The 56,257-nt window shown below is 53.8% G+C and carries 63 protein-coding genes and 1 tRNA gene (2 of these 64 cut by a window edge); 45 read left to right on the top strand and 19 right to left on the bottom strand.

Features of this window, described 5'->3' with window-relative positions; genetic code table 11:
• The 7 genes from BM485_03400 to BM485_03430 form a co-directional block, all read left to right on the top strand.
• Positions 1 to 128 carry the final stretch of a molecular chaperone DnaJ gene (locus tag BM485_03400; protein OKY76306.1) on the top strand. The gene continues 985 nt to the left of window position 1, outside the view, so the window shows 128 of its 1,113 coding nt (coding positions 986–1,113); its start codon lies off the left edge, out of view; the stop codon is at positions 126 to 128.
• Between the two features lie 27 nt (positions 129 to 155).
• Positions 156 to 644 (top strand): molybdenum cofactor biosynthesis protein C, encoded by a 489-nt coding sequence (locus tag BM485_03405; protein ID OKY76604.1) that lies wholly within the window; start codon positions 156 to 158, stop codon positions 642 to 644.
• Positions 645 to 715: 71 nt separating this feature from the next.
• Positions 716 to 1,078 (top strand): RNA polymerase-binding protein DksA, encoded by a 363-nt coding sequence (locus BM485_03410; GenBank protein ID OKY76605.1) that lies wholly within the window; start codon positions 716 to 718, stop codon positions 1,076 to 1,078.
• A gap of 40 nt (positions 1,079 to 1,118) precedes the next feature.
• Complete coding sequence (locus BM485_03415; protein OKY76307.1) at positions 1,119 to 2,117, top strand: galactose-1-phosphate uridylyltransferase; 999 nt, start codon at positions 1,119 to 1,121, stop codon at positions 2,115 to 2,117.
• A 24-nt stretch (positions 2,118 to 2,141) separates the two neighbouring features.
• Positions 2,142 to 2,492, top strand: a complete 351-nt coding sequence (locus BM485_03420; protein ID OKY76308.1) for a two-component system response regulator — start codon at positions 2,142 to 2,144, stop codon at positions 2,490 to 2,492.
• 19 nt (positions 2,493 to 2,511) lie between these two features.
• Positions 2,512 to 3,285 carry a hypothetical protein gene (locus BM485_03425; protein OKY76606.1) on the top strand — a complete coding sequence of 258 codons (774 nt, stop codon included), beginning with the start codon at positions 2,512 to 2,514 and terminating at the stop codon, positions 3,283 to 3,285.
• A gap of 3 nt (positions 3,286 to 3,288) precedes the next feature.
• Entirely contained in the window at positions 3,289 to 5,370 is a 2,082-nt protein-coding gene (locus BM485_03430) for a glycine--tRNA ligase subunit beta (protein ID OKY76309.1), read from the top strand.
• Positions 5,371 to 5,401: 31 nt separating this feature from the next.
• Here the strand turns inward: BM485_03430 and BM485_03435 are convergent, their stop codons facing one another.
• A complete protein-coding gene (locus BM485_03435; protein ID OKY76607.1) occupies positions 5,402 to 6,655 on the bottom strand; it encodes a hypothetical protein in 1,254 nt (417 codons plus the stop codon).
• Between the two features lie 215 nt (positions 6,656 to 6,870).
• On the opposite strand from BM485_03435, the gene BM485_03440 reads away from it, so the two are divergent.
• Entirely contained in the window at positions 6,871 to 7,974 is a 1,104-nt protein-coding gene (locus BM485_03440) for an alanine dehydrogenase (protein ID OKY76608.1), read from the top strand.
• Positions 7,956 to 8,951 carry a hypothetical protein gene (locus BM485_03445; GenBank protein ID OKY76310.1) on the top strand — a complete coding sequence of 332 codons (996 nt, stop codon included), beginning with the start codon at positions 7,956 to 7,958 and terminating at the stop codon, positions 8,949 to 8,951. Before BM485_03440 ends, BM485_03445 begins: the two co-directional genes overlap by 19 nt.
• A 1-nt stretch (position 8,952) precedes the next feature.
• Here the strand turns inward: BM485_03445 and BM485_03450 are convergent, their stop codons facing one another.
• From BM485_03450 to BM485_03465, 4 genes are all read right to left on the bottom strand, one after another.
• On the bottom strand, positions 8,953 to 10,224 hold the full coding sequence (locus BM485_03450) for a C4-dicarboxylate ABC transporter (GenBank protein OKY76311.1): 1,272 nt from the start codon (positions 10,222 to 10,224) through the stop codon (positions 8,953 to 8,955).
• The gene (locus BM485_03455) at positions 10,221 to 10,748 is read right to left on the bottom strand and encodes a hypothetical protein (protein OKY76312.1); all 528 of its coding nucleotides are present in this window, start codon (positions 10,746 to 10,748) and stop codon (positions 10,221 to 10,223) included. The genes BM485_03450 and BM485_03455 overlap by 4 nt, the downstream gene beginning before the upstream one ends.
• Before the next feature lie 140 nt (positions 10,749 to 10,888).
• Positions 10,889 to 11,914 (bottom strand): TRAP dicarboxylate transporter subunit DctP, encoded by a 1,026-nt coding sequence (locus BM485_03460; GenBank protein ID OKY76313.1) that lies wholly within the window; start codon positions 11,912 to 11,914, stop codon positions 10,889 to 10,891.
• Positions 11,915 to 12,131: 217 nt separating this feature from the next.
• Positions 12,132 to 12,986, bottom strand: a complete 855-nt coding sequence (locus tag BM485_03465) for a hypothetical protein (protein OKY76314.1) — start codon at positions 12,984 to 12,986, stop codon at positions 12,132 to 12,134.
• 1 nt (position 12,987) lies between these two features.
• Here BM485_03465 and BM485_03470 point away from each other — a divergent pair, with 1 nt between their 5' ends.
• From BM485_03470 to BM485_03505, 8 genes are all read left to right on the top strand, one after another.
• Complete coding sequence (locus BM485_03470) at positions 12,988 to 13,185, top strand: hypothetical protein (protein ID OKY76315.1); 198 nt, start codon at positions 12,988 to 12,990, stop codon at positions 13,183 to 13,185.
• A gap of 56 nt (positions 13,186 to 13,241) precedes the next feature.
• Complete coding sequence (locus BM485_03475) at positions 13,242 to 14,531, top strand: glutamate-1-semialdehyde-2,1-aminomutase (protein OKY76316.1); 1,290 nt, start codon at positions 13,242 to 13,244, stop codon at positions 14,529 to 14,531.
• 59 nt (positions 14,532 to 14,590) lie between these two features.
• Positions 14,591 to 14,812, top strand: a complete 222-nt coding sequence (locus BM485_03480; GenBank protein ID OKY76317.1) for a F0F1-ATPase subunit — start codon at positions 14,591 to 14,593, stop codon at positions 14,810 to 14,812.
• On the top strand, positions 14,812 to 15,237 hold the full coding sequence (locus BM485_03485) for a hypothetical protein (protein OKY76318.1): 426 nt from the start codon (positions 14,812 to 14,814) through the stop codon (positions 15,235 to 15,237). Before BM485_03480 ends, BM485_03485 begins: the two co-directional genes overlap by 1 nt.
• A 9-nt stretch (positions 15,238 to 15,246) precedes the next feature.
• Positions 15,247 to 15,972, top strand: coding sequence for an ATP synthase F0 subunit A (locus BM485_03490; protein ID OKY76319.1), 726 nt, complete (start codon positions 15,247 to 15,249; stop codon positions 15,970 to 15,972).
• A 73-nt stretch (positions 15,973 to 16,045) separates the two neighbouring features.
• Positions 16,046 to 16,399, top strand: a complete 354-nt coding sequence (locus tag BM485_03495) for an ATP synthase F0 subunit C (GenBank protein OKY76320.1) — start codon at positions 16,046 to 16,048, stop codon at positions 16,397 to 16,399.
• 68 nt (positions 16,400 to 16,467) lie between these two features.
• A complete protein-coding gene (locus BM485_03500) occupies positions 16,468 to 17,199 on the top strand; it encodes a hypothetical protein (GenBank protein ID OKY76321.1) in 732 nt (243 codons plus the stop codon).
• A gap of 22 nt (positions 17,200 to 17,221) precedes the next feature.
• Complete coding sequence (locus tag BM485_03505) at positions 17,222 to 18,556, top strand: ribosomal protein S12 methylthiotransferase RimO (protein OKY76322.1); 1,335 nt, start codon at positions 17,222 to 17,224, stop codon at positions 18,554 to 18,556.
• A gap of 63 nt (positions 18,557 to 18,619) precedes the next feature.
• On the opposite strand, the gene BM485_03510 is transcribed toward BM485_03505, so the two are convergent.
• The 5 genes from BM485_03510 to BM485_03530 form a co-directional block, all read right to left on the bottom strand.
• Complete coding sequence (locus tag BM485_03510; protein ID OKY76323.1) at positions 18,620 to 18,901, bottom strand: integration host factor subunit beta; 282 nt, start codon at positions 18,899 to 18,901, stop codon at positions 18,620 to 18,622.
• Between the two features lie 213 nt (positions 18,902 to 19,114).
• The gene (locus tag BM485_03515; GenBank protein ID OKY76324.1) at positions 19,115 to 19,828 is read right to left on the bottom strand and encodes a pseudouridine synthase; all 714 of its coding nucleotides are present in this window, start codon (positions 19,826 to 19,828) and stop codon (positions 19,115 to 19,117) included.
• A gap of 30 nt (positions 19,829 to 19,858) precedes the next feature.
• Positions 19,859 to 20,293 carry a hypothetical protein gene (locus tag BM485_03520; protein ID OKY76609.1) on the bottom strand — a complete coding sequence of 145 codons (435 nt, stop codon included), beginning with the start codon at positions 20,291 to 20,293 and terminating at the stop codon, positions 19,859 to 19,861.
• A gap of 111 nt (positions 20,294 to 20,404) precedes the next feature.
• The gene (locus BM485_03525; protein ID OKY76325.1) at positions 20,405 to 22,183 is read right to left on the bottom strand and encodes a 4-hydroxybenzoate decarboxylase; all 1,779 of its coding nucleotides are present in this window, start codon (positions 22,181 to 22,183) and stop codon (positions 20,405 to 20,407) included.
• The gene (locus BM485_03530; protein ID OKY76610.1) at positions 22,180 to 22,404 is read right to left on the bottom strand and encodes a hypothetical protein; all 225 of its coding nucleotides are present in this window, start codon (positions 22,402 to 22,404) and stop codon (positions 22,180 to 22,182) included. The genes BM485_03525 and BM485_03530 overlap by 4 nt, the downstream gene beginning before the upstream one ends.
• A gap of 128 nt (positions 22,405 to 22,532) precedes the next feature.
• Here BM485_03530 and BM485_03535 point away from each other — a divergent pair, with 128 nt between their 5' ends.
• Positions 22,533 to 23,279, top strand: coding sequence for a hypothetical protein (locus BM485_03535; protein ID OKY76326.1), 747 nt, complete (start codon positions 22,533 to 22,535; stop codon positions 23,277 to 23,279).
• Between the two features lie 17 nt (positions 23,280 to 23,296).
• Here BM485_03535 and BM485_03540 read toward each other — a convergent pair whose 3' ends face one another.
• Complete coding sequence (locus BM485_03540) at positions 23,297 to 23,692, bottom strand: hypothetical protein (protein ID OKY76327.1); 396 nt, start codon at positions 23,690 to 23,692, stop codon at positions 23,297 to 23,299.
• Between the two features lie 193 nt (positions 23,693 to 23,885).
• Between BM485_03540 and BM485_03545 the strand changes: the two genes are divergently transcribed.
• The 11 genes from BM485_03545 to BM485_03595 all read left to right on the top strand — a co-directional run bounded on the left by BM485_03545 (position 23,886) and on the right by BM485_03595 (position 34,188).
• Positions 23,886 to 24,518, top strand: a complete 633-nt coding sequence (locus BM485_03545; GenBank protein ID OKY76611.1) for a Zn-dependent hydrolase — start codon at positions 23,886 to 23,888, stop codon at positions 24,516 to 24,518.
• Positions 24,519 to 24,523: 5 nt separating this feature from the next.
• Positions 24,524 to 25,189 (top strand): siroheme synthase, encoded by a 666-nt coding sequence (locus tag BM485_03550; protein ID OKY76328.1) that lies wholly within the window; start codon positions 24,524 to 24,526, stop codon positions 25,187 to 25,189.
• Between the two features lie 189 nt (positions 25,190 to 25,378).
• Positions 25,379 to 26,188 (top strand): c-type cytochrome biogenesis protein CcsB, encoded by an 810-nt coding sequence (locus BM485_03555; GenBank protein OKY76329.1) that lies wholly within the window; start codon positions 25,379 to 25,381, stop codon positions 26,186 to 26,188.
• Positions 26,178 to 27,458, top strand: a complete 1,281-nt coding sequence (locus BM485_03560) for a glutamyl-tRNA reductase (GenBank protein ID OKY76330.1) — start codon at positions 26,178 to 26,180, stop codon at positions 27,456 to 27,458. The genes BM485_03555 and BM485_03560 overlap by 11 nt, the downstream gene beginning before the upstream one ends.
• Before the next feature lie 187 nt (positions 27,459 to 27,645).
• Positions 27,646 to 27,783, top strand: a complete 138-nt coding sequence (locus BM485_03565) for a 50S ribosomal protein L34 (GenBank protein OKY76331.1) — start codon at positions 27,646 to 27,648, stop codon at positions 27,781 to 27,783.
• Positions 27,784 to 27,828: 45 nt separating this feature from the next.
• Positions 27,829 to 28,158, top strand: coding sequence for a ribonuclease P protein component (locus tag BM485_03570; protein ID OKY76612.1), 330 nt, complete (start codon positions 27,829 to 27,831; stop codon positions 28,156 to 28,158).
• A 78-nt stretch (positions 28,159 to 28,236) separates the two neighbouring features.
• A complete protein-coding gene (locus tag BM485_03575; protein OKY76332.1) occupies positions 28,237 to 28,449 on the top strand; it encodes a membrane protein insertion efficiency factor YidD in 213 nt (70 codons plus the stop codon).
• A gap of 10 nt (positions 28,450 to 28,459) precedes the next feature.
• Positions 28,460 to 30,121 carry a hypothetical protein gene (locus BM485_03580; GenBank protein ID OKY76333.1) on the top strand — a complete coding sequence of 554 codons (1,662 nt, stop codon included), beginning with the start codon at positions 28,460 to 28,462 and terminating at the stop codon, positions 30,119 to 30,121.
• Between the two features lie 68 nt (positions 30,122 to 30,189).
• Positions 30,190 to 31,059 (top strand): hypothetical protein, encoded by an 870-nt coding sequence (locus BM485_03585; protein ID OKY76334.1) that lies wholly within the window; start codon positions 30,190 to 30,192, stop codon positions 31,057 to 31,059.
• A 171-nt stretch (positions 31,060 to 31,230) separates the two neighbouring features.
• Positions 31,231 to 32,643: a tRNA uridine-5-carboxymethylaminomethyl(34) synthesis GTPase MnmE gene (locus tag BM485_03590; GenBank protein OKY76335.1), complete on the top strand. Its 1,413-nt coding sequence runs from the start codon at positions 31,231 to 31,233 to the stop codon at positions 32,641 to 32,643.
• 3 nt (positions 32,644 to 32,646) lie between these two features.
• Positions 32,647 to 34,188, top strand: coding sequence for a hypothetical protein (locus BM485_03595; GenBank protein ID OKY76336.1), 1,542 nt, complete (start codon positions 32,647 to 32,649; stop codon positions 34,186 to 34,188).
• Between the two features lie 105 nt (positions 34,189 to 34,293).
• Here the strand turns inward: BM485_03595 and BM485_03600 are convergent, their stop codons facing one another.
• Entirely contained in the window at positions 34,294 to 34,455 is a 162-nt protein-coding gene (locus BM485_03600; GenBank protein ID OKY76613.1) for a rubredoxin, read from the bottom strand.
• Positions 34,456 to 34,676: 221 nt separating this feature from the next.
• Between BM485_03600 and BM485_03605 the strand changes: the two genes are divergently transcribed.
• The 4 genes from BM485_03605 (at position 34,677) to BM485_03620 (ending at position 38,529) form a co-directional block, all read left to right on the top strand.
• Positions 34,677 to 36,359: a hypothetical protein gene (locus BM485_03605; protein OKY76337.1), complete on the top strand. Its 1,683-nt coding sequence runs from the start codon at positions 34,677 to 34,679 to the stop codon at positions 36,357 to 36,359.
• 138 nt (positions 36,360 to 36,497) lie between these two features.
• Complete coding sequence (locus BM485_03610; GenBank protein OKY76338.1) at positions 36,498 to 37,019, top strand: hypoxanthine phosphoribosyltransferase; 522 nt, start codon at positions 36,498 to 36,500, stop codon at positions 37,017 to 37,019.
• A 2-nt stretch (positions 37,020 to 37,021) separates the two neighbouring features.
• A complete protein-coding gene (locus BM485_03615; GenBank protein OKY76339.1) occupies positions 37,022 to 38,386 on the top strand; it encodes an adenosylmethionine--8-amino-7-oxononanoate transaminase in 1,365 nt (454 codons plus the stop codon).
• Positions 38,387 to 38,452: 66 nt separating this feature from the next.
• A tRNA-Arg gene (locus BM485_03620) sits at positions 38,453 to 38,529 on the top strand.
• 86 nt (positions 38,530 to 38,615) lie between these two features.
• Here BM485_03620 and BM485_03625 read toward each other — a convergent pair.
• From BM485_03625 to BM485_03635, 3 genes are all read right to left on the bottom strand, one after another.
• Entirely contained in the window at positions 38,616 to 38,846 is a 231-nt protein-coding gene (locus BM485_03625; GenBank protein OKY76340.1) for a hypothetical protein, read from the bottom strand.
• 225 nt (positions 38,847 to 39,071) lie between these two features.
• A complete protein-coding gene (locus tag BM485_03630; protein ID OKY76341.1) occupies positions 39,072 to 39,428 on the bottom strand; it encodes a hypothetical protein in 357 nt (118 codons plus the stop codon).
• Entirely contained in the window at positions 39,421 to 39,741 is a 321-nt protein-coding gene (locus BM485_03635) for a hypothetical protein (GenBank protein ID OKY76342.1), read from the bottom strand. The genes BM485_03630 and BM485_03635 overlap by 8 nt, the downstream gene beginning before the upstream one ends.
• A gap of 939 nt (positions 39,742 to 40,680) precedes the next feature.
• Between BM485_03635 and BM485_03640 the strand changes: the two genes are divergently transcribed.
• From BM485_03640 to BM485_03650, 3 genes are read left to right on the top strand one after another with little or no spacing between them, the layout of a single operon-like run.
• Entirely contained in the window at positions 40,681 to 41,310 is a 630-nt protein-coding gene (locus tag BM485_03640; GenBank protein OKY76343.1) for a hypothetical protein, read from the top strand.
• Positions 41,311 to 41,370: 60 nt separating this feature from the next.
• Positions 41,371 to 42,558, top strand: a complete 1,188-nt coding sequence (locus BM485_03645) for a hypothetical protein (GenBank protein ID OKY76344.1) — start codon at positions 41,371 to 41,373, stop codon at positions 42,556 to 42,558.
• 51 nt (positions 42,559 to 42,609) lie between these two features.
• Positions 42,610 to 42,972, top strand: coding sequence for a hypothetical protein (locus BM485_03650; GenBank protein ID OKY76345.1), 363 nt, complete (start codon positions 42,610 to 42,612; stop codon positions 42,970 to 42,972).
• An 89-nt stretch (positions 42,973 to 43,061) separates the two neighbouring features.
• Here the strand turns inward: BM485_03650 and BM485_03655 are convergent, their stop codons facing one another.
• The 3 genes from BM485_03655 to BM485_03665 are packed head-to-tail and all read right to left on the bottom strand — an operon-like array spanning position 43,062 to position 45,743.
• The gene (locus tag BM485_03655) at positions 43,062 to 43,280 is read right to left on the bottom strand and encodes a hypothetical protein (protein OKY76346.1); all 219 of its coding nucleotides are present in this window, start codon (positions 43,278 to 43,280) and stop codon (positions 43,062 to 43,064) included.
• 22 nt (positions 43,281 to 43,302) lie between these two features.
• Positions 43,303 to 44,256, bottom strand: coding sequence for a restriction endonuclease (locus tag BM485_03660; protein OKY76347.1), 954 nt, complete (start codon positions 44,254 to 44,256; stop codon positions 43,303 to 43,305).
• Positions 44,253 to 45,743 carry an SAM-dependent methyltransferase gene (locus BM485_03665; protein ID OKY76348.1) on the bottom strand — a complete coding sequence of 497 codons (1,491 nt, stop codon included), beginning with the start codon at positions 45,741 to 45,743 and terminating at the stop codon, positions 44,253 to 44,255. Before BM485_03665 ends, BM485_03660 begins: the two co-directional genes overlap by 4 nt.
• 444 nt (positions 45,744 to 46,187) lie before the next feature.
• Between BM485_03665 and BM485_03670 the strand changes: the two genes are divergently transcribed.
• Complete coding sequence (locus tag BM485_03670; GenBank protein OKY76614.1) at positions 46,188 to 47,045, top strand: preprotein translocase subunit Tim44; 858 nt, start codon at positions 46,188 to 46,190, stop codon at positions 47,043 to 47,045.
• A gap of 68 nt (positions 47,046 to 47,113) precedes the next feature.
• Here the strand turns inward: BM485_03670 and BM485_03675 are convergent, their stop codons facing one another.
• Positions 47,114 to 47,527, bottom strand: coding sequence for a mechanosensitive ion channel protein MscL (locus BM485_03675; GenBank protein OKY76615.1), 414 nt, complete (start codon positions 47,525 to 47,527; stop codon positions 47,114 to 47,116).
• Positions 47,528 to 47,821: 294 nt separating this feature from the next.
• On the opposite strand from BM485_03675, the gene BM485_03680 reads away from it, so the two are divergent.
• The 8 genes from BM485_03680 to BM485_03715 form a co-directional block, all read left to right on the top strand.
• Positions 47,822 to 48,379 (top strand): hypothetical protein, encoded by a 558-nt coding sequence (locus BM485_03680; protein OKY76349.1) that lies wholly within the window; start codon positions 47,822 to 47,824, stop codon positions 48,377 to 48,379.
• A 375-nt stretch (positions 48,380 to 48,754) separates the two neighbouring features.
• Positions 48,755 to 50,074, top strand: coding sequence for a transposase (locus BM485_03685; protein ID OKY76350.1), 1,320 nt, complete (start codon positions 48,755 to 48,757; stop codon positions 50,072 to 50,074).
• Between the two features lie 294 nt (positions 50,075 to 50,368).
• Positions 50,369 to 50,746 carry a hypothetical protein gene (locus tag BM485_03690; GenBank protein OKY76351.1) on the top strand — a complete coding sequence of 126 codons (378 nt, stop codon included), beginning with the start codon at positions 50,369 to 50,371 and terminating at the stop codon, positions 50,744 to 50,746.
• Positions 50,747 to 50,765: 19 nt separating this feature from the next.
• Positions 50,766 to 51,368, top strand: coding sequence for a hypothetical protein (locus BM485_03695; GenBank protein ID OKY76352.1), 603 nt, complete (start codon positions 50,766 to 50,768; stop codon positions 51,366 to 51,368).
• Between the two features lie 404 nt (positions 51,369 to 51,772).
• A complete protein-coding gene (locus tag BM485_03700) occupies positions 51,773 to 53,074 on the top strand; it encodes a hypothetical protein (protein OKY76353.1) in 1,302 nt (433 codons plus the stop codon).
• A complete protein-coding gene (locus tag BM485_03705; GenBank protein ID OKY76354.1) occupies positions 53,067 to 54,425 on the top strand; it encodes a hypothetical protein in 1,359 nt (452 codons plus the stop codon). Before BM485_03700 ends, BM485_03705 begins: the two co-directional genes overlap by 8 nt.
• A 40-nt stretch (positions 54,426 to 54,465) precedes the next feature.
• Positions 54,466 to 54,918 (top strand): hypothetical protein, encoded by a 453-nt coding sequence (locus BM485_03710; GenBank protein OKY76355.1) that lies wholly within the window; start codon positions 54,466 to 54,468, stop codon positions 54,916 to 54,918.
• Positions 54,915 to 56,257, top strand: the 5' portion of a protein-coding gene (locus BM485_03715; GenBank protein ID OKY76356.1) for a type VI secretion system-associated protein. It continues 46 nt past the right edge of the window; the window shows 1,343 of its 1,389 coding nt (coding positions 1–1,343); its start codon is at positions 54,915 to 54,917; its stop codon lies beyond the right edge, outside the window. The genes BM485_03710 and BM485_03715 overlap by 4 nt, the downstream gene beginning before the upstream one ends.

The raw sequence follows: 56,257 nt of genomic DNA on the forward strand, positions 1-56,257 counted from the left end.
TCATTATCCCCACCAAGTTGAGCAAACGTCAGGAAGAGTTGCTCAAGGAGTTTGCCGAACTTGAATCCGGCGAAGAGGAAAACCACAGCGAGGGCTTTTTCAAAAAACTCTTCTCCGGCAACCTGTAAACAATGAACGCATCCGTTGCGGAATTGATGAACGAAAAAAAACAATTCAGCCATTTCGACCAAACCGGAAATGCTCGCATGGTTGATGTCAGCCACAAAACGGACACGATTCGCCAGGCAACCGCCGAGGGAAAGGTCCGTATGTCGCCCGAGTGCTTTCAGCTTCTCCGCAGCGCGTCCATTGCCAAGGGAGATGTTCTCGGGGTGGCGAGGCTGGCGGGCATCATGGCCGCCAAAAAAGTCGACGACCTCATTCCGCTGACCCATCCGCTGCCGATTACCAAGGCTGATATTGATTTCAGCCTGGATGAAGAAAAAAGCACGATACGCATCACTGCCACTGTCGGCATAACCGGCAAAACAGGAGTCGAGATGGAAGCCCTGACCGCGGTTTCGATCGCCGCCTTGACCATTTACGACATGTGCAAGGCAGTGGACAAAGGGATGGTAATCGACGATATCAGACTGTTGTCAAAATCGGGTGGAAAAAGCGGGCTTTACGAGCGAAAGGAATAGTCCGCACGCAGCTCTTTTTTTCATCAGCACCATAGCTACCAAAGCAGCACCATTGATTGGAGATCAAAGCCATGACAGACGAACAACTGGCCTATTTCAAAAAGAAATTGCAGGAGATGAGCGAAGAGCTCTTGTCCGAAGCCAATAAGACTATTACGGAAATGACCGACAGCGGGGGAAATTTCCCCGATCCCACCGATCGTGCCACCGCCGAATCCGACCGGAATTTTGAGCTTCGCATCCGTGACCGCGAAAGGAAACTGCTGGCCAAGGTCAAAGAGGCAATGGAAAGGATCGAAAACAACGATTACGGCGTCTGCGAAGAATGCGGCGATGATATCGGGGTTGCCCGGCTTGAAGCCCGGCCGGTCACCACTCTCTGCATCCACTGCAAAACCAAACAGGAAGATTACGAAAAGGCAAAAGCCAGTTGATTGCCGCTTCCCGTCCAGTTTTCTAACTACGACTTGAGCCATGCCAGAACTACGAAAAGACCCTGTCCTTGGAAGGTGGATCATCATTGCCAAGGAAAGAGGCAAGAGGCCGACGGATTTTATCGTTGAACACAGTTTGACCAAGGGCGGTTTTTGCCCACTGTGCCCCGGCAACGAAAAAACAACCCCTCCCGAGGTTCTCAGCTACGGGGACAACAACCATCAGCCGAACACCCCGGGCTGGTCGCTGCGGGTCGTGCCGAACAAATATCCGGCCCTTATCATCGAAGGTCAGTTGGACAAGGAAGGCGAAGGGCTTTATGATAAAATGAACGGCATCGGCGCCCATGAGGTTATCATCGAGTCGCCGAATCATGATGAACCCTTTGCCGATCTGGGCCACAACCGCATGCTCGATGTTTTTCTGGCATTTCGCGACCGCATCATCGACCTCGGTCGTGATCCGCGCTTCAAGTACGTCATGGTCTTCAAGAATTACGGCAAGGCAGCGGGCGCCTCGCTGGAGCATTCCCATTCCCAGCTGGTCGCTCTGCCCATTGTGCCCCGCACAATTGAGTCCGAGCTGTCCGGCAGCCTTTCCTATTACCGCTACAAGGAACGCTGCGTTTTCTGCGACATCATCCGTCAGGAAATCAAAACCGAAGAACGGGTGGTGTGCCGGAACGACCATTTTCTCGCCATAACGCCCTATGCGCCCCGTTCTCCCTTTGAAATGTGGATCCTGCCGCGAAAACACGCCTCATCCTATATTGCCCAGGACCACGACTCCTTCCAGGCATTGGCGGCAATTTTCTCGGAAAGCATGAAACGGCTTAATGCCTGTATTCCCAATGTTCCGTATAATTTTGTCCTCCACTCATCCCCTTTACGCTCGGAGCCTCTGGACCATTATCACTGGCATTTTGAAATCATGCCCAAATTGACCCAGATGGCCGGTTTCGAATGGGGCTCAGGTTTTTACATCAACCCGACCCCTCCGGAGGACGCCGCCCGCTTCCTCAAGGAAGTAAAGGTGTAATGGAATTTTTACCATAGGTGGCCCATGAAAAAGATATTACTTGTCGACGATGAAGAAAGCATCCACCTTCTTTACCGGGAGGAACTGGAGGAAGAGGGATATGAGGTGCATTCAGCCCTGTCCGGTGAAGACGCCCTGGAAAAACTGCATATCATCACCCCGGATCTCGTCATTCTTGACATCAACATGCCCGGCATGAACGGCATTGACGTGCTGCGCAGAATGAAGGAAATAGACCAGAACCTGCCGGTCATCCTCAGTTCCGCCTACCAGGAGTTCAAGCAGGATCTGGCTTCCTGGGCCTCGGACGACTACATCGTCAAATCATCCAACCTGGATGAACTGAAGAATGCCGTGCGCAAGCATCTGTCCTGATCCGCCCATAGCCCAGCACATGAAGGATATCCAGAGCCTGCGGGATGATCGCCGGATCAACATTAAAAAGGTCGGGGTCAAGGATATTTCATATCCGATTACCGTCCTCGACCGGGCCAACAAGGTGCAGAAAACGGTAGCCAGGGTCAACATGTACGTCAACCTGCCGCATCAGTTCAAGGGCACGCACATGAGCCGTTTCATCGAAATTCTCAACCATTTTCACGGGGACATCAACTTGCGCGGTTTCCAGCTCATCCTTCAGGAAACAAAGGATAAGCTGCAGGCGGAAGCCGCGCACATGGAAATCGAATTCCCCTATTTTTTCAAAAAGAAATCGCCGGCCACGGGAAAAATGGAGCTGTCTGAGTATCTTTGCAAAATGCATGGCTCCCTTGAGGAAGATGACGATCTTTCCCTGGAAATCGCCGTGCCCATTGCGCCGCCGTTACCGGTGCAGACCGGTTCCGGTCTTCCCGAATCCCTCGGCCACTGGGGAACGGCAAATATATGTCTTCGTTTCAGGCATTTCATCTGGATGGAGGAATTGATTGAACTGGCGGAGGGAGTAACATCCCACGACCTGCAATGGTCGGCCTCCTCCCCCAAACCTCCTGATTATCCCCTTTCGGTTGAAAAAATAGCCAAGAATCTGGGAGAAAAACTGGCAAGCCATCCCTCTATCCGCTGGTTTTCCGTTACCGTTGAAAATCTTTCTCAAGGATTCAGCACATTTGCCACCATCGAGTGGCCAGACAACGACAATCCCTCTCCAACTTACTGCGTACATTAATCCATGAATCAACAATTTTTACTCGAAATCGGCACGGAAGAAATACCGGCAGGCTACATTAAACCGGCACTGAGTTTCATGAAAGAGACCATGGCGAAAAAACTCGCCGAATTCTCGCTTCCATTCGACGCCATCAAAACCGCGGCCACCCCGCGCCGTCTGACTCTTTGCGTCACCGGACTCAGCGACCGCCAGCCTGACCGGAGGGAAGAGGTGCTTGGCCCCCCCAAAAAAGCGGCCTTTGACGCCGACAACCAGCCCACCAAGGCGGCCATCGGCTTTGCCGCATCAAGGGGCGCCTCCATCGCGGATATCACGATCGTTGCCACCCCGAAAGGGGAATACCTGATGCTGGCCCAGGAACACAAAGGAGAGGAAACGGAGATTATCCTGTCCCGTTTCCTGCCCGACTTCATTCTCTCCATCCCCTTTCCCAAGTCCATGCGATGGGGGGCTTTCCGGGCAAGCTTCGCCCGCCCGGTCCAATGGCTTCTTGCCCTTTTCGGGGGCAAGGTGGTGAATTTCGCCATAAACGACCTCACTGCCGGCAATACCACGCGCGGCCACCGCTTTATGTCCTCGGGGCAGGTGGAAATTAAGGATTTTTCCCATTATCTTGAAACGCTGCGCAGCCTGCACGTCATAGCCGACCTTGACGAACGTCGGGAACTGATCAGGCAGGAGGCCGCCAGGGCGGCAGCCGCGGCAGGAGGCGAGATAATCGCCGATGAGGAACTGCTGGACACCATCACCAACCTGGTGGAATTCCCCATCGGTATCACCGGAAGCTTTGACGAAAAATTTCTGGAGCTCCCCCCCGAGGTGCTGATCACCTCCATGCGGGTCCACCAGAAATACTTCACCGTATCAGGTCCGGACGGCAAGCTGATGGCCAATTTCGTCGCCATCAACAACACCAGGATAGCCGACACTGATGCGGCGGCGGCAGGCCATCAAAGAGTGCTGCGCGCCCGTCTCGAGGACGCCCTCTTTTTTTATCGGGAAGACCGGCAGCGCAAACTCGAAGACCGTCTCACCGATCTGGCAGGGGTTGTCTTTCAGGCCCAGCTCGGTTCCATGTTGGAAAAGGTGGAAAGGCTCCAGTCCCTCAGCCTTTTCCTGTGCGACAGGATCGCGCCGGAGAAAAAAACAGCCGTGGCCCGCGCCGCCCGCCTTGCCAAGGCCGATCTCGTTACCGGCATGGTGGGAGAATTCCCCACCCTGCAGGGTGTGATGGGAAAATACTACGCCCAGCTTGAAGGCGAAGCAGAGGATGTGGCCGTCGCCATTGAGGAGCACTATCTGCCGGTGCGGGCGGACAGCGCCCTTCCCCGCACCATTGCCGGCTCCATTGTCTCCATGGCCGACAGACTCGATACCATTGCCGGTTGTTTCGGTATCGGCAAGACGCCCACCGGCACCACCGATCCTTATGGTTTGCGCCGTCATGCCCTGGCACTTCTTCATACAATCAACTCCCATGGATTTTCCCTGTCGCTCGCCGACTGCATTGACAAGGCGCTGGAACTTTACGGGGCCAAACTGACCGAAGACAAGGGACAGGCAGCCGGTGCGATAAACGACTTTATCCGGGGCCGCTACATGAATGACCTGATCGGCAGAGGAGTTGCCCAGGAAGCCGTTGACGCAGTGCTTTCCACCTCTTTTGACGATATCGTTGATTGCCGCAGACGCATCGATGCCCTGCTGGCCGTCAGTTCCCGGGAAACATTTACCCTGCTGGCCGGCGCCTTCAAGCGCGTCATCAACATTATCAAAGGACATGAAAACACAACAGTGCTTGGAGATCTGCTCCAGGAAGAACAGGAACAAAAACTCTACCAGGTCTTCCTGACGGTGGAGAGCCGGGTCAAACCATTACTGGCGGAGCGCCGCTATGAAGAGGCCCTGGACAAAATCCTTGAAATGAAAGAACCGGTTGATGCCTTTTTCGACAAGGTAATGGTTATGAGCGAGGATGAAAATCTGAAAAACAACCGACTGTCTCTGCTGGCCGCCATTGCCCGCCTCTTTCTGCAGGTCGGCGATTTTTCCAAAATGTATACCTTAACCGGCCGGGATTAGAAACTTTACCGGCCGCCATTGCCGTTGCGGTTCAGACGGCGGCGGAAAAGGCCCGCACCTCATTTAAGGCGAACTCATAAATGGAGGGCAACATATCAAATAAGTGTCCTTCAACCGCGGCAATCCTGCCGACCTCGTGCCAGTCGCCTCTCTCATAGGCCTTGGCAAGATTCAGAATGACCGTGTAGGACGTTTTTTTGCCGCCGATCAGCGTCTCGACGATGACCGGCGCCAGATTCAGCTCCTGCAGAACAAGCCCCATCGGCTGGTCAAGCAGAACGTCCAGCAGGGAAAACATGCCCACCGTATAACAGGCGAGACTGAAATCACGACCCTTTTTCAATCTCTCCCCCACCTGCTCGCAAAAACTGGCCCGCAGCAGCGCAAGCCGCAGCAGCTCCAGCGGTTTATCATCCGCCATATAGGACAGCATCATCAGGCTGAGCCATTTCCGCAGTTTCAGTTCCCCGACCAGCGCCACCGCGCTTTGCATGGATGTCACCTCGACCCGTCTTCGCATGGCCGCGGAATTGACATAACGGAGCAGCTTATAGGACAGGGAAACGTCGTGGGCGATAAACCCGGTGATCTTGGCGAAACTGTAATTCTCATTCTGGATGGCGCGGATAATTTTCAGATATTGCAGTTTGGACCCGGGAATGTCGCGCCCCTGGACAATTTTCGGCTTGCTGAAGAAATAGCCCTGAAAAAAAGTGAAATTGAGCTTCTGCAATTGCTCGAATTCTTCGATGGTTTCCACTTTTTCCGCCAGCAATTTGACATTGAACGGCGCTACTTTGTCAATATTACGGCACAGCACATCATAGGTCATGGAGCGGACATCGAACTTGATGATGTGGGCCATTTCAATGAGGGGGAGGAACTCCTCGTGAAAAAGAAAATCATCAAGGGCCAGGATATACCCGCGCTGCACAAGATTTCTGCAGGCCTGAACCACTTCCGGAGTTGCCTTGACCGTTTCCAGCACCTCGACCACGGTAATGCCGCTGGGGAAAAGGCCCGGATATTCTTTCACCAGCATATCGTCGGTAAAATTGATAAAGGCCTTTTTCCCTTCGGTTATTTTAGTGATGCCGATGAGTGAAAAGGTATTGGTGATAACCTTTGAGGTCGCGGTGTCGCCGTCTTGGGTTTCATCAAAAAAATTATCAAGCCCGGAGCGGAAGAGCAACTCATAACCGTACACCTTGCCGTTCTGACGAAAAATCGGCTGCCGGGCGACAAAAATCCTGCTCCCGCCGTCCGGCTGTTCATTTTCATTCATTTTCCCCATTCGCTCCCGACCTTTTCTCGTTTTCCTGATTATATGCTGTGACATGGCGGGCGTCAACAGTTGTTCAGCCGAACCGACACCTCCCTCTTTTTTCCGCCCCGACAACCGCGAAACGTCTTTCATTTCTTCCCGCTTGATCTTTACCGTTGATTTCAGTCATACTTATTGAAAGGCGAAACAAAACCCTCAACAAAAAGGTCATGACGATGATTGTTGGCGTGCCGAAAGAGATCAAGGACAAGGAGTTCCGGGTGGGCATCGTGCCGGCCGGGGTCAAGAGCCTGACCGCAGCCGGACATCGGGTTTTCATTGAAAAGGGGGCGGGAACCGGCAGCGACATCACCGATGACGACTATGAAAAGGCCGGGGCCGTGCTGCTTGATACCGCCGGAGAGATTTACCGCAAATCCGAACTCATCATCAAGGTCAAGGAACCACTGCCCGCGGAGTATGAATTTCTGCGGGAGAAAATGATTCTCTACACCTATCTTCATCTGGCACCACTGCCGGAATTGACCGATGTGCTGCTCGAAAAACGGGTAACCGCCATCGGCTATGAAACCGTCCGGCTTGACAACGGATGCCTGCCGCTGCTTGCGCCGATGAGTGAAGTTGCCGGCCGCATGGCAATCCAGGTGGGAGCGCATTTTCTGGAAAAGGAAGAAGGCGGCCGCGGCATCCTGCTGGGCGGCGTGCCGGGCGTTGAACATGGCCATGTCACCATCATCGGCGGCGGCACGGTGGGCAGCTATGCCGCCCGGGTGGCCACGGCCTTGGGCGCCACCGTCACCGTGCTTGATACCGACCTGCACCGTCTCGCCTACCTCGACGACATCTTCAGCGGTCGGATCAACACCCTGATGTCCAATATCCACAACCTGGAAGAAGAGTTGCGGATATGCGACCTGCTGGTTGGGGCGGTACTGATTCCGGGGGGCAGCGCGCCGAAGCTGGTCAGCCGGGAAATGCTTTCCCTGATGAACCCTGGTGCGGTCATCGTCGATGTGGCCATCGACCAGGGCGGCTGCGTGGCGACCTCCCGGCCCACCACCCATTCCGCGCCGATTTTCAAAGTGGACAATATCATCCATTACTGCGTTGCCAACATGCCGGGGGCAGTCCCCCGCACCTCGACCTTTGCCCTGACCAATGCAACCCTGCCCTTTGCCCTGGAAATTGCCGACAAGGGCCTTGCCGCGGCAGCGGCCGACAGTCCCGCCCTGCGGCGCGGCATCAACACCCATGACGGATGCATTTGCAACAAGGAAGTAGCCGAATCCCAAAGGCGGGAATGGAGGCCTTTCCCATGAATTCCATGTCACCCCTTTTTGCAGACTATCTGCCGGTCAGCAAACATTGCCTGCTGAAACTGCAGGGAGAGATAACCTTTGATCTCTATACCATTCCGCCCGGGGAAAAAAACATCAAGGAACCGGTGTTGCTCATGGGCAGGAACTCCATGCTCTCCAGGATTCAGGACACTATTGCCGACCGGGGCTTTGAGATCTTTTTCATCCGAAAAGAGGACCAGAAAAATTTTCATCATCTCATCGAAAACTTCATCGCCATGATGATTGAGGACCAAAACATCCCGCTTGAGCAGAAATCACAAATCATCTATCAATGTGCGGCAAATGTCCTCAAGGATATCTTCACCGATCCCAGAAGCGGCGACAATTTACGACGAGTCGAGGATATAACCAGCAATATCATACAGTTCACCCTGCACGACGACGCATCCGTCGCCTCCTTGCTGCAGCTCAGCTCCCACGACTATTACACCTTCACCCACTGTCTGCACGTAGCAGTTTTCAGTATCGGCTTATTGAAACAGATTTACCCCGGCATGCAAAACGGCCTGCGGGAATTTGCCCTGGGCTGCATGCTCCACGACATCGGCAAGAGCAAGATTGATGAAGCAATTCTCAACAAACCGGGGAAGTTGACCCCTGAAGAATTCACCGTTATCCGGAAACACCCAGAGTACGGCTGTGAACTGATGGGGGATAAAGTGTCGCCGACGACCCTTGATGTCATCCTTCATCACCATGAAAAACATTCCGGCACCGGCTATCCTGAAGGGCTGAAGGGGGATCAGATATCGGACCTGGCCAAGGTTGCCGCCATTGCCGACGTTTATGACGCGCTCACCACCAGAAGAGCCTATGCCGATGCCCGCGACCCTTTCAAGGCCATGCTGACCATGAAGGAGGAGATGGTCGGCCACTTTGAACAGGAAAAATTCATTTCGTTCATCCATCTGCTCAGCGGCGGTAAGAAAAAATGACTCATCCCCACAGCCGGACAAAATACAGGCTGAAAAAAGGAAAATAGGTGATAAGGCCCAGGGTTATCATCAGCAGGCCGAGAAAAGGCAGGGTGGCGACATAGAGCTCGGTCACCGGCTTTTCAAAACGATAACTGGCGAGAAAAAGATTGAGCCCCACCGGCGGGGTGCAGTAACCGATCTGCAGATTGGTCAGAAAAATAATGCCGAGATGAACAAGATCAACGCCGTATCCCTGGGCGATGGGGACAATAAGGGGCACCACCAGCACCAGGGCGGAAAAGATATCGAGCATGGCGCCGACAAGCAGCAGGAAGATGTTGAGCAACAGCAGAAAGGTGTATTTACTGGTGATGTACTGCTGAATGATTTCAAAAAGCCGCACCGGCACTTCCCGGTCGACCAGAAAATTGGTGGAGGCCATGGAGGCGGCAAGAATGACCAGAATGCCGCCGAACAGCATCATGCTCCGCACCATGATGGCCGGCAGCCGGGACAGGGGAATATCCCGATAAACAAAGAGTTCGACCACCACCACGTACAGGGCGGTCACCGCGGCCGCCTCGCCCGCCACAAAAAAACCTCCGTAAATACCGCCGAGCACCAGAAACGGCAGCGGCACTTCCCAGGCCGCAGCCCGCAGGCCGTCGTAGATATCTCTTCCTGTAGCCCCACGACTCTTTTCACGTGATTTGGGGCTTTTCTTCATGCTGTATGCCGCCAGCAGCAGCAGCATGACAAGCCCGGGAAGAATCCCGGCCAGAAAAAGCTGATCAACCCGGGTCTCGGCAATGACGCCATAGAGAATCAGCGGCAGGCTGGGCGGAAAGAGCAGCCCCAGGCTGCCGGAAGAGGTGATGAGTCCCAGTGAAAATTTCTCGTCGTAACGATCCGTGATCAGCGCGGGATAGAGCAGCCCGCCGAGGGCGAAAATCGTCACCCCTGATGCCCCGGTAAAGGCGGTGAAAGCAGCGCAAACCAGAAGCGACACCACCGCCAGGCCGCCCGGCATCCAGCCGAGCAGCAGCCGGGAAAGATGCAGCAGCCGTTGCGGGGCGCCGCTTTCGGAAAGCAGGGTGCCGGCAAAGATAAAGAGCGGCAGGGAAAGCAAAAGCGGCGTATCCGCCAGACGCGACATCTCGATCACCACCACGGAAATATCGATGCCCGCTCCGTAAAAGGAAAAAAGGGCCAGGGCGGAAATAACGATAAAAAGCGGCGCGCCCATCAGGGCAAGCAACAGGCTGAAATATCTTCCCAGGGCAAAAATCATCGCGTTCTGCTCTGCCTGCCGGGTATCTTGCCGCAAAGGGCCATGACATCCGTGGCGGCCTCAACAAGAAATCGCAGGCCGATCAAAGCAAAAGCCAGGGGAAAGACGAGGTTCCAGCACCAGGAAGGAATAGAAAGCAAGGAGGTGCCGCCGAAGTCCATCTCATTGTTGACAAAGATGACGGCAGCCCAGGTCAGGACAACGGCAACAACGGCGGAAAAAAGATGAATCAGGAGCCGCAGCCACGGGGTCAGTGGCGCCGGGATCAGATACGAAGCCACGTCCAGGGCAATGTGCTTCCCTTTGCCGGTTGCCGCGGCGGCGCCGAACAGGCCGCTCCACAGCACCATGTGGCGGAGCAGCGGGTCAATCCACAGCAGGCCGCCGGAAAAAACCCCGCGCAGGACGATCTGCAGACAGGCCAGGACAATCATGAGGGTCAGCAGCAGACAGAGAAAACCTTCTTCCAGTCGCTGAAAACCGGTTTGGAGCCTTGCGGCAAAGCCGCTAAGCATCTTCATCATCGGTTATCTCATCTCTTTTTTCTGTAATTCCAGCTTTTTGTTCTCATGCAGACGGACGTTTTGCCCCATCATTTTTTTTTGCAAACCCGCCACATCTCAAAATTCAGCACAACAGTCCTTGAACCGGCAACCGGCAACTTTCAATGCTGTTCCCTGCCTCGAAACTGCTCAAGCAAGTCCATGGTCTCATCATAAATTTTCGCGGAAAAGGCGGAGCCCTTGACCCGGACAACCGTCCTGTCCCGTATGTCCTGCAGTCGGGCCAGGGAATCGGGCGCGGCCGTGACCATGGTGACGCCGTTTTCGGCAAGAACCCCCCTGGCCTCCTCGTTGCTTTTCCTCGTTTCTTCCAGCAGAACGCCGAAATATTTATCCGCCGTTGTCTTGACTAAGTTCCCATACTCGGGCGGCAAACGGGAAAAGGCCTTGCGGTCAAGGAGAAAAACGCCGTAGGCATAGCCGAAGGGCATGTCGGTGATATACCTTGCCTTGGTGAACCACTGCAGGACAATGGAGCCGTAGAGTGAATTAAAAACGGTGGAAACCAGCCCGGTCTGCAGGGAGGTCAACACATCGGGAATGGAAAGCGGCGTCGGTGAAAGGCCCGCTGTTTCCAGAAAGGATGAACTCAAGGGATCATTATCCGGGGTCCAGCATTTGCTTTTCCGTAAATCGTCGACAGTCGCGATGGGCGCGGTGGACATGGTGTAGATAAAACCGACCTCGGTCATGGCAATAAATTCCATGCCGTTTTCGGCAAAGGAGGCGGCAAAAGATTCGCTCAACCCATTTTTGACATGATCCACCTCTTCGTAGGAACGAAAAAGAAAGGGAATCCCCATGACCCGGAAATCCGGGACAATGGCGCCGATGCCGGTCATGGTGAAGCCGCCGCCATGCAGCTGGCCCACCCGCATTTTGCGGTACATGGCCAGGTCATCGCCCATGACTCCGCCGGCATAGACCTTGAACCCGACTTGCCCGTTGCTCTTCTCCTCGACTTCCCCGGCAAATTCCCGGAAACGCTGGGTCCAGACGCTCCCTTCAGGAGCAAGGGAGCCGATTTTGAAGAGATATTTCGGCGCGGCGGTAACGGACGGCACGGAAAAAAGCAACGTCACGACAAGACAAAAAAGAAAACGCAGCACCTGGGCTGAAGGGGGCATAAAATCTCCTGATTAAAAATTCATACAACCAATCATTGATGAACTCGCAAAAAGTCTTTCTTCACCACAGAGCGCACAGAGAGCACAGAGAAAATATTTTAAATTACAAGCAGTTATCGCTGTGTGCTCCGCAGCCTCTGTGTTTGTTTTTTAGTTTTTACGGAACCATCAATCATTCTGAATCCTGACTTCTGGCTCCCAGCTTCCCAATCAGTCGCTAGAAATACAAATCCGCTTCCGCCAGCAGCTCGGAAGCCCTTTTTTTGGCGATGACATTGGCCAGGGCAAGATCGGGTCTGCTCTCCAGCGGAAAATCGAGCACCTCCCGCAGCAGCCGTTCATAAAGATCCCGGTCGAACATTGTCCTGGCATAGGTTTCGGCATAGGCCACCTGCACCGCCAGCAAGCTTCGTGCGCTGAGCGCCAGCGCCCTTTCAAAATGACGGAGACTGGCCTCGGGATCGCCGCCCAGCATCTTCGGCCGGGACCCGTAATACGCGGCAAGGAAAAGATGCGGGCCGCCGTGATAATATCCTTCATCAAGCGCCACCACCCGGAGCATGATCTGCTCCAGTTTCACCATGGCGGCGAGCGACGCCGGGTCGCCCTCCTGACGCTGCAGCCAGGTCGCCCAGCCGAAGCCCCCCCAGAACAGCGCAGGCACCTGCCCCTTGCGGCATGATGCCAGAGCCGTCTGCAAATCTCCCGGCGAACCGCTGTCAAGGGAGCCGCCGATACCGCACTCGTTTAAAAGAGACAATCCGTACTCTTTTGCCCGGCGGCTGACGGTCCGCGCCCTCTCCTTTCTGCCGCAGGCTTCCAGGGCGGCGGCGTAGGAACCGTAGGCCCGGGTGGCGGTCAGCACCAGTCCGCTGTTCGCCGGATCATCGGCCACCAGGCTGTCAACCATCAGCAGATAGGCAGGCGCGCCCTCGCAGACAAGATCGAGATCGGTCTGGCGCTGCAAATTTTCCACCGTCGGCTCAACCACGGAGCCCACGACCAGCGAGGCGCAACCGCACAAATGCAGCAAAACGACGAATTCGATGATGCGCTGTTTCATTTTTCCCATAATGCATCACTATATCGGGCCGACTCGAATTCTGTCAAGGGCGGTGAAAACCGGGGGGCAACGCAACAGACTGGTGGTGGATTTTCGCTTCGACAAATCAGATAGTTATCGCGCGGCACAGAACGATTTCCAGTTTTTGGCCGGTACCGCCGAAAATGGTTTTTATGGCTTTGACAGTGCAGTCGCCGACATGCTATAGTGGCGGCCACCTTGAACTTGTAAATTTGACGGTTGAACCAGAAAAAAGGAGACCCAATGAACACAGCGAAATCACAATCATTATTTACCCAAGCCCAGCGTTCCATCCCCGGGGGCGTCAACAGTCCGGTACGGGCCTGTAAATCGGTGGGCTGTGATCCCCGCTTTATTCAACGTGCCGCCGGCTCCCGCGTTTTCGACGCGGACGGCAATGAATATATCGACTTTGTCTGTTCCTGGGGCCCCATGATCCTCGGCCATAATTACCCTGCCATCATGGAGGCCATCCGCCGCACCATGGAAAACGGCACCAGCTTCGGCGCACCTTGTCCTCTTGAGGTCGAGCTTGCCGAACTGGTGGTCGACGCCCTGCCTTCAGTGGACATGGTCCGCTTTGTCAGCTCCGGCACCGAGGCCACCATGAGCGCGGTACGGCTGGCCCGCGGCTATACCGGCAAGAAGGTTATCATCAAATTCGACGGCTGCTACCACGGCCATGCCGACTCCTTTCTCGTCAAGGCGGGTTCCGGCGTCATCACCCTGGGTATTCCAGGCAGCCCGGGCGTGCCGGACGATATCGTCAAAAATACCATCTCCATCCCCTATAACGACGAGGAAACCCTGGAAAAAACCCTGCGGGATGCATCGCTTGACATCGCTTGCGTCATTGTCGAGCCGGTGGCAGGCAACATGGGCGTGGTGCCCCCTGCGCCGGGATTTCTCCAGAAACTGCGCAGCCTCACCAGCGAGCTCGGCATTGTCCTCATTTTTGACGAGGTCATCACCGGTTTCCGCGTCAGCTACGGCGGCGCCCAGCAGAAATTCGGCATCACACCCGACCTCACCTGCCTCGGCAAAATCATCGGCGGCGGCCTGCCGGTCGGAGCCTATGGCGGCAAAAGAGAAATCATGTCCCAGATTTCTCCGGTCGGCCCAGTTTACCAGGCAGGAACACTTTCCGGCAACCCCTTGGCCATGGCTGCCGGTGCCGCCACCCTGAAGGCCCTGAAAGAGCCCGGCTTTTATGAAAAACTCGACAAAAAGGCCGCTGATTTCGCCGGGCAGCTCAAAAATCTTGCCGATAAATACCTGGATGAGGCAACATTGAACGTTCAAGGATCGGTCATGACCCTCTTTTTCGGCGCAGGCCCGATTACGGACTTCACCTCGGCCATGAAAGCCGATGCAAACAAATACGGTCAATTTTACCGGCTCATGCTGGACCAGGGAATCTACCTCGCTCCCTCCCAATTTGAGGCCATGTTTCTCTCCGCCGCCCACACTGACGCGGATCTGGCACGCACCCTCGAACTGACTGAATGGTCATTCAAAAAAATGCAAAAATAGGTTGAAATTCGTTGACTTTGGTGCTAAACAGTGCTAATTCCAATTTCCGAGAAGACGATATGGGCACCCGAAAAGAGTTAATGAAAATGATGTCCGTATTCGGCACCGTCGGCATCCACATGTCAGCCAGCGTTTTCATCGGGCTCGGGATCGGATATTACCTGGATAACAAGGTTTTTGATGGCCGCACTTCCCCTTGGCTGACCATGATTTTTTTGGCATTTGGTATAGTTGCCGGATTCAAGAATCTCTACCAGATGTCACGAAGGAAGGATTTGTAATGAAAGCAGCAGGAACGGAAGAACACATTGAATTCCCCATCCACCGGGTTGAAATTTTCAACTGGGTCATTGCTGGATTTCTTACGCTTGCAGCATGGATCTTCTTTCCTTTTTTAATCGCTCAGAGTGTCTTTCTCGGCGGACTGCTGGCCAACATCAGTTATCTTTTCCTGAAAAAGGATCTGAAAAACTTTCTTCAGGGCAAGCTGATCCTAAGCGGCAAGGTCCAAATGGCCAAAACACAGTTTTACATCAAGTATTATGTGAGGCTCATCGTTCTTGCCCTCATTCTATATGTCTTGGTCCGCAAAGATATAGCGCATCCTTTAGGTTTATTAATAGGCTTGTCCACCGTTGTCTTCAGCATAGGTATCACGGTGACCAGCGTGATTAAAAAGTTTTATTTCACAGCCAAAGAGGCATAGGAGAAAATCATGGAACATCCGATACTGTTTATATCAGTGATTCTGGAATGGCTGGGAATGCCGGTTCCCCACGGCCCGGTCGGCGATACCCTGCTTGCCAAACTTGTTTCGCCCCATATGACCTACACCTGGTTGGTAATGACCATCCTGATCGTTATGCCGAAAATCACCATGGGCAAGCTTGATCTGGTGCCGGACGGCAAACAGAATTTCTGGGAAGTCTGTGTCGGCGGACTTGAGGATTTCATGACAGAACACATGGGCGCTCAAAGAGCCGCCATGATGTTTCCGATGATCGCCACCTTTGCCTTCTACATTCTGGTAGCCAACCTGATGGGGCTTATTCCGGGTTTCATGTCTCCGACATCCAACCTGAACATCACCCTGGGCATGACCCTCATCGTCTGGGTTACCCATCATTTTCTCGGCCTTAAATACCACGGCGTCAAATACATCAAACACTTCATGGGCCCCATGTGGTGGCTGGTACCCCTGATGCTGCCCATTGAGATCATCAGTAACCTTGCCCGTATCCTCTCTCTCTCCATTCGACTTTTCGGTAACATCATGGCGAAAGAGACCTTGCTTGCCATTCTGTTCATGCTGGTAGGTGCTTTCTTCGGCCCCCTGCCGATTCTCTGCCTCGGTGTTCTCGTATCCGTTGTCCAGACCATGGTTTTCACCCTGCTTTCCGTGCTGTACTGTGCAGGCGCCATGGAAGAAGCACACCATTAATTTTTTAACACAATTTTTTCAGATAGAAAAAGAAGGCCAAAATTAATTAACGTTTTTAAGGAGGAACAAAGGAATGAAAAAGGTAATCGGTGTATTAGTGGCAGTGGCCAGCGTTTTCGGTGTAACCGGTCTGGCCCTGGCAGCTGAGGGAGCCTCAGTATTCGACAAATACATGCAGCTCGGCAGCAACAACCTGTCGCTTGTATGTCTTGCCGCCGCTCTTGCAGTTGGCGTTGCTGCTTCCGGTTGTGGAGCCGGTATGGGTCATGCCGCTGGTGGCGCATGTACAGGTGTTGCAAGAAACCCCGAAGTTTCCGGTAAAATTACCGTTACCATGATTCTTGGTCTGGCTCTGATCGAGTCTCTGACCATTTACGGTCTGGTTATCGCTCTGATCCTGCTTTACGCAAATCCGCTGCTCGGTTAATCGCAGTCCGGTAATTTGTTGCAAAAGGCCGCAGGCAACTGCGGCCTTTTTTTATTGTCTTTATTGATATGACGACAATCATCATCGAACCGAGCCGCCGGAAAGGAGAGCCGTCTCTTGCCGGGCCGGTTCTTTTCTGGGTCAACCCCGGTGACACACCATTCATTATCAGCGCCGCAAATGATCGCAATGGTCTGCGCCATTTCCTCTTCCACGGCAATCTCCTTGAAATTCCCGGACCACATACGCCCAGCTACTGGGCCGGTCCCGCACTCGGCGCCCCTGCCGCTGTTCTCGCCCTGGAAAAACTCATCGCCCTTGGCGCCAAAAACATCGTGGTTTACGGCTGGTGTGGTTCGTTGACCAGCACATTGCGGGCCGAACAGATCTTTTTGCCGACCTGGGCCAAAAGCGAAGAAGGAACCTCGGCCCATTACCCCGGCCCTTCCCCTTCGGGATCGGATGATAAACTCCGGAATCAACTGGCCGATTTCCTGACAACATCAGGCTATTCGGTGCAGCAGGGCCCGATCTGGACCACGGATGCCCCCTACCGCGAAACAAAAGATAAGGTTGACAATTTTGCCGGACAAGGCATCATGGCGGTGGATATGGAATTTTCCGCCCTTTGCCGGGTCGCATCTTTTCGCCGGGTCAATCTTGCCGCGGTGATGCTTGTTTCAGACGAACTGTGGCACGATAAATGGCTTGCCGCCTTCCAGCAAAAATCGTTTAAAAAATTAAGCCGTCGAATCTTTCTCGACCTTGCCGGTCGGCTGGAAAAAAATTTCAACGATTAAACTGCAACCGGACTCTCCGCCCATGAACAAAAAATTATGCCTCGTCAGCCTCGGCTGTCCGAAAAATCTTGTCGATTCAGAGGTCATGCTCGGCCTGCTGGAGCAGGACGGCTACGCTGTTTGTCCTGATCCCAAAGATGCCGACCTGCTGGTCGTCAACACCTGCGGCTTCATTCAGTCCGCGGTTGAGGAGGCAATCGACGAAATTCTGCATCTCAGCCGGATCAAGGAAAGCAACCCGCAAGCACGACTTGTCGTCACCGGCTGCCTGGTCCAGCGTTATGGCGAAGAGCTGCGGGAAGAACTGCCGGAAGTGGATCTCTTCATCGGTGTGGACGGCTTTCAAAACATCGGCGCAATTCTGCGTGATGCAACCATTGGGAAAAGGGGAATCCACCTTGCGCCCCCCCTTTTCATCATGGATTCATCCCTGCCCCGGCGAATTTCCACCCCGGCCCATCGGGCATACCTGAAAATTTCGGAAGGCTGCTCCAACCGCTGCTCCTACTGCCTTATTCCCTCCATTCGCGGCCCTCTCCGCAGCCGCCCCCTGGATGATCTGGTGATCGAGGCAAAAAAACTCGGAGACGAAGGTGTGCGCGAACTGACCCTGGTGGGCCAGGATGTCACCGCTTACGGCATTGATCTTGCGGGCAAGCAGGCCAATCTTCCGGGCTTGCTGACGGCCCTCCTGCAAAACAGCACCATTGACTGGTTCCGGCTTCTTTATCTGTACCCGAACAGGATCACGGATGAACTGCTCGCTCTCATGGCAGGTGAAACAAGAGTCCTGAATTATCTCGATATCCCATTGCAGCATGTCAGTTCACACATACTCAAAAAAATGAACAGGCCTTTCAACCGGGCACAGATTGATTCTTTGCTTGAACGTATCTACAAAAAAGTACCGACCGCGGCCATTCGCACAACCTTCATAGTCGGCTTTCCCGGTGAAAAGGAAAGCGACGTGGATGAAATCGCCGATTTTCTTAAAACCTATCGGCTCAACAATGTCGGCATCTTCCCTTATTCAAACGAAGAAGGGTGCGCGGCCGAACATTTTCCCGATCAGTGTTCCGAGGATGAAAAACAGGAGCGATACGACTATTTGATGGAGCTGCAGAGCGAGATTTCTTTGAGCAAAAACCGTGAATATGTAGGCAGAACCCTGCCGGTGCTGGTGGAAGGGATAAGTCGTGAATCGGAGTTGCTGCTTGAAGGTCGAACGGAATTCCAGGCGCCGGAAATAGACGGCTGCGTCTATATTACCGATGGCCGGTGCCGACAGGGTGATATAGTCAATGTCACAATCACCGAGGCCCATCCCTATGACCTGGTCGGCACGATTGCGGAGTAAGTCCCATGAAGGACGGCGCGCCCTTCATGGGCAATGTTTCCCCAAAGGGAGAACGCGAAACCGCTATTTTTCCTGATTGACTTTTTCTTTCAATTCCTTGCCGACCTTGAAAAAAGGAAGTTTTTTCGGCGGTACTTCGATCTTTTCGCCCGTTTTCGGATTGCGGCCGTGATACGCCTCGTATTCCTTGATCACAAAACTGCCAAACCCGCGGATCTCGATACTTTCCCCGGCAGCCAAGGTTTCAATCATGGTTTCCAGAATTGTATTTGTTATGGAGCTCGCTTCTCGATGAGGCAGATTTTCCTTCTGGGCGATGGCCTCAATCAATTCTGACTTGTTCATCATTGTCTCCCGACGTCTCAGTTAAAAACAAAGCCAAACCTTCTTCCTAGGACATAACTCCATGATTTAATTAGAGATGTCGCGAAAGGAGATATTGCACCCCGCCTCTCACTTAATGGCTAACCACCCGACATTGCTCCATTTTTCAGAAGTTGAAAATATCTTATACAGATAAATGCCGGAATGTAAAGGGATTTTGCAAAAAAAAGACTTTCAGGATGAAAAAATTTTCTCAATATCTTTTTTCCGGAGAATTCTGAATTTTCCGGAGGGGAGGGAACCAAGCTGCAGATTGCCGTAGGAAATACGCTTCAAGGTCAGCACCCGATGGCCGATGGCGGCGCACATTTTCCGCACCTGGCGCTTTCGCCCCTCATGAATGGTAATCTCGAGCAGGGAAAAACGCGGATTATGCTGGAGAACCTTGACCGATGCCGGTGATGTCCGGCGGCCTTCGACCATAACGCCGTTCTCCAGCAGTTTGATTTTCTCGGCGGAGGGACTGCCGGCAACCTTGGCCACATATGTTTTCTTCACCTCGAAACTGGGGTGAAGAATGCGCTGGGCCAGTTCACCGTCGTTGGTAAGAAGCAACGCCCCTTCCGTATCCAGATCGAGTCTCCCCACCGGGAAAACCCGCTGACCGATGCCGGGCAGAAGGGAGGTGACAATCGGCCGCCCCTGGGGGTCATGAAGGGTGGTGACATATCCAGTCGGCTTGTGCAGCAGGATATAGATCTTTTCCTCGGATGATTCGATGGATTTGCCGTTCAGGCGGATCTGATGGGAGGCGGGATCAATCTTAATGCCCATATCGGTCACCACCTCTCCATCAATGGTGACCAGGCCCTGCCGGATATACTCCTCCGCCTTGCGGCGGGAAGCGACTCCTGAGCCGGCCAGTATCTTTTGCAGACGTTCTTTCATTTCAGGAGTGGGAGGAATAAACAGAAAAAATTACTGATAATCGCCCCTGCGGAATTTTGCCGCCTCAACATAGGAAACCGAGGCAACCCGGTCCAGGAGATTGGCAAGCGGATCGCCTTGCGGCAATTGTTCCTTCAGGGAAAGAAGAGAGCTGGTCTCTTCTTCCAAGGACTCGACAAAGGGAGTCAGGGATTCGCCGGACAGGGAGAGATCATTGATGGCGGAACCGAAAGATTCGAGACTGTTGATGGTCGCCTCGGCCAGGGAAAGACTTTCAAGGCGAAGGGCGGGAGAAACCGGCACGGCACCGGTCCGCGCGGCGGAGGCCACTGCGGACGAAGCGGACACGGACTGCACCTGTGCATCCAGCAGCTGCTTGAAATCAGCTCCGGAGATGGGCTTTGCGCTTTTCTGCTCGACCTTGCCGCTATTTTGTGTGCCCTGCAGATTGTTTATCTTCATTATGTCCTCCACGCTGCGCTGAATACCTGCCGTCAACGCATTTTATCTCATCTTCGCCGTATACTCCAGTTTCAATATAACCTATCGGCAAAAAAAAATTACCCATTAAAAAAATCAACGTAAATTATTCGGCAAAACAGCATCTATTTTTCCATCCACCAATTTTTTGGTATCAGGATCCACCTCAAGCACATGGGGATACCATGGTTTCATCCGACAATCAAAAACAATGGGCGGCACCAGCCCCACATGAAACCGATGCACCTGGTGGCTGGCCGCATAAATATCGCCAGCCGGCTCAAATCTGGTAAAAAAGGTCCAGACGAATTCCTGCAGATTCACCGTCGCTTCTTTCAGGCTGTCAACCAGCAAAACCACCGGCCAGCCGGCAAAGCAAGGATCTGCCGCTATCCGCCGGGGTAATTCCTTTTCTTCCCCATACCCTTCCCCTTCCACCACCAGTGTGCCCGGCAGATAGGCCGAGGCGGCACGGCATCCCTTGGGCAGATCGCCATGAAATGACCGGGGCAGAACAGTGCGCGGCTCGCGACCAAGCCCCATCAGCAGAGCCTTGGAGCCGTTGTTCACCGACGGGCCGGTATAATCGAGGGTATCCTGGGAAACGTTGGCAAAAACAAAAAGATCACGCCGCCAATCCACCCGCTCCAGCACATGGGTCCACAATTCGCGGAAATCTTCAATATTGATATCGCCGTCGGTGATGATAAGAAATTTTGTCAGGGAAAGCTGGCCTTCACCCAGAATGCGCAATCCGGCGGCAAAGGATTCACGGGGGTAGCGGTCCGTTACCCGGGCCGCGGCCAGGCAGTGAAAACCGGCCTCGCCAAAAGTTTTCAACTGCTTGACCCCGCTCATCACCAGGGGGAAAAGGGGAGAAAGCAGGTCCTGCAGAAAATCGCCGATATAAAAATCCTCCTGTTTCGGCCGTCCGACCACCGTGGCCGGATAAATCGCATCCCGTCGATGATACAGGCGATCCACCTGGAACACCGGGTAATCATGGGTCAGGGAATTATACCCGTAATGGTCGCCGAACGGCCCTTCCGGACGGCGCATGTGCGGCGGCACGGAACCCTTGGCCGCAAACTCGGCAAAGGCAACCATATTATGACCGCCTGCCGGGTCCTTGACCATGGGCAGCTTTCCGCCGAGCAGCAGGGAGGCGAGCATCAATTCCGGCAGATTTTCCGGCAGCGGGGCAATGGCCGACATGATAAGCGCCGGCGGCCCGCCGATGTAAAGCGTCAACGGCAAACTTTCATTGCGGCGCTCCGCTTCATGATAATGATAGCCGCCGCCCTTGTGAATCTGCCAATGAATACCGGTGGTCTGCTCATCAAAACGCTGAATGCGGTACATGCCGAGATTGTGCCCACGCCCGCCGGGATGCTCGGTGTAAACCAGCGGCAGGGTGGCAAAGGCGCCGCCATCGGTTTTCCAGGAGGTGAGCATGGGCAGCTCATTCAAGCGGGCCGGAGAAAAACAGCTGTCAAGTATCGGCCCGTTCTTCACCACCCTGGTGCCGATTTTTGTCATCTGCGGCACCAGGCCGCGCATGGACCAGAGCTTGCCCAAACTCGGCGGCATAAACGTCTCCGCCGCCCGCACCAGATCCTTGACAAAATCCTGAGCCCGATGGCCAAAGGCTATTTCCATTCTTTTCTTGGTACCGAAGAGATTTGTCGCCACCGGAAACCGGCTGCCCTTCACCCGTTTAAACAGCAGGGCCGGTCCCCCCTGGGCGATGACCCGTCGATGTATTTCGGCTATTTCCAGATAGGGATCAACCTCGATGTCCACTTCAAGCAGGTCGGATTCCTGCCGCAGGACGTCAAGATAGGCATGCAGGTCATGGATAATCGGAGCTTTCATGCTTTTTCCTCGCCAAGAAAAAGATTGTGATACTCTGTTTCACTGAGATGTTTTTTCATAAGCCCGGTGAGAAAATCAACCGTAGCCGAGATATCCCCATCCGTCATGCGGGGGATCAGCGTTTCCAACAGATGCGGCCGGCTGAACATCTGTAAAAAAACAGCCAGCGAGCATTCATCGGTGTCCCGATTCAAACCAAAGCATATTTCCGAGGAATTCATTTTTTCAAAAAAAGGAGAGCTTTTCATGGCTACCACTCCAGCCTTCTGATATATTTATAAAAGTGATACAAAATGTTCTCGAGAATACCGGGCGCCCCATTTCAAAAAAAACGGCAACGAATCAGCACATGGCAGCCAGTCCCCAAAATGAACTTGTCTATAACGGCTGGGTCGAACACCAGGCCGGCTATGAGCACACCCGCTCGGAACGGATCATCCGGCACATGATGAACTGGCTGCAGAAAAACCGCCTTTTCGTCACCGTGCTCCATAAGGGGTACCAGTCAGGCGGCACCCTGGTGATCAACGCGGACGACACAACAATCACCCTTGACAAACCGCGCGATTGGCCCGGCAGCCACACAGCCGTCCGGGTTGTTTTCCGCAACCAGACAAAACTATGGTGCCATTTCAGCGGAGAAATAACCGTTGCCACGGTTGACACCCTGCAGCTCAAATTTCCCGAAGAACTGTTCATGCTGCAACGCCGCCGGCATTACCGCATCAATGTGCCGGCCGGCAGCAGCGTTACTTTCCTGTATAACCAGAAAAAGTGCAAGCTTAATATAGAAGACCTGAGCGCCGGCGGCATGCTGCTTTGCACCAAGGACATCACGGGGCTTCCCCAGCCCCGGCATACCATCAAAAACATCAGCCTCACCATCCCCTCCGACGACAAGGTTGCCGGGGCTGAAAACGGGTTGCTGCGCTTCCAGGTCAAGGAGGCTGAAGTGGCCCGTCTTTTCCGCAACGAGACATCCCGCACATTCTGCCTGGGGGTGGTTTTTTCCCTGACCCCGGCCGAAGAGGAACGGATCATGAAATATATCCGGCAACGGGAACTGGCCCTGCTGCGCAAGGGCGTTCACGAGTGAGTTCAGCCGGAGGCGCGTCAGACAAACCGGTAGTGCACCTTTCTCGTGCGCGGCCCGTCAAATTCACAGAAAAATATCTTCTGCCAGGTGCCGAGCTGCAGGCGGCCGCTGTCGATAAAAACCGTGAGTGACGAGCCGAACAGCGAGGCAAGCACATGGGACGGGGAATTCCCTTCCAGGTGGCGGTATTGCAGGTCAAAGGGGATCATCTTCTTCAAGGCCGTGACGATATCCGCCTGCACGGCCGGATCCGCCCCCTCGTTGATAGTCAGACCGGCAGTGGTGTGGGGATTATAGAGATAACAGACCCCATCCGTCACCTTGCTTTCGGCCAGCGCCTTGGCGATGCCGGGGGTGATATCGACCAGCTCCATAAAATCGGATGTCCCGACGGAAATTGTCCCTTTATGCATTCTTCACCTCCAAAAAATGTGTATAATAACTTCATCTCTTCAATTTTGTCTCAATTATGAGATGACGCAGGAGACGAAATTGGGTATAGGCTATCTTGAAAAATGCGCCCTGCGAAGCAAGTTGCAAGACAAGACCGGCGCAAGGTCCGCACGTGACCGTCATTCTTTACCGCATTTGCATGGGGAGGGTACCATGATTGACACCATACTCAAGAATCTTGAATGGCTTGGCCATGACGCCTTCCGCCTCACCGCCGGCGGAAAAACAATCTACTTCGACCCCTTTCAGCTTACCGGCACACACGCAGCGGCCGACTACATCCTTGTGACCCACTCCCATTTCGACCATTGCTCTCCCGATGATATCGGCAAAATCATGCAGGAGTCAACCGTCATCATCACGGGAGCAGACTGCGCGGCAAAACTGTCCGGCCGGAGACAAACAGTAAAACCAGGCGACACCTTCACCGGTGAGTCCATCACCATTGAGGCGGTGCGGGCCTATAACACCAACAAGGATTTTCATCCGCGAAAAAACAACTGGCTGGGCTTTATCGTCACGGTTGCAGGCGTCCGCATCTATCATGCCGGCGACACGGACCATATCCCCGAAATGGCGGACATCCAAGCCGATATCGCCCTGCTGCCCGTGTCCGGCACCTATGTCATGACAGCGGTCGAAGCAGCGGAGGCAGCTCTTGACATCAACCCCGCGGTGGCCGTGCCCATGCACTTCGGCTCCATTGTCGGCAAGCAGACGGATGCCGAACTTTTTGCCGAAAAACTGGCGAATAAAATCAGGGTTCACATCCCGACCAAAAAGTAAACAACGTGAATTATTTTCCAATCAGTCTTGATATTCGCAACCGCCTCTGTATCGTGATCGGCGGAGGCAAGGTTGCAGCGCGCAAAGTCAGCGCCCTGCTGGCAAGCCATGGCAAGGTGGCACTGATCAGCCCGGAACTCGACGACGAACTCGCGGCTCTTGCCGCGGAAGGCGCGATTCAATGGCTGCAACGGGAATACCGGCAGGGAGATCTGTCCGGCGCCTTTCTCGTTATCGCCGCAACCGACGACAGTGCCGTGCAGCAGGCCGTTCACCGCGAAGCCGAAGCCGGCAACATCCTGCTCAATGTTGCCGATGTCCCCAAATGGTGCAATTTCATTCTGCCTGCCACCGTGCGCCGGGGAGACCTGACCATTTCCGTGTCAACCGCCGGAAAAAGTCCGGCCCTGGCCAAGCAGCTCCGCCGGAACCTGGAAAAGGAATATTCCGACGACTACGACCTCCTGCTGCAGGTGCTCGGCCGGCTGCGCCCCATTGTCCTGGATATGGGCTTTCCTCACAAAAAAAATAAAATTCTTTTTGAAAAACTGCTGCACAGAGATATGATTGATTGGCTCAGACAGGAAAACTGGCAGGCGCTGACCGATCATATCCGCGCCGTTCTCGGCAAGGATGTTCCGCTGGAACGACTGACCGGACAGGCGGAATAAAGGGCGAATCATTTTTCACGACACACCCGCCCCCCCTGCGGCAAACGGCTGCAGCGAGGCAAGTCGACGAATGATGCAACAATGAACACAGGCTCAACAGTGCATGATAACCACATGATTTATCGTCACCTCAATCCGGCGTCACGACTTTTTGTAAAATGAAGTCAACAATTTTCGGAGAATAGCCGCATGCTTTTTACCCTTTCATTTATCATTTACCTTTTCGCCACGGCGACATACATTGCCTTTTTCGTCACCCAGAACAAGAAAATCCGCTCCTCGGCCCGCTGTCTTCTCTTCGGAGCCGGAGCAATTCACACGGTAACCATCATCAGTCGCTACCTGGTGGCCGGACACACCCCGCTCACCACCCACCACGACACAATTTCCTTTTTTGCCTGGTCAATGACCTGGGCCTTTCTTTCCTTCCGCTGGCGCTATCAGGTTAAAAATTTCGGCACCTTTGTCTCGCTGGTGATCAGCGCCCTGATGACGGTTGCCGCCCTTTCCTCGCAGAGCATCGCGGAGCTGCCGCCGGCCCTGCAGAGCGCCTGGCTGCCGATTCATGCAAGCATTGCCATCCTGGCCGACGGTTTTCTGGCCATGGGCTTTTGCAGCGGCCTGATGTATCTCCTGCAGGAACGGGAACTGAAGAACAAACGATTCGGCGTCTTTTACAGCCGCCTTCCTTCCCTTGATGCGCTGGACACCTTGATCCACCACTGCCTGACAGTGGGCTTCCCCCTGCTCACCCTGGGTATCATCACCGGTTCCTTCTGGGCCAAACAGGCATGGGGCTCATACTGGCACTGGGATCCGAAGGAAACCTGGTCTCTTATCACCTGGTTTATCTATGCAGGCATGCTGCACCAGCGCTTTATCGCGGGCTGGCGGGGAAAACGAGCCGCCATTCTCGCCATCATCGGTTTTATGTCCGTCCTGTTCACCCTTTGGGGCGTGACCTTTCTGCTGTCAGGAGTTCATTCATATGTCCGCTGATTCCATTCTGGTTTTAGGAGTAAATCATAAATCAGCCCCTGTTGAAGTACGGGAGCAATTGGCCTTCACCGATGATCCGGAAGCGCCGTTTCGCAATATGAAAGCCATAGATGACTGCGCTGAATTCTGTTTCCTGTCAACCTGCAACAGGGTTGAAGTCATTTTCACCACCGGCAACCAGCAGCCGTGCATCGACGCCATCAAGAAAGCCCTTTTCGCCAAAAGCACCATTCAGCACGCCGACATCGACAAATTTATTTATCTGCACAGCGGCGCCGATGCGGTTAATCACCTTTACCGCGTGGCCGCAAGTCTCGATTCCATGGTGGTCGGCGAACCCCAGATTCTCGGCCAGCTGAAAGAGGCCTACCGCAATTCCTCGGAACGGCAGTGCACCGGCGTCACCCTTAATCGCCTGCTGCACAAGGCTTTTTCCGTGGCGAAACGAATTCGCACCGAAACAAACATCGGCAGCAGCGCGGTTTCCATCAGTTATGCGGCGGTTGAGCTGGCCAAAAAGATTTTCGGTTCCCTCAAGGACAAAAAGGTGCTGCTGGTGGGCGCGGGCGAAATGGCGGAACTGGCGGCCGAACATCTGATCAATCAGGGCATTTCCGAAGTAACCGTTGCCAACCGCACCCTGGAACGAGCCGTCAACCTGGCCAAGCGGTTCAACGGCAAGGCGGTGGGACTGCCGGAACTGCACAGCCAGATGGAGCTGGTTGACATCATGGTGAGCTCCACCGGGGCAAGCGGCCTGATCCTGCACCAGGAAGAGGTGAAGCCCATCATGAAACAACGGAAAAACCGCCCGCTTTTCCTGATCGACATTGCCGTCCCCCGCGATCTGGACCCCAAATTAAATGATCTGGACAACGTTTACCTTTACGACGTGGACGACCTCAGCCAGGTGGTGGAGGTCAACAAGGCGGAAAGGGAGCAGGAGGCTTTGCGGGCCGAACGGATCGTCACGGAAGAGACCCTTAAATTTCTTCAGTGGCTGGAGGACATGCAAATCACCCCCACCATTGCCGCTCTCCGACGCAAGGCAGACCTCATTGCCAGGGCGGAACTCGAAAAAACCCTTTCGCACTCCAACCTGACCGCCAAAGATATCAAATCCATCGAAAAAATGACGGGCGCAATCATCAACAAGCTGTTGCACGATCCCATCCTCTTCCTGAAACAAAATCATACCTCGGAAGACAAGCGAGCCAAACTGGACTTCACCCGGAAATTCTTCGGCCTTGACCTGGAAAAAGAGGACTAAGGTTTTCTTGACAACGGCATCTTTCGGTGCTATTTTACCAAATTCATTTTAATGTGTTATTTTTTTGAGAGGGGAAGCGCTCCTGGTTCCTTGCTTTGGAAACAGACACCGCATGATTCGTGAGCATTCCCGTTTTTATTGACAAGCCGCCAAAGACAGGCAAATAATTTATTGAAGGAAAATCGTTATGAGCAAACGTACTTTTCAACCCGGCAATTTGAAACGCAGCCGCACCCATGGATTCCGCGCCAGAATGAAAACCAAAAACGGCCGCGCCATTATCAACCGACGTCGCGCCAAGGGACGAGAGCGCCTTTCGGCATAAGTCTCCAGGACTGTGCCGGACACGACAGAGGAAAAAACACTGCGGCTGCCCAAAACAGCTTTGCTCGGCAAAGCTGAAGAATTCCAGCGAGTTTACCGGAAAGGCAAGCGGTTTCGGGGCAAAGAGTTCAGCGTCATCGTCCTGCCAAACGGTTTACCCACGAGCCGCCTGGGAATCAGTGTGCATGGTGTCAAGAGAGCGGTCAAGCGAAACAGAATCAAACGCATCATCCGCGAATTTTATCGTTTCCACAGGCGGTTTATCACTCCCTCGTCCGACATTATCATTGCTGTCCGCAAGGATTTCCCACCCTCTTCCCCCCTGGAGGTGGCAGAGCTGATCAAGCCGCTTCTTGTCGGGCCGTCACGGTCGTAAGCATTGTCCAGACGCCTCCATTTAGTCGTATGACCGGGGCTGCAAACTCCGACCCTGGGTTATGGTGAACAGGTCAACATGAAAAAGCTGCTGCTCCTTCTTATCCGCGGATACCAGACTCTTCTTTCTCCCGTGTTGCCGCCCACCTGCCGCTTCACCCCTTCCTGTTCACATTATGCCCTGGAGGCAATAAACCAACACGGAGCCATAAAAGGCAGCATCCTTGCCGGCTACCGCATTCTCCGCTGCCACCCCTTCTGTCGTGGCGGTTACGATCCCGTTAAAAAATAAAGGAAAAACCATGGAGACCAAGAGAGCTTTTCTTGCCATTGTGCTATCTCTCCTCATACTTTTAGGCTATCAATATTTCTTTCTGCCGCAGCAACAAACGATTGAGCCGACCGAAACCACGGCGGAGCAGACGCAGCAGCAGGAACCAGTCCCCGCTCTTCAATCAACCGCCCCGGTCAAATCAGTTGCCGGCGCCATTGCAACCCCTGACGCGCCCGTTCCTCCGGCCCCGTCCAGGGAAGGACGCGATATTGCCGTTTCCACCGCTCTTTATTCCGCCGTTGTTTCTGAAACAGGCGGCGGCATCAAAAGCTTTACCCTGAAAAAATACCGGGAAAGCCTGGCAAAGGATTCCGGCGCCAAAGAACTTATCAAGACAACCGCTCCGCAACAGCTTCCGCTTTTTTTCACCTGGGGTGAGGAGCCGGAAAATGCCGCGGCTCCGCTTTTTCTTGCCGATACCGAAAAAATTCAGGTGTCCGGATCCGACCAGAAACTGACCATGCACAGCCTGCTGCCCTCCGGTCTTGAGATGACCCGGACGATGCTTTTTTCCGAAAACGACTATCTGATTCATCTGACCATTGATGTGCGCAACACATCCGGCGAGCATCAGCTGCAGGGCGCGCCTTACCTGGCCATGACCAACAGGCCCTTTTCCCCGGAGGATGAAAAAAACACCTTTGTCTTTATTGGCCCTGCCCTCTTCAAAGACGGCGTTCTTGAGGAAATCAAGCCGGATGACCTGAAAAAAGGGAAACAGACCCGCAACGGCACGCTGGACTGGGTGGCCTATGAAAATACCTATTTCATGACCAGCGTCATTCCCGACAACGACGGCCCGTCGAGTGTTCACTTCGGCCTGACCGGCGAAGACACCATTTCCAGCGTCCTGAGCGGCGACATGGTCGTCCTCCCTCCCGGCGGCCAGAAACGTTATTCGTATATCATCTACTTCGGCCCCAAGGAGCTGAGCACCCTGAAGACGGTCGACCACAATCTGGACAAGATCATCAACTTCGGCTGGTTTGACGTGCTGGCCAAACCCATGCTCTACCTGCTCAATTTTCTCTACGGCTTTGTCCACAATTACGGTCTGGCGATTATTCTTGTCACCGTGATCATCAAGGCCCTTTTCTGGCCCATTGCCCACAAGGGCATGAAATCCATGAAAACCCTGCAGAAACTGCAGCCGAAAATGGCCAAACTGCGGGAAAAATACGGCAATGACAAAGAAAGACTGAACAAGGAAATGATCCAGCTGTATCAGACGTACAAGGTCAACCCCATGGGCGGCTGCCTGCCGATGCTGCTGCAGATTCCTGTTTTCTTCGCCCTGTACAAGGTTCTTCTCCAGACAATAGAATTGCGCCACGCGCCCTTCATGCTCTGGATAACCGATCTTTCCGCGCCCGACCGGCTCTTTATCGGTTTTGATATTCCGATATTAGGCGGTATTCCGGTCCTGACCCTGCTGATGGGGGCCTCCATGTTTCTCCAGCAGAAAATGACCCCCACCACCGGTGATCCGACCCAGGCGAAAATCATGATGTTCCTGCCGGTGGTTTTCACCTTTATGTTTCTCAACTTTGCATCAGGGCTGGTTCTTTACTGGTTTGTCAACAACCTGTTAGCCATCGCGCAGCAATATGCGATTAATCGAGCGGACTGACGGCACTCTGCGCTAAACCGCACCGCGCTTACCCTTGGATTATACCGTTATTTCTTTTGGAGAACCGAATGTCCACGAAACTCGAATTTAAAGGCAAAGACATTGATGAAGCCATCAGCAAGGCATGCAAAAAGCTTCACGCCCCCCAGGAAGAACTTGCCATTGAAATCATCTCAACCGGCTCCTCCGGCATCTTCGGCCTCTGTAAAAAGCAGGCCGTTATCCGAGCTGGAAAAAAATCGGCAAAAAGCGAAACCCAGGTAAACGAAAAAAGTCAAACGCCTTCGCGCCCGGAGCCCGCTCCTGCGCAGGAGGCGCATGACGAAACCGCGGAACAAGAAGGAAGGGCTGAAACGCCTCCCGCCTCAACCGAAAAGCAACCTGCCCGGGAAAACAGGAAAAGGGATAAAGAAAGCGAGACTCCCCTGGAACCTCTGACTCCGGAAATTCTCGACCAGATAAAAAACGACCTCAACCAGCTGCTGACCCTGATGGGTTTCCCTTCCGAACTGGAGATTGAAGAAAGAAAAAACAAGGCCTACGTCAAAATCTCCGGAGAACACAGCGAAGAACTTACCGGCAATGACGGCCAGGCACTGGACAGTATCCAGTACCTGATGCGCAAAATCATCGGCAAGAAATTCCCACAGAAAATTCTGTTTGCCATAGACGCCGGCGAATTCCGGGAAAAACGGAAAGGCGAACTCCAGGAACTTGCCCTGAAACTTGCCGAAGAAGTCAAGGAAACGGAAAAAACCAGGACCATTCCCGCTCTCAATCCTGCTGAACGGCGCATCGTTCACCTGGCCCTGCAGGATGACAAAACCATCCGCAGCCGCAGTGTCGGTGACGGTCTTTTCAAGAAAATCCTCATCTATCTTCCGGGCAAGGGCCGGCCCCGCCAGTCGGGGCCGCGGCGGAAAAATCGCAAAAATTGACAATCCCGTCCGGATCGCCGATAATGGTGGCAATCTTTCAGCCGTTGTCACGAAAGAGCACAGCCACCCGGCTGCCCGGAATGAAATAAGGAGCCGAAACGGATTTTCGCGGAAAGCGACAGGGTGTTTTCGTTACGGCTCCTAACTTTATGGTGAATATAGCCCGCCGCGATGTCTGAAACCACGACCGACACCATTGCATTGCCAAGCGTTGATGCGACCATAACCGCCATCGCCACCCCTCCCGGACCGGGAGGGATCGGCATTATCCGCATCAGCGGCAGCCGGTCCCTGCGGATCCTCACCGAAATCTTTTCTCCCGCGACCCCCCCGGCATCATTCCTCAGTCACCGGCTCTGCTACGGCTGGATCAAAAATCCCCGTACCGGCCGGATAATCGACGAGGTGCTGGCTGTTTTCATGCGCGCTCCCCGCACCTACACCAGGGAAGATGTCGTTGAAATTCACTGCCACGGCAGTTTTCTGGTTCTCCAGGAAATACTGGCGCTCATCATTAACCTCGGGGCCGTTGCCGCCGAACCGGGCGAATTCACCAAAAGGGCCTTTCTCAACGGCCGTATCGACCTCACCCAGGCGGAAGCGGTTATCGATCTGCTCCAGGCCAAAACAAGCGAGGGTCTGGGGATGGCCATGGCCCAGCTGCAGGGACGGATGGGCGAGCTGGTGAGCGGCATCCGTGCCTCGCTTATCAACCTGCGGGCGATTATCGAAGTCGCCATCGATTTCCCGGATGACGACGTGGAGATCATCAAGGCCGAGGCCATGGGGCGCCAGCTGGAGGATGAGATCATTCTTCCCCTGCGCACATTGATTCAATCAGCCGGCCAGGGGAAAATCTTTCGGGACGGCATCTCGGTCATCATCCTCGGCCAGCCCAATGTCGGCAAATCAAGCCTGTTGAACGCGCTGCTCAAGGAGGAACGGGCGATTGTCACCGCGGTTCCAGGCACGACCCGCGACACCATAGAGGAATTTCTCGACATCAAGGGCATTCCCGTGCGCATCGTCGATACCGCCGGCATCCGCGACAATGCGGAAGAGGTTGAGGAAATCGGCATCGAACGCGCCCGACGAAAACTGGCGCAAGCCGATGTGGTGCTGCTTCTGGTGGACGGCACCCAACCGCCCCAACCAGCCGATATCAAGCTGTACGAATCAATCGGCTCAAAAAAGCGACTGCTGCTCATCAATAAAACAGATATTGCCGAACCGTCGGCTTCATTGTTTCGCCAGGCCTTTCCGGACACCGCCCCCATTCATATTTCCGCCAAAACCCATGCCGGTATCGACGATTTGGAAGATGGCCTGTTTCAACTGGTCACCGGCACCGCGCATTGGGACCCCGGCCATTCCTGCATTCCCAACGTCCGGCATCGAACTTCTCTTGAAAAAGCGCTCAATGCATGCGAAAATGTTAAAAATGGCCTCACGACCGGGCTGCCGGCCGATCTGCTGGCCATTGAACTGCAGACCGCCCTTGACCATCTGGGCGATATTATCGGCGAAACGACCACGGAAGACATACTGGACGTGATCTTTGAGCAATTCTGCATAGGAAAATAATGAATGAAGCAGAAACAAGAAAGCAGCAGCGCCTTTGACCAGCAGGTAAATTTCCTGAAAAAGATCCCTTTTTTCCAGGATTTCGACGACCATGAACTGAAACAGCTGCTGGCGGTGAGCCGCTGGCTGAAGGTGCCGACCGGCACCCAGATCATCAAGGAAGACACCCTGGAAAAGGTCTTTTACATTCTGGTCAAGGGAACTGTTTCCGTTTTCATCACCACCGAAAACGGCCAGAACGTCGAACTGACCAAACTCTCCACCGGGGCCACCTTCGGCGAAATGGCCCTGGTCGGGGAAACGAGAAGAACGGCCGGGGTAAAAACAACCTCGGACTCCTATATCCTCATGGTTGAGCCCGACATTTTAAATCAGGCTTCCGTCTTTCTGCAGCTCAAATTCTATCGCCGCTTCTGCGAAATCCTGGTAACCCGCCTGATCGCCGCAAATAAACGAATGGGAGATCTTTCCGCCGCCGCCTCGGAATCCGGGGAAACAAAACCAACCGTCTCGCCAAGCCTCCAGGCACCACCTGTCGGTCCCAAACCGGCTTCCCCGGCGTCACCATTCCAACGGCGGGCGGCGGCAAAACCTGCCCAGCCCAAAACCGCCGGCGAAATCAATACATCCGGCCTGCCGCCTGTCCCCAAGCCCCAAGCCGTTGCCAGGGGGAAAATGCAGCGACGTATCGTCGGCAACATTGACCTGCCGATCAACCCGGCGGTTGCGGCGCGCCTCTCGTCCTTTCTTGTCGGCGACTGCGACGATACCAGACGATTTGCCGACCTTATTTCCTCGGACCCCATGCTGGCGGCCAAGGTGATCCAGCAGGCCAACTCCTCTTTTTTCCGCAGAACAATGACGGTCAATTCCGTGCCTCACGCCATGGTCACCATGGGGATTAAAAATCTGCAGGAAGTTGTGGCGGCGGAAACAATGAAGGTCTTAAACGAAGAAAATCTTTTCGGAGGATTCGGTCAACTGGCGGATTCGTTCTGGCTGCACTCGGTGGCCGTCGGCCGAATTGCGGAAATACTGCGCGATGCGATTCGCATCAATATTTCGGATGATATCTATCTCGCCGGATTGTTTCATGACCTGGGAAAACTGGCGCTTGACCGGCATGAAGTCAATTTTTATCCCCAGTTGCTGCGACCGGATTTCATCAAATCAAATATCAGCCAAGCCGAGCAGGAGTATATCGGCACCGATCACGGCCAGGCCGGCTATTGGCTGGGCGAAAAAATGGGGCTGCCCAAACCCTACCTTGACGTGATGCTGTATCATCACACGCCGGAAAAGGCGCGGGAGAACATTCTGCTGGTGGCCCTTATCCACCTTGCCGATATCTTTGCCAAGGAAAGAGGCATCATGATGGGGAGGGCCGGAGCCCCCTCCGTCTCACCGGCTTCTTCCTTCGGCTGGGTGATGCTGCAGGAGCAGCACCGCCCCTTTATCGACGTCAATGTCGATAACTTCATTCAATCATTCAACGAGGAACTGGACCGGATGTGGGGTGATATTTCCACCCTGCTGGTCATCTGACCGGATTAAGCCGCTGTCGATAAATGACATGGCCGAATGCCCGGAACAACGGCATTAGGAGCCGCAAGAAAGAGCGGTGAAGCGACCCGTGTTTCGTAACGGCTGCTAATCAACCGGCTCAAAGGCATCCTTTTCCGCACCGCAGACCGGGCAGGTCCAGCCGTCCGGCAGATCCTCAAAAGCGGTCCCGGCGGCAACACCGCTGTCCGCATCACCTACCGCCGGATCATAGATATAGCCGCACACCGAGCATCGATATTTTTTCATGTTTTTTCTCCTGTTCTTTTTGCGCCCCCGCGGGAGCTCTGGAAAACGGCAACGGACGAGGGCATTGACATAGATGTAAAACTTCCGTAAAGAATAGCAGGAAGAAAACGTTATCGTCAATGCAAAATCGCCGGGACCGCTGATCGCGCCTGCCCGCTGAAAGCAACCGGGGTGCCGGGAGCCTACCATTTTTTTATGCCGTCACACTCAGGAGGATACCAATGAACACATTGTCCTTTCGCGTCACAAAACGATGGTCGTCGACGATAATTCTCTTTTCTTTCGTTTTCCTGCATGGTTCCATTGCAGGCGCCGTGCAGCCGCAACCGCGTGTTTCGCCGCCGGATATGACGATCTCCGAAATCCTCAATTCCAAGGAAACGTGTGAAGAATGTCATGCCAGGGTAAGTCGACGAATCTTCACCGAGCACAAGGAAAGCGCCCACGGCCGAGAAGGAGTGGGATGCGTTGACTGTCATGGCGCCGATCATCAAAATATGCCTGCAGCCACGGCCAGAAAAGCCTGCGAACAATGCCATCCACGGGAAACAGCCGAATACCTCGCCAGTGACCACAGCAAAACATGGGAGAATATGCAGGCAAGCGCCAGATACATGAAACAGCCCGCCGTTGTCCGGGCGCAGGGCTGTGAGGCCTGCCACGGGATCGGCGCCGGCAGTGACGACGGCCGCTGTGATTTCTGCCACAACAAACACAGTTTCTCCAAGGAGCAAGCCCGTCGGCCGGAGGCCTGCTATACCTGCCACATGGGACCGGATCACCCGCAGATGGAGGCATACATCAAATCAAAACACCATCAAACAAAAGCGACCTGCACCGGCTGCCATTTCCCCAACACCCATAACGCCAATCAGAATCTCGACAGGCTTTCCTCCAGCCCCATGGAAGCGCTGTGCAATGAATGCCACGAACCAAGCTTTAACAAACAATGGCTTGACGGCGCCGAAATGCTTGAAAAGCAGGGTGAAATGCTTCTGCAGCAGGGCCGTGCCATTATCAAAAAACTCGGACAGCAGGGACTTCTCCATCCCGCTCCCGCTGACCGGGAAGCCAACCCTGTTGAAGGCAAAACCCTTGTGCTCGGAGGCCATCAGCTCTATGAAGACACATCCAGAGCCGAAAAACTCTATTTTGAGATGCACAAGTATCTGCAGATTCACCTTGCCCAAGGGGCATATCACCAGGACTTCAAGATGGCCGCCTATAAAGGCTTGATTCCCATGCGAAATTATCTGGTTGAACTTGAGGCCGAGGCGCTGCTGCTGGAAGAGTTGGCGGCAAAAAAAGAATCGCTGACCCCGATTACATCATATACCACGCCGCGCGATACGACGGACATCGCGCAAAGCACCTACGAATCATCCTTCCACGGCGTGCTGCCGGCCGGCGGCATGAAACCTGATTGCACCACCTGCCATGGGGCTGACACAGCCGCCCCCCGTGCAGCGGAGGAGATGGCCGGAATATGCGGAACCTGCCACACCAAAAAACAGACCGAAGCCTTCAGCCGTGATTTTGCCGCCATAAAAAACCATGCCGCAACCCTGAGCCAAGCCGCTCGCCTTCTCGTCGAAGATATGACAGGCAAAGGAATACTCAAGAAAAACTCAGACGGTGCGCTGGAATTGAATTTCACCCTGGAGTCCAACGTCAATCAATTCGTTGCCCGGACCATTGCCGAACGTTTCCGTTTTTATCTGCACGATCTGGATGTCAGTCTCAAGAATATGATTATCGGTGTCGCCCATTCAAATCCGGATTACGCCCACTGGTACGGCAATGCCCCGGCCAAAAGCGACCTGATAGAAATAAGGGATGCGGCCCATAAGCTGGAGCAGATCCGTGCCCAATACGGCAAGCGATCCCCGCAGACTGCCCGTTAACATGGAAGGAGGATTCGCAACGGTGGAAAAAGGCGCCGCGCCGGAGGCATTGACTTCTGCGCGAAACTCCCGTAAAAAGAAAGCAAAAAGAAACGATCAGCGTCAATTCCGGATATCACCTCATCCCGTGCCACTGCCATGAAAAAAATCATCTTGGACCGTCAAAAAATCGCAGAAAGGGTGACGGAACTCGGCCGCCAAATCAGCCACGACTTCCGCAACGACCAGCTCATCCTGATCGGCGTCCTGAACGGCGCCTTTATCTTCATGGCCGATCTGGCCCGCGCCATCGACCTGCCGCTGCAGATCGATTTTATCCGGGTGGCAAGTTACGGCATGAAAAGCTCATCAGGCCGGCTCGCTTTCATGAAAGACGTGGAACTCCCTCTTGACGGCAAAAATATTCTGCTGGTGGAAGACATTATCGACACCGGCCGGACCATTACCCGCCTGAAACAGCACTTTCAGGCCAAGGGCGCGGCAAGCGTCCGGGTCTGCGCCCTTATCGACAAAAAGGAACGGCGGGAGGTGGAGGTCGAGGCGGATTACACCGGCTTTTCCGTTCCCGAGGGCTTTCTCGTCGGCTACGGGCTTGACTTTGCCGAACAGCACCGCAACCTTGCCGATGTTTATCACCTGGACCCTGCCGGGGAGTCGTGATCATGCACCCCACCCTGCAGGACCGGGACCGCAAGCATCTGTGGCACCCGTACACCCAGATGCACGACTATGCCGACCGCGACCTTCTCCTCATCGACCGGGCCGACGGGCTGATGCTCTACGATGACAAGGGCCGCGGTTATTATGACACCATTTCTTCCTGGTGGTGCATCCTGCACGGCCACAACCATCCAACCATCACAAAGAAAATCAAGCGGCAACTGGACCGGCTGGACCAGGTGCTGCTGGCCGGCACCAGCCACGCCCCGGCAATCGAACTCGCCGAAAAACTGATTAAAATCACCCCGCCGGAGCTGACCAAGGTTTTTTATTCGGACAACGGCTCCACTGCCTGCGAGGTGGCCCTGAAAATGAGCCTGCAGTACTGGCGGCATCGCGGCCGGCCGGAACGCAACCGCTTTGTCGCCCTGGAACGCGGCTACCACGGCGACACCATCGGCACCATGAGCCTCGGCGGCGTGCCTGATTTTCACCAGGAATTTGCCGCAATCCTCTTTGATTCCCACACCGTTCCGTCGCCTTCCTGCTACCGCTGCCCCATGCAACAACAGCCTGCCGACTGCCGTCTGGAGTGTCTCGACCCCCTGGAAAAACTGCTGGACGAGCAAGGAAACACCATCGCCGCCATGATCATCGAGCCGCTCATCCAGGCGGCGGGCGGCATGCGCATCTATCCGGCGCGGTACCTGAACAGGCTGGCGGAACTGACCGCCCGCCACTCCGTTCATCTTATCCTGGACGAGGTGGCCACCGGTTTTGGCCGCACCGGCACGATGTTCGCCTTTGAGCAAGCCGGCATCACCCCCGACTTTCTTTGTCTTTCCAAGGGCCTGACCGGCGGCATGCTGCCCATGGCGGCGACCGTCACCACCGATGCCATCTATGACGCCTTTTACGGGCCGTACACCGAAAACAGAACCTTTTTCCACGGACACACCTTTACCGGCAATCCGCTGGCCGCGGCCGCCGCTCTCGGCTCCCTGCAGGTATTTGCCGACGAAAAACCCTTTGAGCGCATGGCCGCCACCATTCCCCATCTGCACCGGAAAATGGCCCGTTTTCTCGATCTTCCCTGGGTGGGCGACCTGCGCTGCTTGGGCATGATCTGCGCCTTGGAACTGGTAAAGGACAAAGCGAGCCGCGAACCGTTCACCTTTGCCGAGCGGGTGGGCTGGCCCATCTACCTCAAAGGCCTGGAGGAAGGCCTCATCCTGCGCCCCTTAGGCAACATCATCTATCTCTGGCTGCCCCTCTCAGCGACAACAGCCGATATTGACGACATTACGGAAAGAATGTGGCGGGTTCTTTCCGACGAGAGGAATATTTCCGGCCGGCGGAAAAAATGAAATCATCTTTCCCGTATTGATCTTTTCAGGAAAGACTGCTATTTTGCATTCATTCACGATCATCAAGCGCCCGTAGCTCAGCTGGATAGAGTACCGGACTTCGAATCCGTGGGTCGGGAGTTCGAATCTCTCCGGGCGCGCCAGTAAATTCAAGAGGTTACGCCAATCTGACGTAACCTCTTTTTTGCTATGTGTGAGAATTCGTGTGAGACTTTTGCCTGGCAAGCTCTTAAGCTGCTATCGCCTGTCGCTCCGAATCTCCGATACTGTGCAAGTAGATCTCGGTTGTGGAACGGTTCTCGTGACCGAGAATTCGCTGGATTGAGCCGATCGACACATTGAAGCTTTCCATAACGGGTGCGCCGGCATGCCTTAACGCCTGAAACCGGAAATATCTCACCCCAGCCTTTGCGCATAGGGTTCTCATGATCTTTTTCCGATCAAGATAAGGCCCTTCCACAAAACGATTTTCTTTTCTGCTCCAGTATCGATGCCAGAATACCCACGGTTTTTCTGGAGATCACGCTTCTCATGCCTGCCTGATAAAACTTCATACAACTGGTTGGACATTGGCACCCTTCCGGGAGTGAGGTGGCCGCCTTTCTTTTTTCCGGTTGCACCTTTGGCAATAGCAATCCTGCATGTATTATTTGCTTTCCACTATTTTTATACTGAAGTCTTTGATCTAACCGGCTGCCTCCTTTTTGGAGATCCGGGTTGAGCTGCTGGTTTGGCGCTTTGCATTTGAGGCCTGTTCTCCCGCTATATCAAGCAGAATCTCAGGATGCCGGGAAACAACCTGCAAGAGTACACGCGCAGGCCCTTCCGGTTTACGGCGCCCCTGTTCCCAGTTACGCAACGTCCCCACGCTGATGCCAACAAGGTGTGCAAATTTATCCTGAGAGAGACCGAACTGTTCACGCAGAGCGCGAACCTCGGTCTCAGGAAATTCAAATGAACGAGAAGGCTGCATTGAGCCTTTCATGATTGCCGCCCCCTGCTTCACGCTTTCCAGCAGTTCTTTAAAAAGTTCATCATTCATGATATTCCTCCTCAACGATCATCCTAAGCTGTTTAAGTTGGTCGGGCGTTAAATTGTCCTGCATGTTCTTTGGATAGATGAACAGGAGTATAATAGTCCCTTTGGCGGTGAACCAATAATAGATTACCCTCAGGCCACCTCGTTTGCCGCGTCCTTCCGCCGCCCAGCGCAATTTACGAAGACCACCACTGCCGGGTATAATCTTACCTGCATCAGGCCTCTCAAGTAACATATTCTGGAACTGACGGTACTCTTCATCCGAAAGAGCAGAGAGAAGCTGTTTGGTGAAAATTGGCGTTTCGACGATGATCATAAATTATATATACGTCATTGGCGTAATTGTGTCAACTGGTGATCGGGGCATTATCTCATGAAACACAATGCGAGTTGAACTGAATTCCGGAAAAATTTCCGAGGAGAGGTATAAAATATTGGACGCCTACCAATTTCACACCATCAGAAAAGTCAACATGTCCCCGGCCTGATTCAAGTCAAGAGAACCCCAATCCCGAAATCAAATATATTTTCAATCCTGAGTCAATGGTGACACTTTTCAAATGACTATTAGGTTGTTCTTTCGATGGAGAAGGACTATTATCAAATCACAGAATCACGTTTCCGTGTGAGAATTCATGTGTGAAAAATAATCCAAAATCAATGGGATTCTCAGTTATTTACTAAAATACAGAAAATTTAATCTATGTTATTTCATTAAGTTACAATATAATGAGGATGATGAAGCCCGGAAGATAATGACTTCGAATCCGCGGGTCGGGAGTTCGAATCTCTCCGGGCGCGCCAGTAATCTCAAGCGGTTAACCGATTAACGGTTAGTCGCTTTTTTATTTTCTTGTATTTTTGCTCCAAATTCGCTCCACCAAGAGAGAAGTTTTTCAACTCGAAATGGAGATCAAAAATTATGTCCGCGATGAAAAAGCGCGGACCGCACCAGCGGGAAGCCCGAGTGCGGGAAAAAAGGCATTATCTGCCATCTTATTTTTTTTATGATGAAGATCGAGTCCGTTTTCGTTGAAGATCCTTCTTGATCATCGGCGAGTCGAAACCTTTCGTGCTCGATCTCGTATTCGGTCTTTAATTAAGGAAATAGTTGCGTGCAAATGGAACTTGACAACAATGAACCCGATCATTAAAAAACTTGTAATTTCTTTCTTGCTTCTTGCTCCTCGTGTGCCTAGCGGCACGAGTCTTGTTGCTTTCTTGGTGCCGGTTCTGCCGGGTTAGGATCCTGAAGATGCCAAAGGTTCACGTTGTCCGACAGGGGGAATATCTTTCAAAGATCGCATCGGAAAATGGTTTTTCGAGTCACAAGGCCATCTGGGACCATCCCGAAAATGCGGAGCTCAAAAACAAACGGGGGAACCCCAATGTCCTCTTTCCGGGGGACCGTATTTTTATTCCTGACAAGGAAATCAAGGAAGAGCCATGCGCAGGAGAGCAGCGGCATCGTTTTCGATACCACGGAGAGGTTCTGATGCTGCGAATCGTTATTAAGGACGCCGAAGATCAACCCATTGCCGACACCTCCTGCGAACTGCGGCTGGGTCTCACAAAGTATCCGCTGACCACGGACAGTAACGGCCGCATTGAACAGCGGATTCCCATGAACGCGACCAGCGGAAAGCTCACGATTCAGGACACGGAGATCCCGCTCGAAATCGGCCGTTTAGACCCAGTCGAAGAGCCGACTGGGTGGCAGTCGCGTCTCCATAACCTGGGATACAACGCAGGGCCCATGGGGTGCATCAAGGAACAGCAGATTCGTCTGGCTGTTGAGGAATTCCAATGTGACTTCGGGCTTAAAGTGGATGGAGACTGCGGCCCCAACACGCAGGCCAAACTCAAGGAAATCCACGGATGCTAGAAGTATGGACGCAGGAGGTCCCGAGAACCTCGGTCCGGCTCGAACTAACAGGTGTAGCAGATGGCCAATGAAAGCAGCGGGGTTCGAGGGACATCACAAGGTGGCTTGTCGGGCGAACATCCTCAACGAAAGTTTCAGCGGGTCCTGGTGGCCCCGTCGAGTGACGGCGAATATAATACCGTAAAAGTGGCCCTTGTCCCTGTTGCCTGCTGGAGAGTCGATGACATTCGGTTCGAGTTCGCCTCCTCTTTCATCAAGCCGGAAGCAACGGACGAGTTCCAAGAGCTTGACGCTCTCCGAAAGGATCATCCCTATGCTCCCTTGTCGATCTTCGGGCATGCCGATCCCGTGGGGGACGACGCGTCCAACAAGACCCTTAGTGGACGTCGCGCCCAGGCTGTCTATGGGATGCTGGTCCGCAACACCGATCTCTGGGAGGACCTCTATAAGAACCCTTGCGGGCAAGACAAATGGGATACCGACGAAATCCAGATCATGCTCTCGTCCTTGGGTTATTACAGAGGGCCCATCACCGGGAAACAAGACCCGGATACCCTGGACGCTATTAAGGCGTTTCAGCGAGAACAGGGACTGGATGATGATGGAGATCCTGGGTCCCAAACCCGCCCCAAGCTATACAAGGCCTATATGGACCATGTCTGCGTGGACAAGAAGGGTGAACCCTATCAACTGGCCCACCAAGAAGACTTTCTGGCACGGGGGGCGGACCCGGGCGGCAGGGGTGATTACCAGGGTTGCAGTGAGTTCAATCCTTGCCTGCTTTTTTCGCAAGAGGAGGAAGCAGAATACCAAAAATCTCCAAACAGGGAAAAGAGGAACGCCGAGAACGCCCCGAACCGCCGAGTCATGATTTTTTTATTCAAACCCGGAAGTAAAATCGAGCCAAGCCGCTGGCCCTGTCCGCGCGCCAAAGAAGGTATAGCCGGCTGTAAGCGCTGGATTTCCCAGGAAGGGGAGGCGCGCAGGAGCACACGACATCCGACCGAGCGGCGTGAAATCGACAAAGGAGATAACACCTTCGGCTGTATCAAGTATATTCGATGGGCAATAGACTCTCCTTGTGAGGGCTGGAAACCGGAGCCGCCATCGGTCTATGAGGAGTCCATAGAACTCGGCAAGGACGCCATCGGGGTGCCCTCTGTTTATGAGGAGACCATAGAGCTCCGGAAAGATGGGGCGGTGATTCCATCCGTCTCTCCGGAGTCTATTGTTCTTTCAAAGGCATAGGAAAAGCGAACCGCTCCTGATGAGGATGTGGTTGCATAAGGAGGATCCGTGATGCGAGAGATCGATGCACGCCCCGGCGAAGCCGTGCAGGTGAAATGCCGTCTCAAATATGACATGATCAGTGTGGCGCAGTTACCCAAGAAATATGAACAGGTTGTCTACTCGCATGATCAGAGAGAAAGCCTCGGAATTGGGGAATATATCAAGATCATTCCAACTTCGTCCGTGGTGGTCGCCAATGACCAGGAAGTCTCTTTCACAGTCATGCTGGAAGATCGCCTGAACGATCATAGCATGGTGAACACCTTCGGGCCTTTGCCGGTGAAAGTGTTTCTGGAATATGAGGGATCGGAGGGCAAGGGGGGCTCCCATGATCTCGGGATTATCCGAGTCTACCCCAAGCAAAATCCTTGAAACAATGTGTGGTGAGGTGATCGGGAGTGCATGGATGCCCGCTGATCAACGACAATTATTTTTCCGGGGGGAATTATAATTGTCGTTCATCATCCAGTAAGATTTTCTGTAAAATAGGGCCATTCTTCTTCTGGAACGTCCGCTAATTTATCGATAAAATCTTTAAGCTTTTTCAATCCAGCTTCGGATGCTTTCAAGTTCATATATGGGTTGTCGAGCGGCACGCATAAGCCGCGCCAGCCAGTGACCTTGCCGCGTAGCGCCTCGGCCAGCTTCCCGGCGTCGGTTTTGTTGCGATTGTTTGACATTTTTGTTAATTTTATTAATGACTTAAGACTCATTGTATGGCCCAAGAAAGCGTGCGCCGTTAAAGTGAATTAGGTGAGACGGAGCATCAGCTACCCACACTTCTGTTTCCCATGCTATTTCCGATAGATATCGCCCCATGATTGCACGGTTTGGGAAAGCGGTCACATAGACCAATCCGGCATTAGAACCAGCAAAGAGATTAGCAAGCTCGTCGTGCCGTTTGCCATCAACCGGTCCATGGCTGGTAACTGACTCAACCAATAACAACCAATTTTTCTCGGTGTAGTGCAGTACTACATCAGGCATTTTACCATGAGAATCAACCTCGACACCCAATTCAGACAGTAGAGGAGCATTGAAGTAGCCCCATTTGTCGCCGGTATCTCCTGCATAAACAAGCACACTGCCCGGCGCGAAGCGCGGGGCAAAGTCCTCAATGATTGCCCGGATAAGTTCGCTATGCTCGCCGGGACTGAGGGTGATTTTCTTTCCAGGGGCAATCTCAACTGGTATACGGTTCTGGTTTCGTTCCTTTGCATAACGGGCGACTAATGTTTCTCGATTAGCCAGATAAGTTGCCAATGCGTTATGCCATGCCTTAGTGCCAAACTGGCGTAGCAGAGCCAACGCGCCTGGTTCTACCTGATAAACCGCTTTAGGGCTGTTTACCGGGCGGTCAGGCTTATCCGGATTATATAATGCGATACCAGCATCACAGAACTGGTGCATCGTCTGACGGCGGACAGTCTCGCGGGTGTTTGGAGCATAATCCTTGTCGTAGTACTTCCGTGCCCAATCCATTATGGGCGTGATTCCGACAAGCGGATTTTCAGCGGCAGCCCATCTCTTGCCAGGCGTAAGATTTAGCAGGGCCAGAAGGCAAAGCGCAGAACGTTCGTTTTGTTGTGCCCGCGGTAGACCCAGTGAAACGATGATTTGGTGAGCGGCCTTGATGTAATCGTTTTTGTCGTTCATGCGGTGAGCTTCCCTATCTTGTCGTCAATCATCGTCTGTGTAAGTTCCTTGTGTTGCATGGCCCAGTTGCCAAGCTCAATTAGTGCGTCACGGCTCGGGTATCTCATCAGCTTGAGGTCAGTAGCATTGACTTGTGTGTGGCCGCTGAAACGCCTGAAATTTTCATCAACAACGGTAGAATTGAGGTACGCAGCCAGACCATGCGCCACCAGCTCTGGCAAACCGCGTTTATTCTCGTGAAACAAGTTCAGGTGATTCTCGAAACCCAAAACCGGCGCGTTATCAAAGTCTCTCGGGTCTACCACACTCGCCACGATTCGGCGTTTTTCCTCCTTGGAAGAGAACCGTCGCACCACGCAATAAAAGCCGCTGGGATAAAGCCATTTTTCGGTTTCCCCATTGCGCAGGATAGCGTTTGGCTTCTTCATCCCTGCAACAGGCCATATTGTGCCGCTGCTGGTAAAGTGGCCGGGGTATAGCAATGGAACGGTACCCTCCACAGGCATATCGCAAAGGTGGGCTTTTAGGCGGAAATCGACAACCGGGCCGGTTGAGATCATAAGGCCTAGATCAACCAGCGTGCAGCTGATAGCTGAGGATATTTCGATGTTTTGATTGAAAGACGTCGGCACGTGAATAAACCCTTCCGAGTCGTCGGGATATACGATCTGATCAAATGGGTATTCGTGTGTGGCAAGGTCGGTGAAAGTGTCATCAGTCGATGTGGAAACGGTCACTGGCCCTTGTTGCCCGTTACGCTCAAGCCGGATGATGATGTTCTCTTGCAGTACCGCATCATCCTTGAATGCCTTGCTACGTGACTCAAACAGATGCATGTGCCGGATGGCAGTGCGTTCAAAGATGAATTCACGAAATGGGCGGTAATACGGCCCATTACAGAAACTGCGAGGAATGATCGCAACGACCTGTCCGCCTGGCGCGGATAGAGCAACAGCTAGTGCCATAAAGGCCGAATACAAATTCACCGTCTCGATACCGACACGGCGCAAGGCAAGACGGTGTGCGGAATTACTGTTGATCTTTTTGTAAGGCGGGTTAAGGATGGCATGAGTATATTTGGGGAGTGGTTCCGCGAAAAGACTGCCGGAGAGATAGTCAACAGCGGCGTGTATAAAATCGGTTTTTCGGACCGTTAAGGCAAAGTCTGGATTGTTTCTGTATTTCGCCAATGTCTGAGTTAGATAAGGGTGTAGGGAAGCATCAATTTCAAAAACATCCAGTGCTATCCGCCCAAAAAGAAAATCCCCGGAAAACCATCTTTCCAAAAAAGCGGCCGAAAGCGAACCAATTCCCGCTCCAGCATCGAGCAAATGACAACTCCCCTTAGCGACAGGAAATAGGCTAGCCATGAAAGCTGCGGTTTTTGCTGGCGTAAAAAACTGCCCGAATTGCGATTTTCTTTGCGCATCGGTATTTTTTGATACTCGCAGTCTATTTTGTTCAACTGTTGTCAACAAGTGATGAATCTCCTTTATTATTATCCAGTGCGAGATAACAGCAAACCATCATCGGGCATCACATTCCCGGGACACAATTCCTGAGCACTTCCCGAACCCAAACATCGTCTTACTATTCTCCTTACGTCAACGAATTGCAATGAAATTAATCGCAGGCAAATGGGAGAACCAGGCTAAGGGGTACTTGCTGTTTTTTTTCACTTCACAGACAACTGGTTGCTTTTTTGATATTTATTTTTGCTGGAATCTTAAAGCATTCTGTATGGCCCACCATTCAAACAATCTTTTCCTTGTCAAACCCAGGAATATGACTATTGTATGCCAAATACGTTTTGACGCCGTGCGTGGTTCACGCGGAACCCCTCTGCGTCGCCGCTGAAGAATTTCAGCGGAATCATCTCTTTTTTTCATGAGGATACCATGGCGACTTTCTTGAAACGTTTCACTCCATTTCTGCTTCTTTTTCTGGGTCTTATCTTCATAGAGGGCGGGATCACCGCCGACTATGCCGATGCCCGTTCCCGTTCCGGCGGCCGCAGTTTCAGCCGCACGGCCCCTGTGCAGAAGTCTCCGACCACCACCCAGCAGAGTACGGTCACTAAAAAATCAAGTTTCGGCAGCGGCCTTGCCGGCGGACTTCTGGGCGGTGCGCTCGGCGCCATGCTTTTCGGCGGCCTGTTCGGCATGGGCGGCTCCGGGCTCGGCATCCTGCCGTTCATCCTTCTTGCCGTGGCAGGTTATTTCCTGTTCAAACGTTTTTCCGCGCGGCCGGTTTCGGCAACCATGCCCGGCTTCCAGCCGCCGCCGGACTTCAGCGGCTTTGCTTCTTCCGGCTCCACGGCGGGCGCCGCTTCAGCAGGTCCGGCCCAGGGGCTTTCCCTGATTCGCCAAACCGATCCGGGCTTTAATGAAAAACATTTTGTCGAAGTGGCCTCCGACGTGTTCTTTCAGGTACAGGCCGGCTGGATGCGGCGCGATCTCTCCTCGTACCGCCATCTGCTCGGCAATGAGCTGGCCGAGCAGTATGAACGGCATTTCGAGGAAATGCGCGGCAAGGGCCAGATCAACAAGCTGGAAAACATCTCCATCCGCACCGTGGAGGTTCTTGACGCGGGCAAGCAGGATCAGGAAGACTTTGTCACCGTCCGCTTTACCGCAAATCTTCTGGATTATACCGTTGACGACAAAAGCGGCGCACTGATCTCCGGCAACATGACCCAGCCGGTAAAATTTGCCGAGGACTGGACCTGGGCGCGGCCCCAGGGCACCGAGGACTGGAAGCTTGAAGGGATTGAAACGGTGAACGAATAAGCCGGGGACAAGATATCCCGGCGCAATGCGCCGGACACGGCTTTTTTATTGCGCCGGGACTCCGCGGGTTACAGCTCGGAAGTGCAGTTCGGGCAGCGTGTCGCCTTGATGTGAATGGGAGTGAAGCATTTCGGGCAATCCTTGGTCGTCGGTTCGGCCACCGGAGCTTCTTCTTTTTTCTTGAAACGGTTCATTTGCTTGATGACCATGAAGATGGCAAAGGCGACGATAACAAAATCAAGAATGGTGTTGATGAAGACACCATATTTGATGGCAACGGCCTCCGCCTCGGCCGTCTTGTCCTGCAGCGTGATTGCCAGCTCGGAAAAATCGATGCTGCCCAGCAGCATTCCGATGGGCGGCATGATGACGTCGCTGACAAGCGAACTGACAATCTTGCCGAACGCCCCGCCGATAATGATACCAACCGCCATATCAACAACATTGCCGCGCATGGCAAATTCTTTAAATTCCTTGATCATTCCCATGGTCATTCTCCTTGTGTTTTGTCATTAAATTATTTTTTCAATTGGCCCTGATACTTGCAATGAAAATTCATTTCCATCAGATGCATTCTCTTCTTGTACGCCATCGCCAACCGTGAGGTCAAGAAAAGAAACTTGCAGTTACGGGAACGTCCCGATACACTCACACTATGCACGTGAGTGCGATGAGAACATACGAACTCGGTTTTTGTCACCGGTCGCGCGACAACACCCTTGCCTGCATGCAAACAGATCAATTTCACATCACATTGTCATGAGGCTCTCCAGACCATGAAGCCCTCCACCCTCCTGCTCCTGATCATCCTGGTGCTTCCCGGCTGTTCCAGTGAATCGACACCGGAAAAGCCGCATATCGCCACGGTTAACGAGTACAATATCCCGGTCGGCGACTTCGAGACCCTGCTTGCCGATGAGATGGAATACGACGCCGACTTCAAATTGACCGATGCGTCACGCCGGGCCTTTCTTGAGGAGCTCATCAGAAAAGAGCTGCTTATTCAGGAGGCGAAAAAACTTGCCCTTGACCGGGAAAAAAAATTCATCGCAGCCATTGAAAGATACTGGGAGGCGACCCTCATCCGTGATCTGATCGACCGGAAAAGCGCCGAACTGTCTCGTTCCATCGTGGTCTCCGAAGAGGAAATCACCGCCTTTTACGAACAAAGTCCCCAATACCGGGACAAAGGTATCTCCCTCAGCGAGGCGCACGACCCCATCCGGGACACGCTGCGGGAAAACAAGAAAAGCCTGGCGCTCCAGGCGTGGATCGATGAATTGCGGAACAGGGCGGCCATCGATATCAACGAGGATCTTCTGTACGGAAAATAACATTGCGCACCATCGGCAAGGAGTCTTTATGTCCCCGCACGATTCACCCGTCAAACGCCGGCAATACTTCATCAAGAAGGGTTTTCAGTTCCATTTCATCATCAAATTCTGTCTGCTGCTGCTGGCCGGGGTCGTCATCTCCACCGGACTGCTTTTCGTCCAGCAATTCCCGGATGGCCCGAAGATGCAGCAATAGCTTAGTTTTTAAAAATTGGTTTCGTAAACTTTTTAAATTTTTTCCCCAAAATTAAAATTTTTCTTGACATTCTAATAAGATAGTGATTTTTGCCTTTTATAAGCAATATCAACTACTTATAGGAGGCGACCATGTCTAACTATCGAAGAACACTTGTGAAAGCACGGGAAAGAGAAATCATGCGCAACGAGAAAATCAAATTGCGCAAGCACCTGAATGCGGATGCTCTCTTTGCAACCATGAGAACCGGATTCGGGGAAATTAATGATCATCGGCCGGGTGAGGTTACAATTTCACTTGCCGATGCCCTGATGTCAGGTTTTGCCATGTTTTCCCTCAAAGACCCTTCATTGCTGGCCTTTGACGAACGGCGTTGTGCGCCGCAAAATCTTTTAACCATATACGGCATGGGCGACATCCCCTGCGATACCTCGATGCGTGAAATTCTGGACGGTGTCGACCCCAATGATCTCCGGCCGCTGTTCAAGGATGCATTCCGGGCGTTACAACGCGGTAAGGTTCTTGAAAAAATGCTGTTCATGGACGTTGGCTACCTGTTGAATCTCGATGGTACCGGTTATTTTTCATCCAAGGCGCTGCATTCCGATGCGTGCATGGGAAGAGTCAACTCAAAGACGGGAGAAGTCACTTATTACCTCCAGACGGTCGGAGCGGCCGTTGTTCATCCTGATTACAAAGAGGCGATAGCTCTTTGTCCCGAGACGATCAGGAAACAGGACGGAAAGACAAAAAATGATTGCGAGCGTAATGCCATCAGGCGTTTGCTTGAAAAATTACACCTGGATCACCCGCACTTCAAGTTCATTATCAACGAGGACTCACTCAGTTCCAATGCACCCCACCTTGAAGATCTTGAGAAGCATAATCTTCACTATATCCTGGGAGTTAAAGAAGGCGACCATAAATTTCTCTTTCAGTATGTCGATCAAGCCGTGGAAAATGGTGAGACAATCGAGCTGACCATCGATGACGAGAAAGATACGGACATAAGCCATTGTTTCCGCATCGTGTATCATGCCCCACTCAATAAATCGAACCAGGATAAGCGTGTAACCTTTGTCGAATATTGGGAGATCAACGCAAAAACCGGCAAAAAGCAGCATTTTAGCTGGATTACGGATTTGGACATCACCGAAGAGAATGTCTACCAGTTTATGCGCGGCGCCCGTGCCCGGTGGAAAATAGAGAACGAAACGTTCAATACCCTGAAGAACCAGGGATACCAGTTCGGCCACAACTTCGGCCTGGGCAAGCAGCATCTCAGCGAGGTGTTCGTCCTGCTCATGATGCTGGCCTTTCTGGTTGACCAGATTCAGCAATTATGCTGTCCACTTTTCCAGGCTGCCTGGAAAAAATGGAAGACCAAGAGATCCCTTTGGGAAAAGGTCCGAAGCAAGTTCCATGAATTCCACATTGATACCATGGAGGAATTGTATCGCTCGATCTTGGACCACAAGCCGGTGCCGTTACCCAGGTAACGTAAAAGGCCGGACAATTATTTCAAAGAGCAGGTCCCTTGCCTGGAAAAATTCGGGCAGGGGCGGATGGACAATTATGTCCTCCAAAACAGGCTTTTGGACAATGGTTATTTTTTTTAAGGCAATTAGCCGGCTTGTGAGCCGATTTTTCCGATCTGATCTCCGCAGCCGGCATAAAAACTTACTTCCAGACGGTCGGCTTTAATCGTCCGGGAATAGTTGCTTTTCGTCTTGTCCCAGGACACGCTGACCTCTTCATTCCAGAACTCGCGGCTGGAAATACAATCCACTGCCATGAGCATCCTGCCGGCGATCCTCTACACCAACCTCATCACCCTGTTCCTCGTCAGCGCGGCGGCAATCGCCGTCACTCTTTTTGTTTCGCACAAGATCGCAGGCCCCATGTACCGGATTGAAAAAGGCCTGGCCGCGGCAGGCAACGGCGACCTGACCCACCGGATCAACTTCCGCAAAAAAGACCAGATGCGGATCATGGCCGAAAATTTCAACACCATGACCGAAAGCCTGGCCGGCAAAATCTCTGAAATCGAAACGGAAGTGCGCGATCTGGAAAAACTGGCCGAAGAGCTCAATCTGCCGGATCAGTTCACCCGCGGGCTTACGGACGTGCGCCGCCGCATTGAAAGCAACTTCCAACTGCACAGAATGTAAAAGAGTGGATGGACGGCCTTTGGCAACTTCGACTCCATATCCCGCACGTCATGCACTGCGCCCCCCCTTCCTCGTTCTCCTGCTGACCGCATGGCTGATTGCCGTCGCCGGGGGCAGCTCATGGGCGGCAACCATTTACGGCGGCAAATGGCAGCAGCTTGAAACGCGGCACGCCGTGCTTCTTTTTGAAAGCCGCGAGGTGCTTGACCTGTTTGCGGGCAAAATACGATATGACCGCCGCCGGGACCCTGCCGCGCACCTCCTGGTGCCCTCCGACGAAACAGGTGACAACGGCATCACCGAGAAAATCGACGCGCTCTTCATGCGGGTTCAGGAAATTCTTGATATGCGCCGGAAAATGGAAAAGGTGACCATAAAAATCTATCCGGACACCGGCAGCCTGCGGGATGTTTACCAGCGGCTTTTCCGGAGCAAGGACGCCATGCGGGCCTGGTATCTTTACGAAAAAAACACCATTTACGTCACGGTGGCCGATGTGCATGAAGGGATGCTGGCCCATGAAATGGCCCATGCGATCATCGACCACTTCTTCTCCGTGCGGCCGCCTTCGGCCACCGCCGAAATCCTTGCCCGCTACGTCGACAAACACCTGACCAGGTAATTGTTGACTATTTTGGGGTCCGCGCAACATCCCTCCCCGGAACAGTGATCCGATTCCTGCGTGCTGTTTTGTGAGATTTCTTGAAATTTTCTGGAAATTTATATACAAATTTATAGTATAGTTTTGATTGCTTGCAATGGGATGGCTTTGTAAAAATTCCGGCACCGTCTTTGCAACAGGATCACTGAAAAAATTATTACCGACAGGCCGGCGGCAGTGGGCGATTCCGACAAACTGACAAATCAGTTTTACCAGAAAAGCATGGTTGAAGCAGTACAGAGAGCCTGCAAGGCGTGCCTTGTCTGAACCGGCGACCAATCCGGGTCAACGGCCGTTGAAACGAAGAGGTTTCAATGCCGCCTTTGCGCCGGACGCCCAATTTAACACCATCTCTGGTGCCCGCAATGACGAATGACCAGAAATTCCCCGAAGACGACAAGACCCGTATCGGCATGGGAGTCGAGTTTTTCTCCCCGGACAGGAAGCCGCAACCGCCCGCAACGCCGGTCAATGACAGTGAAAAAACCCGTATCGGTTCCGGCCTCGATATCGGCAGACCCGAACCACCTGCGGCAGACGCCGGTTTCGATTCCCCCCAGCGCCCCCGTTTCGCCGGCGAGCAGGTCACGATCACTCCCCAGGCGCCCGTTGCGCCGCCACCCCGACCCGCCCCCCCCAGACCTCCCATCCGGGAAGAAGATCTGTTCTTTGAGGCGGAAACAGCCGCCGGTGCCGTTGAAATGCCCCTCTCCTCCGGACTCAGGCTGACGGTCGGCCGCGACACCACGCAGGATATCATCCTTGACGATCGCACCCTGAGCCGCGAACACCTGGTTCTTGAAAGACGGGGTGACAAGGTGGTCATTCAGGTTCTCGGCTTGAACGGCCTGGTCCACAACGGCATCACCCACAAGTCGACAACCATTGAAATCGCCGCTCCCGCCGCCTTCACCGTGGGCAGAATCCTCTGCCGGCTGCGCAAAAAGATCGATACCAATGCAACGCTTTTCATGGCGGACCCGGCGGAATTCGCCAAGGCCCAACAGCAACAGCCGGCGCCTCCCCCCCGTGACCCCTTTGCCGGGCACCCGGCTCCCAGGGGAGGAGACTTTCGGCAACCGGCACCGCCGCCTTTTCCAGGAGGCGATTTTTCCGGCGACACTTCCGCTCCCCAAGCGGAGCCGGCACCGGCTTTTCCCCCGGCAAGCAGTCGCAACGCCTTTGATGATTTCGAGGGGCAGAGTTCCTGGGAAGACCCCTTCTCCCAACCGGCCGACGGCGGCCTCAAATCCGGATTCCCCTCACAAAAAACCGGGATCAGCCGCTATCTGCTTCTCGGCGGCGCCGCGCTGCTGGGAATTCTGCTTGTTGTTGCCCTGGTGCTTTTTTTCACCCGGGACAAGGATGATGCCCCGCCCAAGGCACCCACCGCTCCGCCACCGGCCGCGCAACAGGCCGCGCCTCCGCTTGTTGCCCCCGCTCCCGCTGTCGCGCCGCCTGCCCCGGCCGCGCCCGCGCAATCGGATGGTGACCCCAAGAACTACAATTTGCACGGCAGATTCTTTAATGAAGCATACCGCTATTACAACGAAGGAAATTACACCATGGCCTGCGACTACCTGAAAGACATCCCGGCAACATCGGCGTTCCGGGAACGGGCCGAGAATCTGGCACAACAGATGGGCAACTGTAAACTCAATGACTGAGCAGCTCGTTCTTGAAGTGATTGACGGCCCGATGGACGGGCTGAACTGCCTCATTGACAAACAGGGCAATATCGGCCGCAACGTGGGAAACATCCTTTCCCTGGCCCTTGATCTGGAAATTTCCGGGCGGCACGCCGAAATCCTCCGAGAGGGCCCGTCCTGGTGCCTGCGCGATCTGCAGAGCACCAACGGCACATGGCTGAAAGGCAAAAAAATCCAGCCGGCAAAGACCTTCCCCCTGAAAATGGGCGATACCTTCATTGTCGGCTCCACCATTATCCAGCTTTTTCAGGGGTCGATCCTTGATGTACTGAACTCCTTCAGCGACAAAGGGTTCAGCGACCCCCGCAAGGACTATGTTTTCTCGCCGGAATTCAACCCGGTGTGGGAAGAACTCTCGAACCGCATGCCGGCCGAGGGCGGCTACTGCGATATCAGCAGGCTGTTTCTGGCCCTGATCAAGGCAATGGATGAAAAAGAGGGCGAGCAATTTTCCAGCGTGCGCACCCTGCTGTCCGGCGCGCGCTATAAAATCCTTGATCCCTGCCTTGCCAATATCAACCTGCAGCCCATGTTGCAGACCATGCCGGGCACGCTGATCATCGCCCCGCGGGTCTGGCGGGTGCTTGATCTTGCGGCAAAAAAAGACAAGGAGGGCATTACTCCGCTGCATTTCTGCAAGGCATTGCTCGAAGAGGGGCGGAGCCTGGTTTCCCGCTATATTCGTTCCGACCAGCCCCTGCTGGAAAGATTCGGCATTTCCTACGGCCGCCCGCAACCGGGCAGAGCCGCCGCCCTTTCTCCGGCCCCTGATGTTTCCCCTTCCGCTCCCGCCGAGCCGGCAATGGCGGAATCCCGTTCGGAGCAAAGCCATGATGACCCCCTCTGGCTTGACTTTGCCCTGAAAATTGAAAGAATTGCAAAAGGCTTTCTGGATGATGCCGAAAGCCCTGTTGCCGGAACCAACAAACTGCAACTGCCGGAGCTGGAAGGAGATCTGCGGGAGGCGCTTCGCCTGGCGTCCGACAAAACCGGCCGGGAGAAAATTCTCGCAGCCCGCCTGGAGACCCTCTATCACCTGCTGGTTTTGCTGCTTGCCGCCCAGCGCGAAGGATACATGCCCTTTGCCGCCCGGTTCGGCGCGCGGCTCGGCAAGGCCCTGGCCGACACGGATGATCAAGGCAAGGGACTGCTGCCTCTCGGCAAAAAAGCACTCACCCCCCAGGATATCGCCAACACCGTCAGGGCCACCCTGACCAAAGTGGAAAGCGAAGGGATGGCGGAACAGGTGGTGCGGGAACAGATTCAGACGAAGCTCAGGAAGTACAAGGAAAAATCGCAACCCAACTGAACGGAAGTAAAAATTACCAAACTGAGGAGGAATATCCATAATGGGGAAAAAATCCTGTCGTCTCTTTCTATTTCTCATCCTGTCCGTCATGCTTGGGGCCTGTGCCGCGCCCAAGAAATTTTCCGATATCACCCTCAACTTTGCCGCCGATCCCTCCATAAACGATGATGTCCTGCTGCCGGTCGACATCGTCGTGGTCGACCGCGCCGTCTCCGAATCGGTCCTTGAGATTGGCCCGGAAAACTGGTTCGGAGAAACCCTCCGCGACCGGCTCGTGGGTGAAGAAATCCAGCATGTCGCCATCAAGGGTGACGCCCGGCGGGAGGTGAAAATCACTATCCCCGAGGGAGTCACCAAGGTGATCATTTACGCCGACTATGAAAACAACGTGGACCGCCTCGGTCAGCAGATCGTCATTTCTCCGGAAAAAAACAATTTTGCGCCGAGCTACAAGGTGAACATCAAAGACAATAGAATGGAGCTTGCGCCGTGACAGGAAAAAGCGAAACAGCCGAGGTTCACTGGCATGAGGGGATGTTTCTCCTGCCCCACCATTACCAGGCCTCCGGCCGCAGCAGGCACATGCTGGAATGCGAAATGGCCACCACCCTCACCCCCTACTGGTGGGGCATCGGCGACCTGCAGATAAACAGCGCCGCCCTGGCCGGCTTCCGCATTAAGATCGATCGCGCCGTTTTCCGCCTCAAGGACGGCACCTGGATCAATGTGCCGGATAACGGACATGCCGCGGAAAAATCCTTTGCAGACCAGAAAGATCAGCTCGATACGGGTCTGCCCGTCTGGTTCGGCATCAGGCGGCCGGAGCCGCACCGCCCTCTGGTGCATGAACTGGGCGAGGAGGAAAAGGGCGTTGCCCGCACCTTTGTCCTGAAGGAAAACACCCTGGCCGACGAAAACAACGGCCAGAATGAGCAGACGATCCTGAGCCGCCTGTGGAACGTTCAGATTTTTTTCGGTCCCCATCCGGGGGACCAGTTCGAGGCCATGCAGATCGGCGAAATGGAATGGTCGTCCTCCAAGCTGCCCGTCTTCAAGGCGGCGCACATCCCGCCGCTGCTCCACATCACCGCCTCCTCCCATCTGCGGGAGCGCACCAAGAATGTGGTGGTCAAGCTGAGCAATCAGGCGAATTTTCTCCAAGGCGAAATGTCGGCCAAAAGAATCTCGCTGACCGGCGACCCGCTGCGCATACTGGCGAATCTTTCCCGCCTGCAGATTTCGGCAAGCTACGGCCTGCTCATGCAGCAGCTTCTCAATGCGGAACACATTCACCCCTTTCACCTGTACCTGGAGCTTGTCCGGCTGGCCGGAGAACTGGTCGCCCTCTACCCCGACACCCGGCTGACCATCCCCCCCTATGACCATGACAATCTCACCTTTGTCATGGAAACGGTGCTGAAGCTGGTTGAGCAGATGATCGAGGGCGGAGTGGTGGTCGACTACATCCACCGTCGTTTTGAAATCGAAGGCGACCAGCGTGTCTGCCGCATTGACAAGGAATGGCTCGAACCGGCCCAGGGCACCAGGGTCAAGACCTATCTCTGCATCGTCACCGATATGACGGAAAGCCAGGTCGATGCCATGCTGAGCGATTACCGGGTAAAAATTGCGCCGCCCTCCCGCATGGAGGAGCTGATCATTTCCCGAACCAGGGGCCTGTCCTGCCAGAGACTGCGCCGCATCCCCTCCGGTCTGCCGGACAAAAGCGGCCTGCACTACTATCAGGTGGACATATCGCGCACCTCGGAATTCTGGCTTGATCTCTGCCGGGACCTTTATCTCGTCATCTACGGCATCCCGGTTGACGCCAC

The sequence above is a fragment of the Desulfobulbaceae bacterium DB1 genome (assembly GCA_001914235.1).
Taxonomy (GTDB): Bacteria; Desulfobacterota; Desulfobulbia; order Desulfobulbales; family SURF-16; genus DB1.

Coding starts and splice junctions, on each gene's coding strand:
- BM485_03555 (OKY76329.1), top strand. CDS start 25,379: ATGCTTTTTACCCTTTCATTTATCATTTACCTTTTCGCCACGGCGACA.
- BM485_03485 (OKY76318.1), top strand. CDS start 14,812: ATGAAAGCAGCAGGAACGGAAGAACACATTGAATTCCCCATCCACCGG.
- BM485_03560 (OKY76330.1), top strand. CDS start 26,178: ATGTCCGCTGATTCCATTCTGGTTTTAGGAGTAAATCATAAATCAGCC.
- BM485_03685 (OKY76350.1), top strand. CDS start 48,755: ATGCGCAACGAGAAAATCAAATTGCGCAAGCACCTGAATGCGGATGCT.
- BM485_03445 (OKY76310.1), top strand. CDS start 7,956: ATGGAGGCCTTTCCCATGAATTCCATGTCACCCCTTTTTGCAGACTAT.
- BM485_03605 (OKY76337.1), top strand. CDS start 34,677: ATGAACACATTGTCCTTTCGCGTCACAAAACGATGGTCGTCGACGATA.
- BM485_03580 (OKY76333.1), top strand. CDS start 28,460: ATGGAGACCAAGAGAGCTTTTCTTGCCATTGTGCTATCTCTCCTCATA.
- BM485_03540 (OKY76327.1), bottom strand. CDS start 23,692: ATGCATAAAGGGACAATTTCCGTCGGGACATCCGATTTTATGGAGCTG.
- BM485_03450 (OKY76311.1), bottom strand. CDS start 10,224: ATGATTTTTGCCCTGGGAAGATATTTCAGCCTGTTGCTTGCCCTGATG.
- BM485_03525 (OKY76325.1), bottom strand. CDS start 22,183: ATGAAAGCTCCGATTATCCATGACCTGCATGCCTATCTTGACGTCCTG.
- BM485_03425 (OKY76606.1), top strand. CDS start 2,512: ATGAAGGATATCCAGAGCCTGCGGGATGATCGCCGGATCAACATTAAA.
- BM485_03680 (OKY76349.1), top strand. CDS start 47,822: ATGAAGCCCTCCACCCTCCTGCTCCTGATCATCCTGGTGCTTCCCGGC.
- BM485_03635 (OKY76342.1), bottom strand. CDS start 39,741: ATGATCATCGTCGAAACGCCAATTTTCACCAAACAGCTTCTCTCTGCT.
- BM485_03585 (OKY76334.1), top strand. CDS start 30,190: ATGTCCACGAAACTCGAATTTAAAGGCAAAGACATTGATGAAGCCATC.
- BM485_03675 (OKY76615.1), bottom strand. CDS start 47,527: ATGATCAAGGAATTTAAAGAATTTGCCATGCGCGGCAATGTTGTTGAT.
- BM485_03440 (OKY76608.1), top strand. CDS start 6,871: ATGATTGTTGGCGTGCCGAAAGAGATCAAGGACAAGGAGTTCCGGGTG.
- BM485_03470 (OKY76315.1), top strand. CDS start 12,988: ATGCATCACTATATCGGGCCGACTCGAATTCTGTCAAGGGCGGTGAAA.
- BM485_03455 (OKY76312.1), bottom strand. CDS start 10,748: ATGATGAAGATGCTTAGCGGCTTTGCCGCAAGGCTCCAAACCGGTTTT.
- BM485_03630 (OKY76341.1), bottom strand. CDS start 39,428: ATGAATGATGAACTTTTTAAAGAACTGCTGGAAAGCGTGAAGCAGGGG.
- BM485_03705 (OKY76354.1), top strand. CDS start 53,067: ATGACTGAGCAGCTCGTTCTTGAAGTGATTGACGGCCCGATGGACGGG.
- BM485_03460 (OKY76313.1), bottom strand. CDS start 11,914: ATGCCCCCTTCAGCCCAGGTGCTGCGTTTTCTTTTTTGTCTTGTCGTG.
- BM485_03690 (OKY76351.1), top strand. CDS start 50,369: ATGAGCATCCTGCCGGCGATCCTCTACACCAACCTCATCACCCTGTTC.
- BM485_03510 (OKY76323.1), bottom strand. CDS start 18,901: ATGAACAAGTCAGAATTGATTGAGGCCATCGCCCAGAAGGAAAATCTG.
- BM485_03420 (OKY76308.1), top strand. CDS start 2,142: ATGAAAAAGATATTACTTGTCGACGATGAAGAAAGCATCCACCTTCTT.
- BM485_03565 (OKY76331.1), top strand. CDS start 27,646: ATGAGCAAACGTACTTTTCAACCCGGCAATTTGAAACGCAGCCGCACC.
- BM485_03610 (OKY76338.1), top strand. CDS start 36,498: ATGAAAAAAATCATCTTGGACCGTCAAAAAATCGCAGAAAGGGTGACG.
- BM485_03475 (OKY76316.1), top strand. CDS start 13,242: ATGAACACAGCGAAATCACAATCATTATTTACCCAAGCCCAGCGTTCC.
- BM485_03500 (OKY76321.1), top strand. CDS start 16,468: ATGACGACAATCATCATCGAACCGAGCCGCCGGAAAGGAGAGCCGTCT.
- BM485_03405 (OKY76604.1), top strand. CDS start 156: ATGAACGAAAAAAAACAATTCAGCCATTTCGACCAAACCGGAAATGCT.
- BM485_03600 (OKY76613.1), bottom strand. CDS start 34,455: ATGAAAAAATATCGATGCTCGGTGTGCGGCTATATCTATGATCCGGCG.
- BM485_03650 (OKY76345.1), top strand. CDS start 42,610: ATGCGAGAGATCGATGCACGCCCCGGCGAAGCCGTGCAGGTGAAATGC.
- BM485_03480 (OKY76317.1), top strand. CDS start 14,591: ATGGGCACCCGAAAAGAGTTAATGAAAATGATGTCCGTATTCGGCACC.
- BM485_03710 (OKY76355.1), top strand. CDS start 54,466: ATGGGGAAAAAATCCTGTCGTCTCTTTCTATTTCTCATCCTGTCCGTC.
- BM485_03535 (OKY76326.1), top strand. CDS start 22,533: ATGGCAGCCAGTCCCCAAAATGAACTTGTCTATAACGGCTGGGTCGAA.
- BM485_03655 (OKY76346.1), bottom strand. CDS start 43,280: ATGTCAAACAATCGCAACAAAACCGACGCCGGGAAGCTGGCCGAGGCG.
- BM485_03435 (OKY76607.1), bottom strand. CDS start 6,655: ATGAATGAAAATGAACAGCCGGACGGCGGGAGCAGGATTTTTGTCGCC.
- BM485_03700 (OKY76353.1), top strand. CDS start 51,773: ATGACGAATGACCAGAAATTCCCCGAAGACGACAAGACCCGTATCGGC.
- BM485_03515 (OKY76324.1), bottom strand. CDS start 19,828: ATGAAAGAACGTCTGCAAAAGATACTGGCCGGCTCAGGAGTCGCTTCC.
- BM485_03615 (OKY76339.1), top strand. CDS start 37,022: ATGCACCCCACCCTGCAGGACCGGGACCGCAAGCATCTGTGGCACCCG.
- BM485_03640 (OKY76343.1), top strand. CDS start 40,681: ATGCCAAAGGTTCACGTTGTCCGACAGGGGGAATATCTTTCAAAGATC.
- BM485_03430 (OKY76309.1), top strand. CDS start 3,289: ATGAATCAACAATTTTTACTCGAAATCGGCACGGAAGAAATACCGGCA.
- BM485_03660 (OKY76347.1), bottom strand. CDS start 44,256: ATGAACGACAAAAACGATTACATCAAGGCCGCTCACCAAATCATCGTT.
- BM485_03645 (OKY76344.1), top strand. CDS start 41,371: ATGGCCAATGAAAGCAGCGGGGTTCGAGGGACATCACAAGGTGGCTTG.
- BM485_03575 (OKY76332.1), top strand. CDS start 28,237: ATGAAAAAGCTGCTGCTCCTTCTTATCCGCGGATACCAGACTCTTCTT.
- BM485_03590 (OKY76335.1), top strand. CDS start 31,231: ATGTCTGAAACCACGACCGACACCATTGCATTGCCAAGCGTTGATGCG.
- BM485_03410 (OKY76605.1), top strand. CDS start 716: ATGACAGACGAACAACTGGCCTATTTCAAAAAGAAATTGCAGGAGATG.
- BM485_03505 (OKY76322.1), top strand. CDS start 17,222: ATGAACAAAAAATTATGCCTCGTCAGCCTCGGCTGTCCGAAAAATCTT.
- BM485_03465 (OKY76314.1), bottom strand. CDS start 12,986: ATGGGAAAAATGAAACAGCGCATCATCGAATTCGTCGTTTTGCTGCAT.
- BM485_03595 (OKY76336.1), top strand. CDS start 32,647: ATGAAGCAGAAACAAGAAAGCAGCAGCGCCTTTGACCAGCAGGTAAAT.
- BM485_03490 (OKY76319.1), top strand. CDS start 15,247: ATGGAACATCCGATACTGTTTATATCAGTGATTCTGGAATGGCTGGGA.
- BM485_03415 (OKY76307.1), top strand. CDS start 1,119: ATGCCAGAACTACGAAAAGACCCTGTCCTTGGAAGGTGGATCATCATT.
- BM485_03530 (OKY76610.1), bottom strand. CDS start 22,404: ATGAATTCCTCGGAAATATGCTTTGGTTTGAATCGGGACACCGATGAA.
- BM485_03495 (OKY76320.1), top strand. CDS start 16,046: ATGAAAAAGGTAATCGGTGTATTAGTGGCAGTGGCCAGCGTTTTCGGT.
- BM485_03545 (OKY76611.1), top strand. CDS start 23,886: ATGATTGACACCATACTCAAGAATCTTGAATGGCTTGGCCATGACGCC.